The sequence below is a fragment of the Thioclava sp. JM3 genome, assembly GCF_002213185.1.
GTDB classification, from domain to species: Bacteria; Pseudomonadota; Alphaproteobacteria; order Rhodobacterales; family Rhodobacteraceae; genus Thioclava; species Thioclava nitratireducens.
Genome location: NZ_NBOB01000005.1, coordinates 54778 through 110662 on the forward strand (window position 1 = coordinate 54778; position 55885 = coordinate 110662).

At 65.1% G+C, this 55885-nt stretch carries 54 protein-coding genes (2 of these 54 running past the window's edge); 31 read left to right on the forward strand and 23 right to left on the reverse strand.

Going from position 1 to position 55885, the window contains the following annotated elements:
• Both B6V73_RS10210 and B6V73_RS10215 read right to left on the reverse strand, forming a co-directional pair.
• Positions 1-51 carry the start of an LrgB family protein gene (locus B6V73_RS10210; RefSeq protein ID WP_088723101.1) on the reverse strand. 666 nt of this gene lie to the left of the window's left edge, so only the first 51 of its 717 coding nucleotides appear in the window; it begins with the start codon at positions 49-51; its stop codon lies off the left edge, out of view.
• Positions 44-400: a CidA/LrgA family protein gene (locus B6V73_RS10215; RefSeq protein WP_088719809.1), complete on the reverse strand. Its 357-nt coding sequence runs from the start codon at positions 398-400 to the stop codon at positions 44-46. The genes B6V73_RS10210 and B6V73_RS10215 overlap by 8 nt, the downstream gene beginning before the upstream one ends.
• A gap of 261 nt (positions 401-661) precedes the next feature.
• Between B6V73_RS10215 and smc the strand changes: the two genes are divergently transcribed.
• The 6 genes from smc to B6V73_RS10245 all read left to right on the forward strand — a co-directional run bounded on the left by smc (position 662) and on the right by B6V73_RS10245 (position 8108).
• Positions 662-4120: a chromosome segregation protein SMC gene (gene smc / locus B6V73_RS10220; RefSeq protein ID WP_088725177.1), complete on the forward strand. Its 3459-nt coding sequence runs from the start codon at positions 662-664 to the stop codon at positions 4118-4120.
• Between the two features lie 173 nt (positions 4121-4293).
• Positions 4294-4749 carry a RidA family protein gene (locus tag B6V73_RS10225; protein ID WP_075775395.1) on the forward strand — a complete coding sequence of 152 codons (456 nt, stop codon included), beginning with the start codon at positions 4294-4296 and terminating at the stop codon, positions 4747-4749.
• Positions 4746-5513, forward strand: coding sequence for a glycerophosphodiester phosphodiesterase family protein (locus B6V73_RS10230; protein ID WP_075775394.1), 768 nt, complete (start codon positions 4746-4748; stop codon positions 5511-5513). The genes B6V73_RS10225 and B6V73_RS10230 overlap by 4 nt, the downstream gene beginning before the upstream one ends.
• 57 nt (positions 5514-5570) lie before the next feature.
• Positions 5571-6758: a GNAT family N-acetyltransferase gene (locus tag B6V73_RS10235; protein ID WP_088725178.1), complete on the forward strand. Its 1188-nt coding sequence runs from the start codon at positions 5571-5573 to the stop codon at positions 6756-6758.
• 39 nt (positions 6759-6797) lie between these two features.
• Positions 6798-7679, forward strand: a complete 882-nt coding sequence (locus B6V73_RS10240) for a mechanosensitive ion channel domain-containing protein (protein WP_075775392.1) — start codon at positions 6798-6800, stop codon at positions 7677-7679.
• Between the two features lie 57 nt (positions 7680-7736).
• Positions 7737-8108 (forward strand): 4a-hydroxytetrahydrobiopterin dehydratase, encoded by a 372-nt coding sequence (locus B6V73_RS10245; RefSeq protein WP_088723105.1) that lies wholly within the window; start codon positions 7737-7739, stop codon positions 8106-8108.
• Positions 8109-8162: 54 nt separating this feature from the next.
• Here the strand turns inward: B6V73_RS10245 and B6V73_RS10250 are convergent, their stop codons facing one another.
• Complete coding sequence (locus B6V73_RS10250; RefSeq protein WP_075775390.1) at positions 8163-8651, reverse strand: peroxiredoxin; 489 nt, start codon at positions 8649-8651, stop codon at positions 8163-8165.
• Positions 8652-8733: 82 nt separating this feature from the next.
• On the opposite strand from B6V73_RS10250, the gene B6V73_RS10255 reads away from it, so the two are divergent.
• Genes B6V73_RS10255 through B6V73_RS10265 form a run of 3 tightly spaced genes read left to right on the forward strand, consistent with a single transcriptional unit; the run spans position 8734 to position 11158 of the window.
• Positions 8734-9933 carry an FAD-dependent oxidoreductase gene (locus tag B6V73_RS10255; protein WP_088725179.1) on the forward strand — a complete coding sequence of 400 codons (1200 nt, stop codon included), beginning with the start codon at positions 8734-8736 and terminating at the stop codon, positions 9931-9933.
• Positions 9930-10493: a 16S rRNA (guanine(966)-N(2))-methyltransferase RsmD gene (gene rsmD / locus B6V73_RS10260; RefSeq protein ID WP_075775388.1), complete on the forward strand. Its 564-nt coding sequence runs from the start codon at positions 9930-9932 to the stop codon at positions 10491-10493. The genes B6V73_RS10255 and rsmD overlap by 4 nt, the downstream gene beginning before the upstream one ends.
• Complete coding sequence (locus B6V73_RS10265) at positions 10490-11158, forward strand: HAD family phosphatase (protein ID WP_088725180.1); 669 nt, start codon at positions 10490-10492, stop codon at positions 11156-11158. Before rsmD ends, B6V73_RS10265 begins: the two co-directional genes overlap by 4 nt.
• Positions 11159-11300: 142 nt before the next feature.
• Here the strand turns inward: B6V73_RS10265 and map are convergent, their stop codons facing one another.
• A complete protein-coding gene (gene map / locus B6V73_RS10270; protein WP_088725181.1) occupies positions 11301-12110 on the reverse strand; it encodes a type I methionyl aminopeptidase in 810 nt (269 codons plus the stop codon).
• Positions 12111-12227: 117 nt separating this feature from the next.
• Here map and B6V73_RS10275 point away from each other — a divergent pair, with 117 nt between their 5' ends.
• Genes B6V73_RS10275 through B6V73_RS10285 form a run of 3 tightly spaced genes read left to right on the forward strand, consistent with a single transcriptional unit; the run spans position 12228 to position 14631 of the window.
• Entirely contained in the window at positions 12228-12956 is a 729-nt protein-coding gene (locus tag B6V73_RS10275; RefSeq protein ID WP_088725182.1) for a molybdopterin-binding protein, read from the forward strand.
• The gene (locus tag B6V73_RS10280) at positions 12953-13666 is read left to right on the forward strand and encodes a GNAT family N-acetyltransferase (protein WP_075775384.1); all 714 of its coding nucleotides are present in this window, start codon (positions 12953-12955) and stop codon (positions 13664-13666) included. The genes B6V73_RS10275 and B6V73_RS10280 overlap by 4 nt, the downstream gene beginning before the upstream one ends.
• Positions 13663-14631, forward strand: coding sequence for an OmpA family protein (locus B6V73_RS10285; RefSeq protein WP_088725183.1), 969 nt, complete (start codon positions 13663-13665; stop codon positions 14629-14631). Before B6V73_RS10280 ends, B6V73_RS10285 begins: the two co-directional genes overlap by 4 nt.
• Before the next feature lie 42 nt (positions 14632-14673).
• On the opposite strand, the gene B6V73_RS10290 is transcribed toward B6V73_RS10285, so the two are convergent.
• Entirely contained in the window at positions 14674-15579 is a 906-nt protein-coding gene (locus B6V73_RS10290; protein WP_075775383.1) for a LysR family transcriptional regulator, read from the reverse strand.
• 225 nt (positions 15580-15804) lie between these two features.
• Between B6V73_RS10290 and B6V73_RS10295 the strand changes: the two genes are divergently transcribed.
• Entirely contained in the window at positions 15805-17820 is a 2016-nt protein-coding gene (locus tag B6V73_RS10295; protein WP_088725184.1) for an NADPH-dependent 2,4-dienoyl-CoA reductase, read from the forward strand.
• 120 nt (positions 17821-17940) lie between these two features.
• On the opposite strand, the gene B6V73_RS10300 is transcribed toward B6V73_RS10295, so the two are convergent.
• Genes B6V73_RS10300 through gatC form a run of 4 tightly spaced genes read right to left on the reverse strand, consistent with a single transcriptional unit; the run spans position 17941 to position 21107 of the window.
• Positions 17941-18630, reverse strand: a complete 690-nt coding sequence (locus B6V73_RS10300) for an N-acetylmuramoyl-L-alanine amidase (protein WP_240504124.1) — start codon at positions 18628-18630, stop codon at positions 17941-17943.
• The gene (locus tag B6V73_RS10305) at positions 18627-19343 is read right to left on the reverse strand and encodes a hypothetical protein (RefSeq protein ID WP_075775380.1); all 717 of its coding nucleotides are present in this window, start codon (positions 19341-19343) and stop codon (positions 18627-18629) included. The genes B6V73_RS10300 and B6V73_RS10305 overlap by 4 nt, the downstream gene beginning before the upstream one ends.
• A 1-nt stretch (position 19344) precedes the next feature.
• On the reverse strand, positions 19345-20823 hold the full coding sequence (gene gatA / locus B6V73_RS10310; protein WP_088725185.1) for an Asp-tRNA(Asn)/Glu-tRNA(Gln) amidotransferase subunit GatA: 1479 nt from the start codon (positions 20821-20823) through the stop codon (positions 19345-19347).
• Positions 20820-21107: an Asp-tRNA(Asn)/Glu-tRNA(Gln) amidotransferase subunit GatC gene (gene gatC / locus B6V73_RS10315; protein WP_075775378.1), complete on the reverse strand. Its 288-nt coding sequence runs from the start codon at positions 21105-21107 to the stop codon at positions 20820-20822. The genes gatA and gatC overlap by 4 nt, the downstream gene beginning before the upstream one ends.
• 182 nt (positions 21108-21289) lie before the next feature.
• Between gatC and B6V73_RS10320 the strand changes: the two genes are divergently transcribed.
• The 10 genes from B6V73_RS10320 to B6V73_RS10365 all read left to right on the forward strand — a co-directional run bounded on the left by B6V73_RS10320 (position 21290) and on the right by B6V73_RS10365 (position 30524).
• Positions 21290-21982 (forward strand): metal-dependent hydrolase, encoded by a 693-nt coding sequence (locus B6V73_RS10320; RefSeq protein WP_088725186.1) that lies wholly within the window; start codon positions 21290-21292, stop codon positions 21980-21982.
• Positions 21983-22069: 87 nt separating this feature from the next.
• On the forward strand, positions 22070-22438 hold the full coding sequence (locus B6V73_RS10325; protein ID WP_075775376.1) for a MerR family DNA-binding transcriptional regulator: 369 nt from the start codon (positions 22070-22072) through the stop codon (positions 22436-22438).
• A 239-nt stretch (positions 22439-22677) separates the two neighbouring features.
• Complete coding sequence (locus B6V73_RS10330; RefSeq protein ID WP_075775375.1) at positions 22678-23073, forward strand: MerR family DNA-binding transcriptional regulator; 396 nt, start codon at positions 22678-22680, stop codon at positions 23071-23073.
• 26 nt (positions 23074-23099) lie between these two features.
• Positions 23100-24875: an acyl-CoA dehydrogenase C-terminal domain-containing protein gene (locus B6V73_RS10335; protein WP_088719820.1), complete on the forward strand. Its 1776-nt coding sequence runs from the start codon at positions 23100-23102 to the stop codon at positions 24873-24875.
• Positions 24876-25040: 165 nt separating this feature from the next.
• On the forward strand, positions 25041-25400 hold the full coding sequence (locus B6V73_RS10340; RefSeq protein WP_075775373.1) for a DUF6404 family protein: 360 nt from the start codon (positions 25041-25043) through the stop codon (positions 25398-25400).
• Between the two features lie 115 nt (positions 25401-25515).
• The gene (locus B6V73_RS10345) at positions 25516-25728 is read left to right on the forward strand and encodes a hypothetical protein (protein WP_075775372.1); all 213 of its coding nucleotides are present in this window, start codon (positions 25516-25518) and stop codon (positions 25726-25728) included.
• A 16-nt stretch (positions 25729-25744) separates the two neighbouring features.
• The gene (locus B6V73_RS10350; protein WP_088725187.1) at positions 25745-26281 is read left to right on the forward strand and encodes a hypothetical protein; all 537 of its coding nucleotides are present in this window, start codon (positions 25745-25747) and stop codon (positions 26279-26281) included.
• A 194-nt stretch (positions 26282-26475) separates the two neighbouring features.
• The gene (locus B6V73_RS10355) at positions 26476-27102 is read left to right on the forward strand and encodes a glutathione S-transferase family protein (RefSeq protein ID WP_075775370.1); all 627 of its coding nucleotides are present in this window, start codon (positions 26476-26478) and stop codon (positions 27100-27102) included.
• Positions 27103-27111: 9 nt separating this feature from the next.
• Positions 27112-28323 (forward strand): acetyl-CoA C-acetyltransferase, encoded by a 1212-nt coding sequence (locus B6V73_RS10360; RefSeq protein ID WP_075775369.1) that lies wholly within the window; start codon positions 27112-27114, stop codon positions 28321-28323.
• 11 nt (positions 28324-28334) lie between these two features.
• Entirely contained in the window at positions 28335-30524 is a 2190-nt protein-coding gene (locus B6V73_RS10365; RefSeq protein ID WP_088725188.1) for a 3-hydroxyacyl-CoA dehydrogenase NAD-binding domain-containing protein, read from the forward strand.
• Positions 30525-30702: 178 nt separating this feature from the next.
• On the opposite strand, the gene B6V73_RS10370 is transcribed toward B6V73_RS10365, so the two are convergent.
• Together B6V73_RS10370 and B6V73_RS10375 are read right to left on the reverse strand one after the other, a co-directional pair.
• A complete protein-coding gene (locus tag B6V73_RS10370) occupies positions 30703-31371 on the reverse strand; it encodes a Hint domain-containing protein (RefSeq protein ID WP_075775367.1) in 669 nt (222 codons plus the stop codon).
• A gap of 262 nt (positions 31372-31633) precedes the next feature.
• Complete coding sequence (locus tag B6V73_RS10375) at positions 31634-32281, reverse strand: sulfotransferase family 2 domain-containing protein (protein ID WP_088725189.1); 648 nt, start codon at positions 32279-32281, stop codon at positions 31634-31636.
• Between the two features lie 97 nt (positions 32282-32378).
• On the opposite strand from B6V73_RS10375, the gene B6V73_RS10380 reads away from it, so the two are divergent.
• Positions 32379-34007 carry an AMP-binding protein gene (locus B6V73_RS10380; protein WP_088725190.1) on the forward strand — a complete coding sequence of 543 codons (1629 nt, stop codon included), beginning with the start codon at positions 32379-32381 and terminating at the stop codon, positions 34005-34007.
• A gap of 50 nt (positions 34008-34057) precedes the next feature.
• Here the strand turns inward: B6V73_RS10380 and B6V73_RS10385 are convergent, their stop codons facing one another.
• The 8 genes from B6V73_RS10385 to B6V73_RS10420 form a co-directional block, all read right to left on the reverse strand.
• Positions 34058-34408 carry a hypothetical protein gene (locus B6V73_RS10385; RefSeq protein ID WP_233243058.1) on the reverse strand — a complete coding sequence of 117 codons (351 nt, stop codon included), beginning with the start codon at positions 34406-34408 and terminating at the stop codon, positions 34058-34060.
• Between the two features lie 11 nt (positions 34409-34419).
• Positions 34420-35193, reverse strand: a complete 774-nt coding sequence (locus B6V73_RS10390) for a DUF6478 family protein (RefSeq protein ID WP_088723117.1) — start codon at positions 35191-35193, stop codon at positions 34420-34422.
• A 149-nt stretch (positions 35194-35342) separates the two neighbouring features.
• Positions 35343-36002 carry a hypothetical protein gene (locus B6V73_RS10395; protein WP_088723118.1) on the reverse strand — a complete coding sequence of 220 codons (660 nt, stop codon included), beginning with the start codon at positions 36000-36002 and terminating at the stop codon, positions 35343-35345.
• A 73-nt stretch (positions 36003-36075) separates the two neighbouring features.
• On the reverse strand, positions 36076-36711 hold the full coding sequence (locus B6V73_RS10400; protein WP_088725192.1) for an ATP-binding cassette domain-containing protein: 636 nt from the start codon (positions 36709-36711) through the stop codon (positions 36076-36078).
• Entirely contained in the window at positions 36708-38363 is a 1656-nt protein-coding gene (locus B6V73_RS10405) for an ABC transporter permease (protein WP_088725193.1), read from the reverse strand. Before B6V73_RS10405 ends, B6V73_RS10400 begins: the two co-directional genes overlap by 4 nt.
• Before the next feature lie 7 nt (positions 38364-38370).
• Complete coding sequence (locus B6V73_RS10410) at positions 38371-39570, reverse strand: ABC transporter substrate-binding protein (protein WP_088725194.1); 1200 nt, start codon at positions 39568-39570, stop codon at positions 38371-38373.
• An 11-nt stretch (positions 39571-39581) separates the two neighbouring features.
• Positions 39582-40187 (reverse strand): CDP-alcohol phosphatidyltransferase family protein, encoded by a 606-nt coding sequence (locus tag B6V73_RS10415; protein WP_088725195.1) that lies wholly within the window; start codon positions 40185-40187, stop codon positions 39582-39584.
• On the reverse strand, positions 40184-42313 hold the full coding sequence (locus B6V73_RS10420) for a bifunctional TVP38/TMEM64 family protein/FAD-dependent oxidoreductase (protein WP_088725196.1): 2130 nt from the start codon (positions 42311-42313) through the stop codon (positions 40184-40186). The genes B6V73_RS10415 and B6V73_RS10420 overlap by 4 nt, the downstream gene beginning before the upstream one ends.
• 134 nt (positions 42314-42447) lie before the next feature.
• Here B6V73_RS10420 and B6V73_RS10425 point away from each other — a divergent pair, with 134 nt between their 5' ends.
• Both B6V73_RS10425 and nagA read left to right on the forward strand, forming a co-directional pair.
• The gene (locus B6V73_RS10425) at positions 42448-43269 is read left to right on the forward strand and encodes a BadF/BadG/BcrA/BcrD ATPase family protein (RefSeq protein ID WP_088725197.1); all 822 of its coding nucleotides are present in this window, start codon (positions 42448-42450) and stop codon (positions 43267-43269) included.
• Positions 43257-44399: an N-acetylglucosamine-6-phosphate deacetylase gene (gene nagA, locus B6V73_RS10430; protein WP_088725198.1), complete on the forward strand. Its 1143-nt coding sequence runs from the start codon at positions 43257-43259 to the stop codon at positions 44397-44399. The genes B6V73_RS10425 and nagA overlap by 13 nt, the downstream gene beginning before the upstream one ends.
• Here nagA and serB read toward each other — a convergent pair.
• Together serB and B6V73_RS10440 are read right to left on the reverse strand one after the other, a co-directional pair.
• Positions 44375-45247 (reverse strand): phosphoserine phosphatase SerB, encoded by an 873-nt coding sequence (gene serB / locus B6V73_RS10435; RefSeq protein WP_088719835.1) that lies wholly within the window; start codon positions 45245-45247, stop codon positions 44375-44377. The genes nagA and serB overlap by 25 nt on opposite strands.
• Before the next feature lie 122 nt (positions 45248-45369).
• The gene (locus tag B6V73_RS10440) at positions 45370-46428 is read right to left on the reverse strand and encodes a glycosyltransferase family 2 protein (RefSeq protein WP_088725199.1); all 1059 of its coding nucleotides are present in this window, start codon (positions 46426-46428) and stop codon (positions 45370-45372) included.
• Between the two features lie 305 nt (positions 46429-46733).
• On the opposite strand from B6V73_RS10440, the gene B6V73_RS10445 reads away from it, so the two are divergent.
• The 3 genes from B6V73_RS10445 to B6V73_RS10455 all read left to right on the forward strand — a co-directional run bounded on the left by B6V73_RS10445 (position 46734) and on the right by B6V73_RS10455 (position 50348).
• Positions 46734-47879: a phosphoserine transaminase gene (locus tag B6V73_RS10445; RefSeq protein ID WP_088725200.1), complete on the forward strand. Its 1146-nt coding sequence runs from the start codon at positions 46734-46736 to the stop codon at positions 47877-47879.
• A 70-nt stretch (positions 47880-47949) separates the two neighbouring features.
• The gene (serA, locus tag B6V73_RS10450; RefSeq protein WP_075775352.1) at positions 47950-49545 is read left to right on the forward strand and encodes a phosphoglycerate dehydrogenase; all 1596 of its coding nucleotides are present in this window, start codon (positions 47950-47952) and stop codon (positions 49543-49545) included.
• A 68-nt stretch (positions 49546-49613) separates the two neighbouring features.
• Positions 49614-50348 carry a metallophosphoesterase family protein gene (locus B6V73_RS10455; RefSeq protein ID WP_088725201.1) on the forward strand — a complete coding sequence of 245 codons (735 nt, stop codon included), beginning with the start codon at positions 49614-49616 and terminating at the stop codon, positions 50346-50348.
• 3 nt (positions 50349-50351) lie between these two features.
• Here B6V73_RS10455 and B6V73_RS10460 read toward each other — a convergent pair whose 3' ends face one another.
• A complete protein-coding gene (locus tag B6V73_RS10460; RefSeq protein WP_088725202.1) occupies positions 50352-51224 on the reverse strand; it encodes an MBL fold metallo-hydrolase in 873 nt (290 codons plus the stop codon).
• A 164-nt stretch (positions 51225-51388) separates the two neighbouring features.
• Here B6V73_RS10460 and B6V73_RS10465 point away from each other — a divergent pair, with 164 nt between their 5' ends.
• Together B6V73_RS10465 and B6V73_RS10470 are read left to right on the forward strand one after the other, a co-directional pair.
• A complete protein-coding gene (locus B6V73_RS10465) occupies positions 51389-52564 on the forward strand; it encodes an acetyl-CoA C-acyltransferase family protein (protein ID WP_088725203.1) in 1176 nt (391 codons plus the stop codon).
• 145 nt (positions 52565-52709) lie between these two features.
• Positions 52710-54923 carry a response regulator gene (locus B6V73_RS10470; RefSeq protein ID WP_088725204.1) on the forward strand — a complete coding sequence of 738 codons (2214 nt, stop codon included), beginning with the start codon at positions 52710-52712 and terminating at the stop codon, positions 54921-54923.
• Here B6V73_RS10470 and recQ read toward each other — a convergent pair.
• A protein-coding gene (gene recQ, locus B6V73_RS10475) for a DNA helicase RecQ (protein WP_088725205.1) crosses the window boundary here: on the reverse strand, positions 54920-55885 show its 3' portion. Its footprint extends 1098 nt past the window's final position; 966 of the gene's 2064 nt are visible here — the last part of the coding sequence; the start codon falls outside the window, past its right edge — the gene reads right to left on this strand; the stop codon is at positions 54920-54922. The genes B6V73_RS10470 and recQ overlap by 4 nt on opposite strands.

The window sequence follows — 55885 nt, forward strand, 5'->3', positions numbered from 1 at the left end:
AAGCAGCGGTTCGGAGGACAGATAGGACCAGAGCTTGAACGGATCAGTCATCCACATCGCTCCGCGTCAGCTTCGCCACCGCGACGAAAACCGCCGCACCGACCACGATCGCAAGCATGGTCGAGACCACCAGCGCCACCGCCAGCCCCACCCCATGCTCGCGCAGCGCGCCGAGATGCGCGACGATCCCCACGCCCGCCGGCACGAAGAGAAGCGACAGGTGTTGCAAGACGAACTGGGCAGTGGGGCGCACGATCTGCTGCACCTTGCCCGAGACGCTCATCACGATCAGCAGGAAGATCATCCCCAGAACCGGGCCGGGAAGCGGTAGCTGCAAGGCGCGGGACAGGATCTCGCCGGCGAGTTGGCAGGCGAGGATCAGGGACAGGGCTGGGATCATCGGTCGGCTCCTTGGGTCGCTTTCGATGCTAAGCCTGCCCGCACAAAAGGAAAAGACGGACTATTCAAGAGCTTCAGGCGAAACACGCTCCTCCCAGCGTCTGGGATCCGGAGCGCAAATAGCGCGAAACACCGGCGAGAATACGCCAATATATTGTGGATAATACCGCCATCATCGCCAGATGAAGTGTCTTCCCATTGACTCGCAGGCCTGCTCTACGGACACTTCTCAGTACTCATTCAGATTCGGAAAGTTCGTCAATTGCGCTTCTCTCGGCTACGTCTCAACGGTTTCAAGAGCTTCGTGGACCCCACGGATCTCGTGATCCATGACGGGCTGACCGGCGTCGTCGGGCCCAATGGCTGCGGCAAGTCGAACCTCCTGGAAGCGCTGCGCTGGGTGATGGGCGAGAACCGCCCCTCGGCGATGCGCGGCGGCGGGATGGAAGACGTGATCTTCGCTGGCGCCTCGTCGCGGGGCGCGCGCAATTTCGCGGAAGTCGCGCTGCAGATCGACAATACCGAGCGGCTCGCGCCCTCGGGGTTCAACGACAGCGACGGGCTGGAGATCGTGCGCCGGATCACCCGCGATGCGGGCTCGGCCTACAAGGTGAACTCCAAGGACGTGCGGGCCCGAGACGTTCAGATGCTGTTCGCGGACGCCTCGACCGGCGCGCATTCGCCCGCACTCGTGCGGCAGGGCCAGATTTCCGAGCTGATCAACGCCAAGCCGAAGAACCGTCGCCGCATCCTTGAGGAAGCGGCCGGGATTTCCGGGCTCTATCAGCGCCGCCACGAGGCGGAGCTGAAGCTAAACGGCGCGGAGCAGAACCTGACGCGCGTCGACGACGTGATCGAGCAACTCGCCTCGCAGCTGGCTACCCTCGCCCGGCAGGCCCGCCAGGCCGCGCGCTACCGCACCATCGGCGAAGAGCTGCGCCGCGCCGAGGGGATGCTGCTGTATCGTCGTTGGCGCGAAGCCGATCTGGCCCGCACGACCGCCGAAGAGGCGCATCGCGAGAAGGTCACCGGGGCCGCGCAAGCCGAGAGAGCCTCCCGCGAGGCGGCGAAAGCCCGGCAGGGCAAGGAAGACGCATTGCCGCCGCTGCGCGAGGAAGAAGCCATCGCAGGCGCAATCCTGCAACGCCTCACCGTACAGCGCGACGCGCTCTCGGATCAGGAAGATCAGGCGATTGCGCGGATCGAGACGCTGAAGGCCCGGATCGACCAGCTCGTGCGCGACATGGAGCGTGAGGCGGGCCTCAATCGCGATGCGGGGGAGACGATCGGGCGGCTCGAATGGGAGCAGGCGCAGATCGCGAAAGCCTCCGAGGGGCATGAAGACAAGCTGGCCGCAGCGGTCGATGCCGCCCATGAGGCCGCGCAGATTCTGCAGGAGCGCGAGGCGCAACTGTCGGAACTGACCGAGGATGTCGCGCGGCTCGCGGCCCGCCACCAGTCGTCGCAGCGTTTGGTGACCGACAACCGCGCGACGGCCGAGAAATCCGAGGCCGCCGCCGCGCAGGCGAAGCAAGCTGCCGAGGCTGCTGCCGCCGCGCTTGCGAAGGCGAATGCGGAATTCGAGGCGGCCGAAGGCGCACAGACACAAGCGCAAGCTGCCGCCGAAGCTGCCGAAGAGTCGTTGGCCGCCGCCGATGACGCGCGCGCCGAGGCGCAGGGCCGCGAAAGCGCAGCCCGGGCAGCGCGCTCGGAGGCCGAGGGCGAAGCGGGGGCCTTGCGCGCCGAAGTCTCGGCACTGGCTCGTCTGGTCGAGCGCGAAGCCTCCAACGGTCAGCAAATTCTCGACCGCGTCCGGGTGGATCGTGGCTACGAGGCGGCCCTTGGTGCCGCCCTCGCCGATGACCTGCGCGCGCCGGAAGTCGGCGAGGATGACGCGACCGGCTGGCAAGCCCTCCCCGACTATCCCACGCCGCAACCCCTGCCCGCCGGGGTCGAGCCGCTCTCGGCCCATGTCGACGTGCCCGACGTGCTGGTTCGCCGGATTTCGCAGATTGGTCTGGTAGAGGATTATGACGAGGGCGCGCGGCTGCAGGATCAGCTGGCCCCCGGTCAGCGGCTGGTGTCGACCGAGGGCGACCTGTGGCGCTGGGACGGCTATCGCGCCGGCGCCGAGGATGCCCCGACCGCCGCCGCACTGCGCCTGCAACAGCTCAACCGTCTGGTGGAATTGAAGCGCGATCTCGAAGAGGCCGAGGCGCGCGCTTCGGGCGCGAAATCCGCTCATGAGGCGCTGACCGCCGCGCTGGCCGAGGCCACACGCGCCGATGCCAGCGCCCGCGAGGCGCGCCGCGAGGCCGATCGCCGTCTGGCCGAGGCGGGCCGCGCGCTCAGCCGCGCCGAGGCCGATCGTTCCATCGCCAGCTCCAAGCTTGAAAGCGCACAGCTCGCCGTCGCACGCCACGAGGAAGAAGCTAGCAGCGCGCGGATGGCGCTGCGCGAGGCGGAGAATGCGCAATCCTCCCTGCCCGATCTGGACGCCGCGCGCGGCGACGTCGAGGCTGTGAAGATGACCGTCGAAGCGGCGCGGATGACGATGATGACCAAGCGCTCCGCCCATGACGAAATACGTCGCGAGGGCGAGGCGCGGCTGAAGCGTCGGCAGGAGATCACCAAGGAAATCTCCGGTTGGCGGCACCGGCTGGAGACCGCAGAGAAACGCTCCGCCGAGCTGGAAACCCGCAAGATCGAGAGCGAGGCGGAGTTGAAAGACGCCTCCGCCGCCCCTGAGGAATTGGCCGCGAAACGCGCCGAGCTGTCGGAAGCCATTGCCACCGCCGAAGCGCGTCAGGCCGAAGCGTCGGAAAAGCTGTCGGGCGCGGAAACCGCCCTGCGCGAGGCGCAGCTGGCCGAGCGCGAGGCCGAACGACTGGCTGGCGAGGCGCGCGAAGCCCGCGCCCGCGCCGAGGCCCGCGTCGACGCGGCGCGCGAAACCGTCGCCTATGCCGCCGAACGCATCCTCGAGGAAACCGAGAAGTCGCCGCAGGATCTGCTGGAAAGCCTCGATACCGATCCCGATAAGATGCCCGACGCGGAGAAGCTCGACGCGGAAGTGAACCGGCTCAAGCGACTGCGCGAGAGCCTCGGCGCAGTCAACCTGCGCGCCGAGGAAGATGCGCGCGAGGTACAGGAAGAGCATGACGCGCTGGTGCAGGAGAAATCCGACCTCGAAGAGGCGATCCGCAAGCTGCGCGCCGGGATTTCGGGACTCAACCGCGAAGGGCGCGAGCGTCTTCTGACCGCGTTCGAGCAGGTGAACGAGAACTTCCGCACGCTGTTCACCCACCTCTTCGGCGGTGGCTCTGCGAACCTGCAACTGGTCGAAAGCGACGACCCGCTGGAGGCCGGTCTCGAGATCATGTGCCAGCCGCCGGGCAAGAAGCTGTCCACGTTGTCGCTGTTGTCGGGTGGGGAGCAGACGCTGACCGCGATGGCGCTGATCTTCGCGGTCTTCATGGCCAACCCCGCGCCGATCTGCGTGCTTGACGAGGTCGACGCGCCGCTAGACGACGCCAACGTTACGCGCTTCTGCGACCTGCTCGACGAGATGACGCGGCGCACCGATACGCGCTTTTTGATCATCACCCACCATGCGGTGACGATGGCGCGGATGGACCGGCTGTTCGGGGTGACGATGCAGGAGCAGGGCGTGAGCCAGCTCGTCTCGGTCGACCTGAAGAAGGCCGAGGCGCTGGTGGCGTAACAGCAAGGGGCTCCGCCCTCGTCGCCGTAGGGCGACAAAACTAAAGGGTGAAGGGGCTCTACCCTGCGCTATCGCGCCCCGGGATATTTTCATCAAGAAGAAGAGAAGCGATTCCGCTTGCGGGAGAAAAGGCGCGCGCCTAGCCTCGCGTCGAATTTCACATGGAGGGCGCAATGGCCAAGATCGAAGCACGTCTCGAAGAGTTGGGGATTCAGCTTCCCGATGCCCCGGCACCGGCCGCGAATTACGTGCCCTTCGTGCGCACCGGCAATCAGCTGTTCGTCTCGGGGCAAATCTCGAACGGGCCCGAGGGTCTGATCCGCGGCAAACTCGGCGACGGCATGGACGTCGAAGAGGGCGCGATGGCGGCGCGTTTCTGCGGGCTGGCTCTGATCGCCCAGGCGAAAGCCGCCATCGGCGATCTCGACAAACTTCGCGTGGTGAAGCTGGTGGGATTCGTGAACTCCACCACTGATTTCACCGATCAGCCCAAGGTCATCAACGGCTGCTCCGACCTGATGGTCGAGGTCTTCGGCGAAGCCGGACGTCACGCGCGTTCGGCGGTCTCGGCGGCTTCGCTGCCGATGGGCGTCGCAGTCGAGATCGAGGCGATTTTCGAGGTCGCGTGATGGCATTGCATCCTGATTTTCTCCGGCTTCCGATCGCGCATAGGGCTTTGCACGACTACACGCTGGGCCGCCCTGAGAACAGCCGCGGGGCGATCCGCGCGGCAATCGCCGCGGGTTACGGAATCGAGATCGACGTGCAGCTCTCCGCCGATGGCGTGCCGATGGTGTTTCACGACTACGCGCTGGACCGGCTGACCGCAGAGCGCGGCCCGGTACGCCAGCGAACGGCGGCGGAGCTGGGTGCGATCCATCTGAGCGGCACGGAGGAAGGTATTCCGACCCTCGCCGAAGTGCTGGAGATCGTGAAAGGCCAAGTGCCGCTTCTGGTCGAGATCAAGGATCAGGACGGGGCTCTCGGTTCGCAGATCGGCGCGCTGGAGGAGGCGACGGCGCTGTTGCTGCGCGATTACGAGGGCCCGGTCGCGGTGATGTCCTTCAACCCCCATGCGGTGGCGGCTTTCGGCGAATTGGCCCCGGACGTCGCTGTCGGTCTTACGACCTCGGCCTACCAGCCCAATGACTGGGCTCTGCTGCCCGCGGCGCGCGGCGACGAGCTGCGCCACATCCCCGATTTCGATCGCGTCGGGGCGGCCTTCATCTCGCATGAGGCGAAGGACCTGAACGCGCTTCGGGTGACCGAGCTGAAATCGCTCGGCGTGCCGGTTCTGTGCTGGACGATCCGCTCCGTCGACGAGGAGGCGCTGGCGCGGCGGGTCGCCGATAACGTGACCTTCGAAGGCTACCTCTCGGCGCTTCCGGCTTGACGCGGAGCGCGCGGGGCACAGATTCAGGCAAAGGATCCCCTAACCTCCCGGGATGAAATGGATCAAAGCGTTGAAATCACGCTTTATTCGGATATTTCCGAAATAAGTGAAACAGACTGGAATGCCTGCGCCTGCCCCGAAACCGGGGATGGGGAACGGGCGTTCGACCCGTTCACCACACATCGGTTTCTTGCCGCCCTCGAGGCCTCCGGCTCGGTCGGGCCGGGCACGGGCTGGGATGCGCGGCATCTGGTGGCGCGGATGGGCGACCGGATCATCGGCGTCGCGCCGCTCTACGTGAAATCGCACAGTCAGGGCGAATATGTCTTCGATCACGGCTGGGCCGATGCGTTCGAGCGCGCGGGCGGGCGCTATTACCCCAAGCTGCAATGCGCGGTGCCCTTCACCCCAGTGGCCGGGCGGCGTCTGCTGGTCCTACCGGGGCTGGAAGAGGCCGGGGGCCGCGCGCTTCTGGCTGGCATGGCGCAGATCGCGGAAGGGGCCGGGGTTTCCTCGGTCCATATGACGTTTTGTACCGAGGACGAGGCGGAGCTTGCTGCCGAAGCGGGCTGGCTGCCACGGATCGGGCAGCAGTTCCATTGGTTCAACGAGGGGTATGAGAGTTTCGACCAGTTCCTCGGCGAACTGAGCTCACGCAAGCGCAAGGCTTTGCGCAAGGAGCGTCAGCGGGCGCAGGCCTTCGGTGGCGAGATCGTGCAGTTGACCGGCGACGACATACGGCCCGAGCATTGGGACGCGTTCTGGCAATTCTATCAGGACACTGGCGCGCGAAAATGGGGCCGCCCCTACCTGACCCGTGCCTTCTTCGATCTTCTGCACGAGATGCGCGACGACGTGCTTCTGGTGCTTGCGATGAACGGCGACCGCCCGATCGCCGGTGCGCTGAACCTGATCGGGCGCGAGGCTCTGTTCGGGCGCTACTGGGGGTGTATCGAGGATCACCCCTTCCTGCATTTCGAGCTTTGCTACCATCAGGCGGTCGATTACGCGATCGCGCACAAGCTGAGCCGGGTCGAGGCCGGCGCGCAGGGCGAACACAAGCTGGCGCGCGGCTACCTGCCCGTCGCCACCCATTCGGCGCACTGGATTGGCCATCAAGGTCTGCGCGGCGCGGTCGCGGAGTACTTGGAAGCCGAACGCGCCGCCGTGGACGAAGATATCGAGATACTGACCGAAATGGGCCCGTTCCGGAGCCCCTCGGGTGGCAGCGATGAGCAGGCGTGATAAGTAGCAGTGTTAAAGGACGTATGACGGGAGCGATGAATGAATTTCAATGACCTGACCGATGTCAGCGCGTGGCTGACGCAGGATCGGATCGATGCGGCCATCATGGTTGCGGTGAATGTGGTGGCTGCGCTGGTGATCCTGCTGGTCGCAATGGCGATCTCGGCCTGGGCCAAACGGCGCATCGTGGCGCTGTCGCAGCGCTACAAGCGGCTGGACGACACGCTCTTCGGCTTCCTCGGGAACATGGTGAAATACCTGATCCTCGCGATCGGGGTGATCTTCATCCTAAACCGCTTCGGCATCCAGACCACGTCGCTGGCCGCCCTCGTCGGTGCTGCCGGTCTGGCCATCGGTCTCGCGCTGCAGGGCACGCTGTCGAACCTCGCCGCCGGGGTGATGATCATCCTGTTCCGCCCGTTCCGCCAAGGCGACTACATCGCCGCGGGCTCGGAAAGCGGCACGGTGACCGAGATTCAGCTCTTCTACACGGTTCTGACGACCTATGACGGCATCCAGATCATCGTGCCCAACAGCGACATCTGGTCGAGCGCGATCACCAATTACTCCGCCAATCCGACACGTATGATGGATCTGACGATCGGCGTCGCCTATGACGCGGATCTCAAGAAAACGCAGGAAGTGCTGGAGAAGATCTCGCTCTCCGATCCGCGCGCCCTGCCGGAGCCCGCGCCGGTGATCCGCGTGAAGCAGCTCGGCGACAGCTCGGTCGATTTTACCTTCCGTGTCTGGGCCACCACCGCCGACTTCTGGGGGCTTCAGGCGGAATATACCCGCAAGATCAAGGAGGAGTTCGACGCGAACGGCATCGGCATCCCCTTCCCTACGCGCACGCTCGAAGTGGTGCAGGTGCCGAAGATCGAAACCCGCAGCGTGACACGCGAAAGCGGCGCCGCTTGAACTGGCGGCCCGCTGCTGCAAGGCTGCGGGCCAGCTTAACGTATCAGGGAGTAAGCGATGACTTCGAAGCTCGAACCCGAGGAACGCAGGGCGCTGCTGAACGCGCTTGAAGATACCGGATGGCGCGCGGCCGATGGACAGGATGCCCTGATCAAGCGGCTCCTGTTCAAGGACTTCTCCGCCGCGTGGGGCTTCATGAGCCAAGCCGCGCTTTGCGCCGAAAAGATGGATCACCATCCCGACTGGCGCAACGTCTACAACAAGCTCGAGATCACCCTGACGACCCATGACTGCGGCGGCATCAGCGTGCTCGATATCGAGCTAGCCGGTGCGCTGGACTCGCTGGCCGAAGGCGTCGCCGAGGTCGATCGCGACATCGGACGCCCGTTGATGCGACTGGCCGAGCCGGTTCCGAAAGACGAAGACTGACGAAAAACGCCCGGCTCCTTGGCCGGGCGTTTTCCTTTGCATTTGGGCCGCGGATCAGATCTCCGCGAGAAGCCCTTCGCCTGCGGAGGCTTCACAGGTGCCGGGGCTTTCCTCGACATTCAGCTGCTTGACCACACCGTCCTCGACGAGCATCGCATAGCGCTTCGAGCGGTTGATGAGACCCGCGGGCGGCGCCGTGAAATCCATCTCGATCGCCTGCGTGAATGCGGCTTCCGGGTCGGCCAGCATGGTCAGCCCCGCCTCGGTCGCGCCCGTCGCCTCGCCCCACGACTTCATCACGAAGGGGTCGTTGACCGAGACGCAGATGATCTCATCCACGCCTTTCTCCGCAAATTGGTCCTTGGTGCGGATGAAGCTCGGCACATGGGCGGTCGTGCAGACGCCGGTATAGGCGCCCGGCACCGCGAAGATCACGATCTTGCGGCCCTTCATCTTGTCGCCAAGGCTCACGGGTTGCGGCCCTTCATCGCCCATCGCGAGGAGAGTCGCGCCAGGAAGAACGTCGCCGGTCGAAATAGTCATGAAAAGCTCCGATTTGTTCGCGTTGCACTTGTTCCGCCCGTCGATATAGGGTCATGCGCGAGCCGGGCCAGTGGAGAAAGATATGGGTGGAATAGTGATCGTCGGCGCGGGACAGGCCGCAGCCTCGATGGCCGCGAAACTGCGGGCGCTGAAATATGACGGCACGATCACCGTGATCGGCGCAGAGCCGGTGCCCCCCTATCAACGCCCACCGCTGTCGAAAGCCTATCTGCTGGGCGAGATGGAGCTGGAGCGGCTGACCCTGCGCGCCCCGGACTGGTGGCAGGAAAACAAGATTACGCTGCGGCTCGGCACCTCGGTCACCGCAATCGACACCGAGGCGCGGACGGTGACCCTGTCGGATGGCGAGACGCTGGATTATGCCGAACTAGCGCTCTGCACCGGGGCCACGCCGCGCCGCCTGCCCGCCGCGATCGGCGGCGATCTGGGCAATGTCTTCACCGTGCGCAACCTCGCCGATGTCGACCGGATGCGGCCCCTTTTCACCGCCGACAAACGGCTGGTCGTGGTGGGAGGCGGTTATATCGGGCTCGAGGCGGCCGCGGTCGCGCGCAAGCTCGGCCTCGAGGTGACGCTGGTCGAGGCCGCACCGCGCATCCTCGGCCGCGTCGCCTGCAAGGAGACCGCAGACGCGATCCGCGCGCTGCACAGCGAGCGCGGCGTGGAAATCCTCGAAGGGGTCGGCCTGACGCGACTGACCGGCGAGGGAACCGTCACCGGCGCAATCCTCGAGGACGGGCGCGAATTGCCCGCCGATTTCGTGATCGTCGGCATCGGCATCACCCCCGACGAGGAAGTCGCCCGCGAAGCCGGTATCCATTGCGAGAACGGCATCGCCGCCGACGAGCAGGGCCGCACCTCCGTGCCCCATATCTGGGCGGCGGGGGATTGTGCCTCCTTCCCCGGCGCCGAGGAGCGGATCCGCCTCGAATCCGTCGGCAACGCGATCGACATGGGCGAGCTGGTCGCCGAGAACATGCTGGGTGCAGGTCGTCCTTACACCCCGAAAGCGTGGTTTTGGTCGGACCAGTTCGACGCGAAGCTGCAGATCGCCGGGCTCAATGCGGGCTACGATGAGGTCGTCACCCGCCGCGATGAGGGCAGCAGCTTCTGGTATTTCCGCGACGGCCGCCTGATCGCGGTGGACGCGATCAATGACGCGCGCGCCTACATGGTCGGCAAGCGCCTGATCGAAGCTGGCAAACCCGTCACGTCCGAGGCGGTCGAGACCACGGCAGAGCTGAAAGCCCTGATGAAATGAGAATTATCGGAGGCGCGAAACGCGGGCTGAAGCTGGCGGATGTGGGTGCAGGCGATATGGATGCCCATCTGCGCCCCACGACCGACCGCGTGCGGGAGTCGATCTTCAACCTGCTGACCAATGGCGGGCACGGCAATCCGGTGCCCGAGGCGCGGGTGCTTGACCTCTTCGCAGGTACCGGCGCACTGGGGCTGGAGGCGCTGTCGCGCGGCGCGGCTCGCGTGGCTTTCGTCGATGACGGCACCGCCGCCCGCGCGCTTCTGCGCCGCAACATCGAGGCTATGCGCGCGATGGGCGTGACGGATGTCTGGCGGCGCGATGCGACCAATATGGGCCCCAATCGCGGCCCCGGCTACGACCTCATCTTCCTCGATCCGCCCTACGGGATGGGCTTGGGCGAACGCGCCCTCGCCTCCTGTCTCGAGAATGGATGGATCGCTCCGGGTGCGATGATCGTTTGGGAGGAGAACACCGCACCGATCCTGCCCGCCGCCCTCGAACAGCTCGACCAGCGTCGCTATGGCGACACGCTCGTAACTCTTGCCCGGATGCCCGAATGACGCAACACCACCCGATCCCGCACGCCGTCCTGTTCGATTGCGACGGGGTGCTCGTCGACAGCGAGCCCGCGACCTTCGATCTGATTCAGGAAGAATTCGCCCGCCACGGCGTGCACAAGACGATCTCCGAACTGGAAGACGCCTTCATCGGATCCACCATCGAGAACGTCTATCAATGGGGCCGCGAGCATGGGGCCGATCTGCCCGACGGCTGGGTCGACAGCTATTACAAGGCGCTCTACGCGCGGTTGCGCGAGGGGACCGAGCTGATGCCCGGCATCCCGCGCCTTCTCGCGCGTCTCGATGCGGAAGGCATTCCCTTCGCGGTCGGCTCGAACGGCCGGAAAGCGAAGATGGAGGCGACACTGGGCCAGCACCCAGATATCCGCACGCGGCTGGAGGGGCTGCTGTTCTCGGGTCAAGACATGGGCATGCCAAAGCCGAAGCCCGATCTCTACATCCATGCCGCGCGCCATCTGGGCGCCGATCCGGCGGCCTGCGTGGTGATCGAGGACAGTCCTACCGGGGCGCGTGCGGCGAAAAACGCGGGAATGCGTTGTTTGGGCTACTCGCCGAAAGGCGACAATCCGCGGCTCGCGGCGGAAGGCGCCGAGCTCTTCACCGACATGCGTCAGGTGCCGCGGCTCATCGGCCTCGACCCCTGATCTTCGGCTTGGCTAAAATATCCCGGGGGTGAGCCGGGATCAGCCGCCTTCCAGTGGAAGGACGCCCCGGCGAACGCCCGAAGCGCAAACGTAGGGCTTTGACGCAGCCAGCGGGGGCAGCGCCCCCACTAACGCCTGAACCTTAGCGCCAGGTCGGGTGGAAGCGCCCCGCCGGCGAGGTGGTGAAGATCTCGCAGCCATCGGCGGTCACGCCCACCGAATGCTCGAACTGCGCGGACAGCGACTTGTCCCGCGTCACGGCGGTCCAATCGTCGGCCAGAACCTTTGTCTCGGGGCGGCCGAGGTTCACCATGGGCTCGATCGTGAAGATCATGCCCTCTTCGAGCATCGCGCCGGTACCCGCGCGCCCGTAATGCAACACGTTCGGCGGCGCGTGGAACACCTTGCCCACGCCGTGACCGCAGAAATCGCGCACCACCGACATGCGGTTGCTTTCGACGAATTTCTGGATCGCGTGGCCGATATCGCCAAAGGTGTTGCCGGGCTTCACCTGCTCGATGCCGACCATGAGCGAGTCATGGGTGACCTGAATCAGACGCTCGGCCTTGCGGCTCAGGTTGCCCGCGACATACATGCGCGAACTGTCCCCGAACCAGCCGTCGAGGATCACGGTCACGTCGATATTGATGATATCGCCGTCCTTCAGCTTCTTGTCGCCCGGGATGCCGTGACAGACGACATGGTTCACCGAGATGCAGCTCGCGTGCTGATAGCCGCGATAGCCGATGGTCGCCGAGGTCGCGCCCAACTCGCCCACGCGGCGTTCTATGAAGGCGTCGAGTGCTGCGGTCGTGACCCCCGGCGCCACCAGGTCGGCGACCTCGTCGAGGATCTGCGCCGTCACCTGCGAGGCGGCGCGCATTCCTGCAAAATCGCTCTGATCGTAGATCCGGATCCCGTCCTTCGTGGTGCGGCCCTGAGTATCGTCCAACGGTCTGCTCCTTAAGGGTTTCGGCCTTTAGATAGTCACAAAAGCGGGGCTTGGCCAGTGCCCGGGCTTTTCGCGCCCCGTTCCGCGCCCTATACCAAGTCGAAAGGAGCCTCACAGATGCCAAATCCCACCGCAGCGATCCTGATCATCGGCGATGAAATCCTCTCGGGGCGCACCCGCGAGGGAAACGCGCATTATCTGGCCGGACAGCTGGTCGAGCGCGGAATCACCTGCCGCGAAATCCGCGTGGTGCCGGACGACAATGACGTGATCGTTGCCGCGGTGCGGGAGCTTTCGGCGGCCCATGATCACCTTTTCACCAGTGGCGGGATCGGCCCGACCCATGACGATATCACCGCCGATGCGGTAGCTGAGGCGATGGGGGCCAAGCTCGGCGTGCGCGAGGATGCCAAGGCGATCCTCGCCGCGCATTACGCCGCGCGCGACGCTGAGTTCACCTCCGCGCGCCTGCGCATGGCGCGGATCCCCGACGGGGCCGAGCTGATCGAGAACCCGGTCTCCGCCGCGCCGGGTTTCTCGCTGGGCAATGTCCATGTGATGGCGGGCGTGCCGAACATCTTTCAGGCGATGGTCGAAGGGCTTTTGCCGAAGCTCACCGGCGGCGCGCCGATGCTCTCGCGCAGCCTGCAGGTTCTGCGGGCGGAATCGTCGGTGGCCGACGATCTGCGCGCGCTGGCTGGCCGCTTCCCCGACCTTTCGATCGGTTCTTATCCTTTCGTTCAAGAAGGCCGCTACGGCACCAATCTCGTGCTGCGCGGCACCGATCCCGATCAGGTCGAGGCGGGCTTCGCCGCGCTGAAGGCCGCCTTCCCGGAGGGCACATGATCGACGCCTACGCGATCATCGACGCGACCTGGCCAGCCGCCGAATATCGCCGCGCAGGCGGATTTCTGATCCGCGACGGGCAAGGCGGCGGATCGCGCGTCAGCTGCGCGACGCTGGAAGTCCCGCTGGAGCAGGCCGACATTCCCGCCGCCGAAGCTGCGCATCGCGCCTTGGGCCAGCGTCCGCGCTTCATGATCCGCGCCGGAGACGAGGCGCTCGACGCGGTTCTGGAGGCGCGCGGCTACGAAGCTTATGACCCGGTGCGGATCTGGTCCGCGCCGATTGCAGCGATGCAGGGCGAGGTCCCGCCCGTGACCGCTTTCGCCCATTGGCCGCCGCTGCAGATCGCCCGCGACCTCTGGACCGAGTTGGATGTCGGGCCCGAGCGGCAGGCGATCATGGACCGCGCAGAGGTACCGAAAACCTGCGTTCTGGGCCGCAAGGACGACCGGGCCGCGGGCGTTGCCTATATCGCTCTCTACGAGGACGCGGCGATGCTCCACGCGCTCGCCGTTGCGCCGAAATACCGCCGCATGAGCCTCGCGCGCGAGATGATCTACGAGGGCGCTCGCTGGGCCGTTGAGGCCGGGGCAGAGCGGTTCGAGATGATCACGACGCTCGCCAATGACGCCTCGAACGCCCTCGCCGAGAGCTTCGGCATGGAAGTTCGCGCGCAGTATCACTATCGCCGCGCGCCGGAGGTGGCATGATCCGCCGTGCGCCACTCCTGCTGGCCAGTCTGCTCGCCGCCAGCCTGCCCCACGCCGCGTGCGCCGCCTCGTTAGATCTGACGTTGCCCGCCGGCGCCACCCAATCCGCGCAGGAAACGAGCCCCGCCACCAGCTACCAATTGGCGGTCGGTCCGTGGCAGGACGGCAAGCTGGAGACCCGCGATCTCGAGGGTGCGCGCTCCGACACGGCCTATCAACTGCGGGCCAATCAGAATACGACGCTACAGATCCTCGCGCCGCTACGGGATCAGCTCAAGCAGGCGGGCTACGACATCCTCTATGAGTGCGACACGCAGGCCTGCGGCGGCTTCGATTTTCGCTACGCGCTCGACCTGCTGTCCGAGCCCGCGATGCATGTCGATCTGGGCGATTTCCGCTACATCGCGGCGCGCAAGGATGCCGATTACCTTGGGATCACCGTCTCGCGGTCGTCCGAGTCGGGCTTCATTCAGGTGACCGAGCTGCGGGTGCAGGACGTCACCCCCGCTCGGCCCGACGACCCGCTCGGCGCGCCGCAAACCGCGCCGGTTCTGCCGCGCGCCGATGCCCCGGCCGTCGCCCCCTCCGCGCTTGCGCAGACGCTGGAGGCGCAGGGCTCGGTCGCGCTCGACGATCTCGACTTCCCATCGGGGGCATCCGCGCTCGGCGAGGGCGATTTCGCCTCGCTGCAGGCGCTGGCAGAGTTCCTCAAGGCCAACCCGGATTATCAGGTGATGCTGGTGGGTCATACCGATGCGGTCGGTTCGCTCGCGGCCAATATCGCGCTGTCGAAGAAACGCGCGCAATCGGCACGGCAAAAGTTGATCGGCGATTACGGGGTGGCGGCGTCACAGGTCAGCGCCGAGGGGGCGGGCTTCCTCGCCCCGCGCGCAAGCAATCTGACCAAAGAGGGACGCGAGAAAAACAGACGGGTCGAAGCGGTTCTCACCTCGACCCGGAGTTAGCGCCAGCCGGCGGAATGGCCCGGCGCGGGAGGGAGTTCGGTCTCACCAGTTGTCGGGGCCCTTCTCGGCGAAGGTCTTGGCGAGGAAATCGATGAAAGCGCGCACTTTCGGCTGCGTGAAACGCCCCGGCGGATAGATTGCGTAGATGCCCAGCGTTTCCATCGGCAGATCGGGCATCGCTTCTTCCACGAGGCCCTCGCGCATCGCGTCGGCATAGAGGAACGAGGGCAGGTAAGCGATCCCGAGACCGGCCGTCGCGGCATGCAGCAGCGACTGACCGTCATTGACCGTCAGCCAGCCCGCCGAGCGGACCTGACGCCGCTCGCCCGAAGGCGCGGTCAACTTCCAGACATTGCCCGCCGACTGGTTCGAATAATGCAGCAGTTTGTGGTTGTTGAGATCGTCGATCCGCTCGGGGCGGCCGAATTTCTTGAAGTAGTCTGGCGAGGCGATCATCCGGCGCGAAGTCTCGGTCAGCTTGCGCGCGCGCAGGCTCGAATCCTCCAGTTCGCCGACGCGGATCGCCATGTCGAACCCTTCAGAAATAAGTTCGACGTAGCGGTTGTTCAGCACCATATTCACGGTGATTTCGGGGAATTCCTGCAGGAATTCGCCCAGAACGGGAGAGAGAAGGTTCACACCGAAATCGGTGGCGACCGAGATGCGCAGCAGCCCCGAGGGCGCCGTCTGCATCGACGTCACCAGCGCATCGGCCTCGCCCGCATCGTTGAGAACGCGACGCGCGCGGTCGTAATAAGCCAGGCCGATTTCCGTCGGCGAAACGCGACGCGTGGTGCGATTCAGAAGACGTGCACCGAGGCGGGCCTCCAACGCCGAGACATGCTTCGACACAGCCGATTTGGAGATGCCCATCTTCTTGGCTGCATCGGTGAAGCCCCCCTGATCCACAACCGTGGCAAAGGCTTCCATTTCAGTCAGGCGATCCATCCCAAACACCCTTCGGCTTGTAATTTCTGTTTCTTATTTTCCGCTTATCGAGCCGAAATCGGGCGCAATTTAGACTTCGCGGCGACAATACGAGGGTAACAATGGGAGAGAATCCCGCAGGTTGGTGACCTCTGCGAAACGGTGGCGCTTTCGCTCTGACGCCGCGTTTGACGTGACAAGCCTAGCCTTGCGCCGCAGAGTGCGGGCCAAATCAGGGAGGGTTACATGAGCCAATATCCGCATATCTTCACGCCGCTCGATCTGGGCCACGTGACGCTGCCGAACCGCGTGCTGATGGGCTCGATGCACACCAATCTCGAAGAGCGCGGCGACTGGAATGCGGTGGCCGAGTTCTATGCCGAACGCGCGCGCGGCGGTGTCGCGCTGATGGTGACGGGCGGCATGGCCCCTAATAACGAAGGTGGCGTCTTTCCCGGCGCGGCGGGGCTGTTCACCCCCGAGGACATCGCGCATCACAAGATCATCACCGACCGCGTTCACGAAGCGGGCGGCTGCATCGCGATGCAAATCCTGCACGCCGGGCGCTATGCCTATGGCCCCGATTGCGTGGCGCCCTCTGCGATCAAGTCCCCGATCTCGCCTTTCCCGCCGAAAGAGCTCGACGAAGCCGGGATCGAGAAGCAGATCGCCGACATCGCCACCGCCGCCGCGCGCGCCCGCGAGGCGGGTTATGACGGCGTCGAGGTGATGGGCTCCGAGGGCTATTTCCTCAACCAGTTCCTCGTACGCCACACCAACAAGCGCGAAGACGGTTGGGGCGGCTCGTTCGAGAACCGGATGCGCCTGCCCGTCGAAGTGGTCAAGCGCGTGCGCGAAGCGGTCGGCCCCGATTTCATCGTGATCTTCCGCATCTCGCTGATCGACCTGATCCCCGACGGCTCGACTTGGGAAGAGGTCGTCACCCTCGCGAAAGCCGTCGAGGCAGCGGGCGCCACGATGCTCAACACCGGCATCGGCTGGCACGAGGCGCGGGTGCCGACCATCGTGACGTCGGTGCCGCGGGCGGCCTTCACCTGGCTCACCGGGCGGCTCAAGCCCGAGGTCTCGATCCCGGTCATCACGTCCAATCGCATCAACACGCCTGAAGTCGCCGAAGAGGTGCTGGGCGACGGCTGCGCCGACATGGTGTCGATGGCGCGCCCCTTCCTCGCCGATGCGGATTTCGTGGTGAAGGCGAAAGAGGGCCGCGCCGCCGAGATCGCACCCTGCATCGCCTGCAATCAGGCCTGTCTGGACCACACCTTCCAGGGCAAGGTCTCGAGCTGCCTCGTGAATCCGCGCGCCGCGCATGAGACCGAGATCGTCATCACCAAGACCGAGGCGCCGAAATCCGTCGCCGTCGTCGGCGCGGGCCCGGCGGGCCTGTCTGCCGCGATCACCGCGGCCGAGCGTGGCCATGCCGTGACGCTGTTCGACCGCGCCTCTGAACTCGGCGGGCAGCTGACCATGGCGCGCGCGATCCCCGGCAAGGAGGAATTCCACGGGCTCACCGACTGGTTCAAGACCATGATCGAGAAGACCGGCGTGACGGTGAAGCTGGAGACCGAGGCCACGCCCGATCTCCTCGCCCCCTTCGACGAGATCATCATCGCAACCGGCGTGCAGCCGCGCGACCCGGAAATCCCGATCGAGGGCGGGCAGGTCGTGAGTTACATCGACATCCTCAAGGGCCGCGTCACCGCCGGCAAGCGCGTCGCGGTGATCGGCGCGGGCGGCATCGGCTTCGACGTGGCCGAATTCCTGACGGTGACCGATAGCCCGACGCTGGATCTGGAAGAGTGGAAGCGCGAATGGGGCGTCGGCGATCCGGCGCAGACGCCGGGCGGGTTGACGAAGCCCGAGCCCGAAGCCCCAGCCCGCGAAGTGACGCTACTGCAGCGCAAGAAGGAAAAGCTCGGCCGCCGCCTCGGCAAGACCACGGGCTGGGTTCACCGCGCGGCGCTGCATATGAAGGACGTGAAAATGATCGGCGGCGTGAATTACGAGAAGATCACCGCCGAGGGGCTGCATGTCACTTTTGGCGAGGCGCGCGAGAACCCGACGCTGATCGAGGCCGATACGGTGGTGCTATGCGCAGGCCAACTCTCGGACCGCTCGCTGGCCGATCAGCTGATCGCGGCGGGTCGCAGCCCGCATGTGATCGGCGGCGCGGATGTGGCGGCGGAACTCGACGCGAAACGCGCCATCGATCAGGGCACCCGGCTCGCCGCCGCGCTCTGATCAACTCTTCGGATTGGAAGAAATATCCCGGGGGGCTCGCATCGCGAGCGGGGGCAGAGCCCCCTCCGTCTTCAAATCTGCCGCCGTCCGGCGACCGGGGGGCAGAGCCCGCTCCCGGCCTCAGCTTGATCGCCACGCCCCGCCATCTGCGCCAAAGCGGCTCGCCAGATCGGCGACCAGCGCCATGTCCACCGCATCCAGCGGCCCCTCATGGCGCGGGCGGAAGCGCAGGCGGAAGGCTGGCAGGATCGTCGCGAGCGGCGCTTCCGGGTAGCCAAGGCTCGAGGCCAGTGCGAGGAAACTCTCGGGATCGACCGCGGGCGCAGCAGCGCCCCGCTCCGGCCAGATCGCCAGGCCCTGCCGCGCGAGGCGCTGCCAGTCGAAGCGCGGGCCCGGGTCGATCTTGCGCTCGGGCGCGAAATCCGAATGGCCAATGACGTTCTCGGGTGCAATTGCCCAGCGGCGCATGATCTGCGGAAGCAGCTCTTCCAGCGCGGCCATCAGCGGCTCGGGGAACGGACGATCGCCCTCGTTGTCCAGTTCGATACCGATCGAGCGCGAATTCACATCGCCCAGCCCCTGCCAGCTTCCCAAGCCCGCATGCCAGGCGCGCATCTCCTCGGGGACGAGTTGCTCGACCGAGCCATCACGCCCGATCAGCCAATGCGCGGAGACCTCCGCCTCGGGCAGGCAAAGGCGCGTCCGCGCGGCCTCGCAGGACCACATCGCGGTGTAATGGATAATGATCAGTTCCGGCACCGCCCCCTCGCGGCGCGGGCCGTAATTGGGCGAGGGGCAGTCGGCGCTCACTGACGCGCGGTCTGGAACGGCGTCGGATCCCAGTCGCAGGCGAAACCGTCGCCATCGGGATCGAGGTTCAGCCGGTCTTTCTGCGGCCCGCCTGCGGAGAGGAAGGCGCGTTGCGCCTGATCGGCAGAGACGTATTTCGCGCAGGCCTTGCTCGACGAGGTCAGCTTGATGCCCGAGCGCTTGTAGACCGAGTCGCCCGGACGGTTGGACACCGACAGCGCATAGGCAGCGAGGTTCGGCCCCGAGCTGTCCTGATTGCTGATCGTGTTCTGCGCGGGCGCGCTGCTCGACGCGGTGGTGTCGAAGTTCGGCGAGCTGGCCATGGTGCTGGAACCGGCAGTGCTGTTCGACGCGTCGGTCTCCTGCAGCGCGGCCATCGCATCTGCCCCGATCGCGGCGCCGCTATTGTCGCTGCTGTCGGAGCTGGAGGTCGAAGGATTGTCGCCGATGGTGCCGCCCGCATCGATGGTCGGTGCGGAAAGCGCGTTGGTCGTGCCGGGCGTCGCCGTGCCGGTCGCGTTCAGCGGCGCGCCGGGCGCATCGGGGTTGGTCGAGCCGTTGTCGGTCGGCAGGACGCTTTGTGCCGAAGGCGGCACGATGGGCTGGCCGCGCAGTTCGGCCTCGCGACGGGCTTCGGGGCCGCTGTCGGGGATCGAAGAGATACAGCCCGAGAGGGCCAGAACGCCGCCGAGGATCGCGAGTGCCTGTTTCATGTTACCACCATTTCTCCGGTTTGGCCGAGAAGCCCGCGGCCTGTTCGAGGACGTGGGCGTGGTTCAGCAGATCGCCCTCTTCCCAGGGCCGCCCGATGAGTTGCAGCCCCAGCGGAAGGCCCTTGCTGTCCAGCCCGCACGGCACCGAAACGCCGGGAAGGCCTGCAAGGTTCACCGTCACGGTGAACACATCCTGCATATACATCTCGACCGGATCGGCGCCGTCCATCTCGCCCAGACCGAAAGCGGCAGACGGGGTGGCAGGCGTCAGGATCGAATCGATGCCCTGCGCGAAAACTTCTTCGAAGTCGCGCTTGATCAACGCGCGCACTTTCCGGGCGCGGTTGTAATAGGCGTCATAGAAGCCTGCCGACAGCACATAGGTGCCGATCATCACGCGACGCTGCACCTCGGGGCCGAAACCTTCGGCGCGGGTCTTCTCGTACATGTCGACGATGCCCTCGCCTGCCGCGAGCTTGGCGCGGTGGCCGTAGCGCACGCCATCATAGCGCGCGAGGTTCGACGAGGCTTCCGCGGGAGCCACGACGTAATAGGCGGGCAGCGCGTATTTCGTATGGGGCAGCGAGATATCGACGATCTCGGCCCCCGCATCTTTCATCATCGCGATGCCGTCGTCCCAGAGCTTCTGGATCTCGGCGGGCATACCTTCGATGCGGTATTCTTTCGGGATACCAATCTTCTTGCCGCGAATGTCGCCGGTCAGCGCGGCCTCGAAATCCGGGACCGGAATATCGGCGGAGGTCGAATCCTTCGGATCGTGCGAGCACATCGTGCCAAGCATGATCGCCGCGTCGCGCACCGATTTGGTCATCGGACCCGCCTGATCAAGCGAAGAGGCGAAGGCCACCACACCCCAGCGAGAGACCCGGCCATAGGTCGGCTTGATGCCGACGATGCCGGTGAAGGCGGCGGGCTGGCGGATCGAGCCGCCGGTATCCGTGCCGGTCGCGGCAAGGCACAGGTCGGCAGCCACAGCCGCGGCCGAACCGCCCGAAGACCCGCCCGGGGTCAGTTTCCGGTCATCGATCTTCCAGGGGTTCACCGCCGGGCCGTAGCAGGCGGTCTCGTTCGACGAGCCCATCGCGAATTCGTCCATCGACAGCTTGCCGAGCATCACCGCGCCCGCGTCCCACAGGTTCTGCGTGACGGTGGATTCGTATTCCGGCTTGAACCCGTCGAGGATGTTCGACGCGGCCTGCGTCGCCACACCCTTGGTCGCGAAAAGATCCTTGATCCCCAGCGGGATGCCGCACATCGCGGGCGCGTCGCCCGACTTGATGCGCGCATCGGCGGCCTTGGCCTGCTCCAGCGCGATCTCAGGGGTCTTGTGCACGTAGGCGTTCAGCGCGCCTGCGCCTTCGATTTCGCCCAGGCAGGCCTCGGTCAGCTCGACCGAAGTCACATCGCCCTTCTTGAGCGCATCGCGCGCGTCGGCAATCGTCAGTTTGTTCAGGCTCATTCGACCACCTTCGGCACGGCAAAGAAGCCCTCGCGGGCATCGGGGGCGTTCTTGAGGATTTTCTCGGGATAACCGCCATCGGTCACCTCGTCGACGCGGCGCTTGAGGCGCATCGGCGTCACGGAGGTCATCGGCTCGACGCCCTCAACGTCGACCTCGTTGAGCTGCTCCATGAAGGTCAGGATGCTGGAGAGTTCCTGCGCGAGTTCGGGCAGATGGTCTTCGGGCACCCGGATCCGGGCCAGATGCGCCACTTTGCGGGCGGTGTCGATATCGATGGACATGTGCTTCTCCGCTTGTCTTGGAAGGCGGTTTAGCCCGAGCCACTGGGGCTTTCAAGCGCCGCGCCCCGGCATCGGCGCGCCCCTGCCCTGTCCCACGCGAATTTGCGCGCTAATCTTGGAACATGCGCAGGGCTTATTACGTCGTCCTGTCACAACCGAAGTGCCTAACGGAGGAAATCCATATGAAACTCATCTGGCTCGGCCATTCCGGCTTCCGCATCGAAACCGGCGACGCCGTGATCCTGCTCGATCCGTTCCTCACCGGCTCGCCGGTCTTTCCCGACGACAAGCGCGGCGAGGCGATCGAGGGTGCGACGCATCTGCTGCTGACCCACGGCCACGGCGATCACGCTTCGGACGCGGTGCCGATCGCGAAGGAACTGGATATCCCGATCTACTGCATCCACGAGCTGTCGATCATGCTCGGGGCCGAGGGGGCCGAGACGGTCGGTTTCGGCAAAGGCGGCACGGTCGATCTGGGCGGTGTGAAGGTCACGATGGTGAACGCGACCCATTCCGCCTCGGTCGATTACAAGGACGGCAACCCGGCCTATGCGGGCCAGCCCGCGGGCTTCATGCTCGAGGCCGAGGGCCACACGATCTACGTCAGCGGCGATACCGACATCATGGCCGACATGGACTGGATGGGTGAACTGCACAATCCCGATATCGGCATCCTCGCGGCGGGCGGCCATTTCACGATGGACATGAAGCGCGCGGCCTGGGCGTCGAAGAAGTATTTCAACTTCAAGACGGTCATCCCCTGCCACTACAAGACCTTCGATGCGCTGGAGCAATCCGCGCAGGCGCTGATCGACGGTCTGCCGGGGGTGGATGTCATCGAACCCGAGATGCTCAAAGCGATCGAAATATAAGCTGCAGCCCGCCGGGCGAGGGCTGGCTTTGCTTGCAGCCTGAAGCCCGGCGCGCTAGCTTCTCGCCCGGATCGGGAGGCCGAATAGATGTCAGACTTACTGTCCTTCAAGGAGATGTGCGAGCGGTTCGACGTGACCCCGCGCACGCTGCGCTATTACGAGTATATCGAGCTTCTCAATCCCCAGAAGGAAGGCCGCTCGCGCTATTACGGCCCGCGCGAAATCGCGCGGATGACGTTGATCTTGCGCGGGCGTCGATTTGGCTTCTCGCTCGAGGAGTTGCGCCAATGGCTGCTGATCTACGATCAGCAAGGCACCGAAGAGCAGAACCGCGTCTGGGTCGAACTGGCCGACCGGCAGCTTGACGTGCTGACGCGACAACGCGAAGAATTGGACGCGGCAATCGACGACCTCCGACAATTGCGTGATCAGGTTCAGGACACTCTTGATTCTTGAGCCTGAAATGCATTCCTTAACGTCAGCGAGGTCGTGTGAACGCCTTGTGAGCTTGACGATTATGGCCAGTTTCGACGAAAGAAACTTGCTTTACCGTACGGTAAAAATTCCCTGACATTACGTCATTGGATTCGTGACGCCACGTTACGGTGACGCGAACGTAAAGAAGTCTTGTATTGTGACTGCGGACAGACGATCTGCCGCGTCGCATTACGCAAAGGAAACGCGAGGCAGAGAGTATGACCGACACAGTAATGACGATCCGCGAGATGTGCGATGCCTTCGAGGTGACCCCGCGCACCCTGCGGTTCTACGAAAGCAAGGAGTTGCTGTTTCCCATTCGCGAGGGACAGAAACGGCTGTTTACGCGGCGCGACCGCGCCCGGCTGAAACTGATCCTGCGCGGCAAACGTTTCGGGTTTTCGCTGGAGGATATCCGCCAGCTGCTGGACCTCTACGAGATGGGCGACAAGCAGAAGACGCAGCTGAACGAGACGATCAAGCTCGCACAGCAACGTCTGGAGGAAATGACGCGCCAACGCGAGGAACTGGGTCAGGCGATCGACGAACTGGCCAGTCAGATCGAGTGGGCGGAGAAGGAACTGGAGAAGGCGCGCCACGACGACGCGGCCTGATCCGCGACGACTAAAGGGAGCGAACCATGTCGAGCTTTATCGCCAACACCAAAGACATGCAGTTTGTGCTGCATGACCTGCTCAAAGTTTCGGATTCGGACGTGCCGGGTTACGAAGAAATGGACCGCGACTTCACCGAGGCCGTTCTCGACGCTGCGGGCAAGGTCTCGTCGGAGGTGCTGGCCCCGCTGAACGAGGTGGGCGACAAGGAAGGCTGCGTGCTCGAAAACGGCGTGGTCCGCACGCCCAAAGGGTTCGACAAGGCGTTCGAGGCGATGAAAGAGGGCGGCTGGACCGCGCTCGACTGCGATCCTGAATTCGGCGGTCAGGGCATGCCCTACCTGCTGAACTGCGCGGTGGGCGAGATGTTCGTCTCGGCCAACATGGCCTTCAATATGTACCAGGGCCTGACCCACGGCGCCTATTCGGCGATCCACACCCACGGCACGGACGAGCAGAAGCAGACCTATCTGCCGAAGATGGTCACCTGCGACTGGACCGGCACGATGAACCTGACGGAGCCCCATTGCGGCACCGATCTGGGTCTCATGCGCACCAAGGCCGAGCCGCAGGATGATGGCTCCTACGCGATCACCGGCACCAAGATCTTCATCTCGGCGGGCGATCATGACCTGTCGGATAACGTGATCCACCTCGTGCTGGCGAAAGCGCCGGGCGGTGGCGAAGGCACCAAGGGCGTCTCGCTCTTCATCGTGCCGAAATTCCTCGTCAACGAGGACGGCTCGCTGGGCGAGCGCAACTCGCTCTCGGTCGGCAAGCTCGAAGAGAAGATGGGCATCCACGGCAACGCGACCTGCGTCATGAACTACGACGGCGCGAAGGGCTGGCTGCTGGGCGATCTCCACAAGGGGATGCGCGCGATGTTCACCATGATGAACGAAGCGCGTCTTGGCGTCGGTCTTCAGGGCTATGCCGTGGCCGAAGCCGCCTATCAGGAAGCCGTGGCTTACGCGAAGGACCGCATTCAGGGTCGCGACGTGACCGGTGTGAAGGCGCCCGAGAAGGCCGCCGATCCGATCATCGTGCACCCGGACGTGCGCCGGATGCTGATGGACCAGAAGAGCTTCGTAGAGGGCGCCCGCGCCTTCACCTTCTGGGGCGCGCATCTGATCGACCGCTCCCATGCGCTCAACGACGCCGAAGCCGAAGGTCTGATCTCGCTGATGACCCCGGTCATCAAGGGCTTCCTTACCGACAAGGGCTTCGAGACCGCCGTCTCCGCGCAGCAGGTCTTCGGTGGCCACGGCTATACCGAGGACTGGCCGATGTCGCAGCATGTGCGCGACGCGCGCATCGCGATGATCTACGAGGGCGCCAACGGCATTCAGGCACTCGACCTCGTGGGCCGCAAGCTCGCAGCCGACGGTGGCAAGCACGTCATGGCCTTCTTCGAGATGGTCAAGGCAGAGTGCAAGTCGCATGACGACGATGAGCGGATGAAGCCCTTCACCGATGCGCTGAAGAACGCCTCCAAGCAGCTTCAGACCGCGGGCATGTTCTTCATGCAGAACGGCATGAAAAACCCGAACGCGGCGCTGTCGGGCAGCTATGACTTCATGCACCTGATGGGCCACGTCTGCCTCGGCCTGATGTGGACGCGGATGGCGAAAGCCGCCTTCACCGCGCTCGACAACGGGGCGTCGGACACCGCCTTCTACGAAGGCAAGATCGCGACGGGCCGCTACTACATGGCGCGTCAGCTTCCCGCCTGCGCCATGCATCTGGCGCGGATCGAGAGCGGTGCGGACCCGGTCATGGCGCTGACCGACGACCAGTTCTGAGACGAACGGATCAAACGAAAATGAACGGCGGGCCTCGGCCCGCCGTTTCAATTTTCGATCACCGCCATGTCAGGCGAAGTGTAGCGCCGGGCGATTGTTTTGCGGCCATGCAGGTCTAACCTCGGAATCTCAACCGAGACACGATTCCCGCCGAGCCCCGCCGCCATGTATCTCAATAACGCAGAAACCCACCGCCGATACGATGCCGCGCTCGCAGAGCTGCGGGCGCGGGGCGTGTTCCGCTCGACCCGTCCTTCCATGGGCGCGCGGGTACTGCATTGGCTGGGCTTCGAGCCGCGCCCGATTCCCTATCTCGACTGGAAGCAGAACCTGCTGATCTTCGGCGCCGGGTTCGCGGTGGCGCAGCTCCTCGTGGATCATCTGCTGAGCGCGACGGAGGGCATGTCCTACGCGCCGCATCTGGTAACGCTGGTGATCTCGGCGCTCGCCTTCGGGGCGCTGATGGCGCTGTGGCAGATCCACCGCAAGAACAAGCTCGGGCTGAGCGATTGGGACGACCTCTAGGCGCGGTCCCGATGCTTGGCTTCGGAGCACGGGCGGTCTGGCCAGCGCGCAGGTTTCTTCCTAAGCTGCGCGCAACCTGACGCGCCTTTCCGCGCTACATTGCCCCGGAGCCTGAATGCCCAAACGACTGCGCCTGACCCGTCGCTTTCCCGTCGCCATGACCAATGACGCCTATCGCAGCCTCAACCGCTTCGCGCAGGAGGCGGAAATCACGCCCGACGAGGCGCTGACCTTCCTGTTCGAGCATTTCAACTCCGTCACCCACGAGGAAAATCTCAACCACCGCCTGCGGCTGTTCAAGGCCGAGCTTGGCGAGCGCAAAGCCTGATTTCGAAAGGACATCCATGACCCGCCTGTCTCTCGCTTTCGCTGTCGCATCCCTTGCCGTCTCGGCCCTGCCCGCCTTTGCCTTCGACCCCGCCGACCGCAACGCTGTCACGCAGGAGGTCGCGGGCTTCACCAAGGCGGTGGAAGAGAAGGACTACTCGGTCTTCTTCGACACGGTGCCGCCGAAGATGATGCAGGCCATCGCGGATCAGACGGGCGTACCGAAAGAGCAGCTCGAAGAGATCATGCGCAAGCAGATCAACGACGCGATGGCCTCGGTCACGATCGACGAGTTCGAGATGAACACCAACGAAATGAAAACCGGCGAGACGTCTTCGGGCCGGGCCTATGCGCAGATTCCGACATCGACGGTGATGGAGGTGCCCGAGATGGGCAAGGTGCGCTCGACCAATACCACGCTGGCGCTGCAGGATGGCGAGGAATGGTATCTCGTGCGCATCGACAGCCCGGCGCAGATCGCGGTATTGCGCAAGGTGTATCCCGATTTCGAGGGAATCGAGTTTCCCAAGGGAACGATGCAGGCGGTGCGCTAACCGCGCCGCTCCTCTCGCTTTTTCCGTGCTTTCCGTTCACGTCCGTTCACCTCTCGCAACGGAACGTCACCCTCTCCCTCGCGTTGGACGCAACGTCGTGATCGAATGACGTTGCGGCGGAATGCCCACGAGGGGCTTACGTTCGCGTCACTTAGGGGCCAGATTGGCATCGTGATCAGGGAGGACCGCAACGAATGGCGGCACAACTTTATTGCTTCGGAGAGTCGGGGAACGCTTACAAGGCGGCGCTGACGATGGAATTGGCGGGCTACGACTGGGAGCCGGTCTATGTCGATTTCTTCAACGGCGAGGCGCGCAGCGCCGAATACCAGGCGCTGAACGAAATGGCCGAGGCGCCCGTCTTCAAAGAGGGCGACCTGACCCTGTCGCAATCCTGCGTCATCCAACTTCACATCGCGGAGCAGACCGGCAAATTCCTCGCCGAGGACCGCAACGAAATGCTGCGCTGGATGTTCTGGGATGCGCAGAAAGGCTCGGGCCAGCAAGGCGGGTTGCGCTTCCTGATGAACTTCCTGCCCGAAGACAAGCGTCCGCAAGAGGCGATCGGCTGGCTCAAGGGCCGCGTGCTGACCGCGATCAAGACGCTGGAGAAACACATGGAGGGTCGCGACTGGGTCGTCGGCGACCAGCCCAGCTTGGCCGATTTCGCCTGCTGCGGCTATCTCTACTACCCCGAGCCCTTTGGGTTCGACCGCAAGGAATTCCCCAATATCGACCGTTGGCTGGATGGCATTGCTGCCCTGCCCGGTTGGAAACACCCCTATGATTTGATGCCCGGCAATCCTTCCGACCGGGCGTGAGGAGGAACCATGACGGAAGCCTATATCTATGACGCAGCCCGCACCCCGCGGGGCAAGGGCCGCAAGGACGGCTCGTTGCACGAGGTCAGCTCGGTCGCGCTGTCGGCGCGGCTGCTGAACGCGGTGGCCGAGCGTAACAACCTCGAAGGCCACGCGGTCGAGGACGTGATCTGGGGCAACGCGACCCAGGTGATGGAGCAGGGCGGCTGCCTTGCACGCTCGGCGGTGCTTCTGTCGGACCTCGACGAGCGCATCCCCGGCCTGTCGATCAACCGCTTCTGCGCGTCGGGCATGGAAGCCGTGAACCTCGCCGCGAACCAGGTGCGCGGCGGCGCTGGCATGGGATACATCGCAGGCGGCGTCGAGATGATGGGCCGCGTCGCGATGGGCTCGGACGGCGCAGCAATCGCCGTGGACCCGTCGCTCGCGATGAAGACCTATTTCGTCCCGCAGGGCATCTCGGCTGATATCATCGCCACCGAATACGGCTTTAGCCGCGAAGACGTCGACGCGCTCGGCGTGGAATCGCAGCGCCGTGCGGCGGAGGCGATCAAGGAAAACCGTTTCGCAAAATCCATCGTGCCGGTGAAGGACCAGAACGGTTTGACCATTCTCGAGCAGGACGAATTCCCGCGTCCGGGCACGACGATGGAATCGCTCGGCAGCCTGAAGCCGTCCTTCAAGGAAATGGGCGAGGTCATGCCCGGCTTCGACAAGGTCGCGATGCTGAAATACCCGCACCTCGATCACATCAACCACGTCCATCACGCCGGCAACTCCTCGGGCATCGTGGACGGGGCCGCCGCCGTGCTGATCGGCAACAAGGAATTCGGTGAGGCGCATGGCCTCAAGCCGCGCGCGCGCATCCGCGCCACCGCGAAGATCGGCACCGATCCGACGATCATGCTGACCGGCCCGGTGCCCGTGACCGAGAAGATCCTCGCCGATTCGGGCATGTCGATCTCCGACATCGACCTGTTCGAGGTGAACGAGGCGTTTGCTGCTGTCGTGCTGCGCTTCATGCAGGCCTTCCAGGTCGACGCATCGAAGGTCAACGTCAACGGCGGCGCGATCGCGCTCGGCCACCCGCTCGGCGCCACCGGCGCGATCATCATCGGCACGCTGCTGGACGAGCTCGAACGCCGCGACCTGAACACCGGTCTGGCCACGCTCTGCGTTGCGTCCGGCATGGGCGCCGCGACCATCATCGAGCGCGTGTGAGGGAGGAACAAATGGCTGATTTCAAATACGAACTTGGCAGCGACGGCGTTGCCGTCATCACTTGGGACGTGCCCGAGAAGTCGATGAACGTGATGAGCATGGAGGGCTTCGCGCTTCTCGACAGCTTCATCGACAAGGCGCTGGCGGATGACGCCGTGAAGGGTGTCGTCATCACCTCCGGCAAGCCCGATTTCGCGGGCGGCATGGATCTCAACGTCATCGCGCAGATGCGCGAAGGCGGCGCTCAGGCGATCTTCGACGGCGTGATGCAGATGCACCATGTCCTGCGCAAGATCGAGCGCGCCGGCATGGACCCGAAGACCAACAAGGGCGGCAAGCCGATCGCGACCGCGATCCCCGGCACCGCGCTCGGCATCGGTCTGGAACTGCCGCTGTCGACGCACCGCACTTTTGTCGCTGACAACCCGAAGGCCAAGATCGGCCTGCCCGAGATCATGGTCGGCATCTTCCCCGGCGGCGGCGGCACCACCCGCGTCTCGCGCAAGCTCGGTGCGATGGCGGCGGCGCCCTTCCTGCTGGAAGGCAAGCTCTCGGACCCCAAGAAGGCAAAGGCCGCGGGCCTGATCGACGAGGTCGTCGAGGATCCGCTGGCCTCCGCGAAGGAATGGGTGCTGAACGCCAAAGACGCCGATCTGGTCAAACCGTGGGACGCGAAGGGCTTCAAGATGCCCGGCGGCGCACCCTATCACCCGGCGGGCTTCATGACCTTCGTCGGTGCTTCCGCGATGGTGCATGGCAAGACCGCGGGCGTCTATCCGGCGGCCAAGGCGCTGCTCTCGGCGGTCTATGAAGGCGCGCTCGTGCCCTTCGATCAGGCGATCAAGATCGAGGCGCGCTGGTTCACCAACGTTCTGCTGAACCCGTCGTCGACCTCGATGATCCGTTCGCTCTTCATCAACAAGGGCGCGCTGGAGAAGGGCGCGAACCGTCCCGACGTGCCGGACCAGAAGGTCAAGAAGGTCGGCATCCTCGGCGCGGGCATGATGGGCGCAGGCATTGCCTATGTCTCGGCCAAAGCCGGTATCGAGGTCGTGCTGATCGACAACAGCCAGGAGGCCGCCGATCGCGGCAAGTCCTATTCCGAGGGCATCCTCGACAAGGGCATCTCGCGCAAGAAGGTCACCGAAGAGGGCAAGGCCAAGACGCTGGGCCTGATCAACGCGACCACGGATTACGCCGCGCTTGAGGGTTGCGACCTGATCGTGGAAGCCGTGTTCGAAGATCCGGGCGTCAAAGCCGAGGTCACCAAGAAGGCCGAAGCCGTGATTCCGCAGGATGCGATTTTCGCGACCAACACCTCGACCCTGCCGATCACCGAGCTGGCCAAGGCCAGCGCACGCCCCGAGCAGTTCATCGGCATCCACTTCTTCTCGCCCGTCGACAAGATGATGCTGGTGGAGATCATCAAGGGTGCCGAGACCGGTCCTGTGGCCGTGGCGAAAGCGCTCGATTTCGTGCGCCAGATCCGCAAGACGCCGATCGTGGTGAACGACGCGCGCTTCTTCTACGCCAACCGCTGCATCATCCCTTACATCAACGAGGGGATTCGCATGGTGGCCGAGGGGGTGAACCCGACGCTGGTCGAACATGCGGCCACGATGGTCGGCATGCCGCTCGGACCGCTGCAGCTGGTAGACGAGACCTCGATCGACCTCGGCGTGAAGATCGCGAAGGCCACCAAGGCGGCGATGGGCGATGCCTATCCCGATGAGGCGGTCGATGACGTGCTGTTCTGGATGGCCGACGAAGGCCGTATGGGCCGCAAGGCGAACGCGGGCTTCTACGACTATGACGAGAAGGGCAAACGCCAAGGCCTCTGGGAAGGTCTCGACGCCAAGTTCCCGCGCGCCGACGAGCAGCCCGACGTGCATCACGTGCAGCATCGCCTGCTGATGGCGCAGGTGCTGGAAGCCGTGCGCGCCTTCGAGCAGGGCGTGCTGGAAGACATCCGCGAGGGTGACGTGGGCGCGATCCTCGGCTGGGGCTTCGCCCCGTGGTCGGGTGGCCCGTTCTCGTGGCTCGACATCCTCGGCGCCGGCAAGGCGGTGGAGATCTGCGAGGCGCTCACCGCGCAATACGGTCCGCGCTTCGAAGCCCCCGCCCTGCTGCGCGACATCGCAGCCAAGGGTGACACCTTCTATGGTCGTTTCGGCGACGGTCAGGCCGCGAAAGCCGCCTGATCCGACGGCGCCAGAAAACCAGAACGCCGGGACCGAAAGGCCCCGGCGTTTTTCTATGCGCGCGCCTTCCTCTGCGCCGAAGCGTTCGCCTATTCCCGGGCAAAGGAAAACGCCGCACCCTGGTCTGGGGTGCGGCGTTCGGCCTGTCAGAATTTCAGGAGGGGATCAGGCCGGGCTATCACTCTGCCGCGTAAGCATGTGCGGTCAGATCTTCGTCGATCAGCCCCGCGACGATCGAGCGCGCCATCTCGAGCGACAGCGTCTCGTAGTTCGGGCCTGCATCATCGTCGAAGAGCGCTTCGAGCCGGTGGCTGTTGACCGAACCGCAATGGACCATGCCAGAACCATTAGCGTAGACGATCTCCTCCTCCTCAAACTCCAGCACGATCACGTCGATCGGACGGTGGGGTGTAATCCGATCGATCCCGCGATAGCCTTCAAGTGCCGAAGCGGGGATCACGGCGAAGGGGTCACCGTAAATTGCCTCGGCCATGTCGCTTTCCACCATCATGTTCTGTTCAGGCAAAAGCAGCATCGGGGTTTTGTTGCCCAACGCGCCGACCGGCACGGCGAGCGGCTTGCGATGGTCCGGGCAACGCCCGTGACCGAGCCAGAGTTGAGTCCGTTTGACGTCCGCGACGGGACGCAGGCCACTGTCGAAAGTCATGACCATGTCACCGGCTGCGATCGCTTCCACCGGGCGCCAGCCCATGGCGGTGGCGATGCGCGTTCCGGCGACGATTCCCGACGCAGCTCCGTTGTCGAGCATTCGCCCGGAGGTTGCGCCCGCCAGAGCGGTATCAAAGGCGCAATCGTCGTCCCAGGTCGTCGTTGCACTGCGGGTCATGTCGGTCTTCCTTCTGAAAGTCGGCGAGGCCATTTCTTGGTCCTACCCAGATCAATTGATTCCTAGGGAGTTTCCGGGGCCGAAAGGTGACCGAAATGTGGCAAACCTATACTTTCAGACAGTAAGTTGCTCACGGACCCGTGATTGACCTATCTTTTTGGATAGGGGACACGCTCGATTGACCTATCTTTTTGGATAGGGGCGCGTTCACCGGCCGTAAGAATGGCCCAAAATGCGTCGCAATCTGCAATCGCGCGAAAATTTAGAATCGGTAATCGAACCGCGCGATGTCTTCGGCACAGAGTTTTAAAACCACTTCAGCGTCGACATCCGAAAAATACTCGCGCCAGTTGCGCTTCCGCGCGGAAATGTTGGATCGCGCGAAGGGCGTCACGGAAAACCCCAGATGCGTTGCGAGAGGTGCGGCATCGGCCTCTACATCTTCAAGGCGAATATAAAGGTCGCAAATCTCCTCCCCGTCCGGCAGCCGCATGTAGCTGCCATAAGGGGCCGCCGCGAGCGATGCCTGGGTGTGCGGATGGTTTATGAAGTCCGAAAAGCTGAGTGACTTTGCTAATGCCACGGCCGGATGCGTCATCTGCTGCTCGCGCAACCAATGGTAGTAGCTGACGACCCGATCCCACGGGTTCCGCACAAGTGTGAAAGTGAAATAGGCCCGAGCCTGCTCTTCCGTATAGAGCCCCAGCCCGTCGCTCAGCGTGGAATGCTTCCAAAGCCGCCCTCGCGTCTCGCGGCCCGCCAGCCTGCGTTTGCGCCGCTGCGCCTTGGGCGTGTCTCCGATCAGAAGATCGTCCGCCATGGCGCGGTCCTCCAGCGCGAGCGTCAGCGCCGTGCCGCCCGTCTTCGGGATGTGAACGAAGATATAGCGACGGCCATGCGAAACGATCATGCGCGAGACACTATCTCTGACGAAAGATGACGCAAACCCTCTTTCCTTTCGCGCGGAGCCGCCTGAAGATGCCCGAACAATTGAGGAGGAGGTTTTCATGGGCTGGCTTGCCGACGAGACGGGTTTGGAGAAATGCGCGGCGAATTACGCCCCGCTTACACCTTTGTCGCATCTCAACCGCGCGCTGGAGGTCTTCCCCGAGCGACCGGCGGTGGTCTACGGCAGCCGCTCTTATAATTACGTCGATTACCACGCGCGCGTGAGCCAGCTCGCCTCGGCGCTCAAGGCGCGCGGCGTGAACTCGGGTGACGTGGTAGCGACGATCCTGCCCAACACCCTGCCCCAGATCGAAGCGCATTTCGGCGTGCCCGCCTGCGGCGCGGTGCTGAACGCGATCAACACACGGCTCGATGTCGATACCGTTGCCTATATCTTCGAACATGGCGGCGCGAAGATCGTGCTCTGCGACGTGGCCTTCCTGCCGGTGGCCGAAGAAGCCGTGAAGAAGATGAAAGGCCCCGCGCCGCAGATCGTGGAGGTGGCCGACCCCGATCACGGGTTCGAGCCGACCGGGCATTACCTCGAATACGAGGCGCTGGTGGCCGAGGGCGACCCGATGTTCGACTGGATCATGCCGGAGGACGAATGGGAGAGCATCGCGCTCAACTACACCTCCGGCACGACCGGCAAGCCCAAAGGCGTCGTCTATCACCACCGTGGCGCCTATCTCTCGACGCAGGCGAACGCGATCTCGTGGCGGATGCAGCTTTACCCGGTTCTGCTGACCATCGTACCGCTGTTCCATTGCAACTCCTGGACCCATAGCTGGATGGCCCCGATGATGGGCGGCACGGTCGTCGGCTGCCGGGATGTGACCGCGAAGAACATCTATGACGCGATCGCCGATCACGGGGTGACGCATTTCGGTGGCGCGCCGATCGTGCTCAACACCATCGTCAACGCCAAGGACGAGCATCGCCGCCCCTTCGATCACGTGGTCGAAGTCTTCACCGCCGGCGCCCCGCCGCCCGCCTCGACGCTGGCCGCGATCGAACCGCTAGGGTTCAACGTCACGCAGGTCTACGGGCTGACCGAAACCTACGGGCCAGCCGTCGAATGTACCTGGAAGCCCTCCTGGGACGGCGCAACCGGCGAGGAACGTGCCGAACTGAAGGCGCGCACGGGCGTGTCGATGCCGATGCTCGAACAGGTAACCGTTCACGATCAGGGCAAGGAGGTCGCCCGCGACTCTCAGCATCTGGGCGAGATCGTCTTCCGCGGCAACATGGTGATGAAGGGCTACTTCAAGAACCCGCAGGCGACGCGCGAGGCCTTCGAGGGCGGCGTGTTCCACTCCGGCGACATCGCCTTCATGCATCCCGACGGCTACATCAAGATCACCGACCGCGCGAAGGACATCATCATCTCGGGCGGGGAGAACGTCTCCTCGGTCGAGGTGGAAGGCGTGATCTGCGCCCACCCGGCGGTCTCGCTCGCCTCGGTCGTGGCGAAGCCCGACGAGACCTGGGGCGAGGTGCCCTGCGCCTTCGTCGAGCTGAAGGAGGGCAAGGAGGCGACGGAAGAGGAGTTGATCAAGTTCTGCCGCGAGCGGCTCGCGGGCTTCAAGACGCCCAAGCGCGTGGTCTTCTCCGAACTGCCGAAAACCTCGACCGGGAAGATCCAGAAATTCGAGCTGCGGGCCGTGGCCAAGCTGCTCGACGCGTAGGTCTTTCTTCTACGCGTACGCGCGCCCGCGCGAGGGCGCGCGCAAAAGGCTCAGCTTTCGCTCTCGGCGCAATGCTGGCGGAAGGCGCGCGACAGCATGTCCAACTCGGTGCGCAGCAGGTCGATCTCGGCGCGCAGATCACCCGCGAGCGGCGCGCCTGCGACCAGAGAGAAGCGGTCGATCACCTCGCCATCCGATTTGCGGCAGACGAGGAAGGTCAGTACCCCCTCACTCAGCAACTCCGCCGGGATCGGCTGCGAGAGGCGCCAGTCGCCCGGCTCGCCAGTCAGCAACAGCCCTTCCAGCACCTCGCCCTGATGGCGCACCTCAAGATCGGGCGTCTCTTTCTCGTGGCTCACCGCCTCCCAGCGCCCGGCCTTGATCCGCGAATTTTCCAGCATCCTCGCCTCCGTCACAGCTCGGCGCGCGGGTAGCGCGCGAAGGTGAGATCGCGGATCACCACCTCGTTCATCCGTGGGTTTTCGAAAATCAGGTCGACCCATACCTTTTCCAACCGCCGCTCGTTCATCCGCGTATAGGCCAGATCGAATTCGACATAGCGCGCGCCCTCGCCTTGGGGCAATTCGCGCACCAGCTGCTCCGAATTGGGGCCGTGCTTGATGTTGAGGCGGCAGAACACCTCCAGTTCCCGCTCGCACTCCAGCTGCATCTCCAGCCGGATGAGATGGTTGAGTTGCAGCCCGCCAAGCGCGGCATCGGGCAGGTCGAGCACCAGCGACAGGAACGAGCCTTCGAAGCGCAGCACATCGAGCCGCAGCCCGAACGGCGCGAGCGTCTCGCCCTTGGTATTACGGATCTGGCGCAGCGTTATCTCGGACCGAGGGCAGTCATGGAACAGGGTGAGGTCATCGCCAAGCTTGTCGCGACTTTGCGCCCCCGCGATCCCATGCGGATGCGCCTTCACCCGCCAGAGCAGCGGACGCCACGCCCAGTCACTGCCGGCGGGCTTGCGAACCGACGTATCACCGGGAAAGGCCGTCAGCCGCTGCTCGGTCGCGCGGAGCACCGTGTCGAGCTCGTTGCGCAGCGCGCGCGCCCGGGCGCGCAGACTGCGCAGTCCATCAGGCCCAAGCGTGGGCACCGTGGACGCCGCATCGCGCCAGCGCCGCAAGCTGCGCCGCTCGGCAATCCGTTGCAACAGCGATCCGCCGTTTCGCCCCGCCATGTCCCGCCCTTCTTTCCCGTCCTGCCGTTGCCGCTTGCGGCATCACAGCAGTTATTCCTTATCACCGGGTTCTGAGAAAGGGAAATTTCCGGGCGAAGTCATCATGTTCCGGCGTGGCGACGCGCGCTTGGAGCGTCACGTCCGCACGGTCAGTTCGCGGCGCGGATCGCGGCGATGAATTTCTCCAGCAACTGGCGCTGCTGGGCGTAGCTCAATTCGCCTTCCTTCAGCGGCATAACCGACAGCGCGGTGATCCGCCCGCCAAGCGCGGTGACGCCCCGCAGATAGGTCTTGGCGATCGGCGGCCCGCCGGTGCCGGAGCGATCCTCGACCCGCAGCAGCAAGGTGCCATCGGCGATATCGGTGCCCTTGATAGTGACGTCGCCCGCCTCGCCAGATCGCGACAGCGCCGCCCGCCCAATCTCGGAATGGAAGAAATCGCCGATCTTCTTGAGCCGATCCCGTGACAGCTTGCCGGAGCCATCCTCCAGCGCGGGCGGCCCGACGGTGACGCTCAGCAGCGCGGGCTCTGGCGCATGGGCATCCTCGGCATTGCGCGAGATTGCAGCGCAATTGCCGAACAGCGCGAACCCCCCCGCACCGGAATTGCGCAGGCTTTTCGGATCGACGCACCAGCCCTTCGGCGCGGCTACCGTCAGCGCGCCATTCGCGAGCGTGGTGCGGGCCTTCGCAACCTGCGCCGAACCGAAGGCTGTCGGCTGACACCCCGCCAGCAATCCGGTGACCCCCAGCGCGAGGGCGAGGGGGGCCAAAAGACGCGACGAGCGGTGTTTGACAGCAGAAATCATGAGTTTTGAGATAGCCTCAGGGCCCTCAACGCGCAAGTCTGCCGGGGCTCGCCGCACTGCGGCTGCGCGGGGTTCAGCCCAATGTGATCCGGCGCGCAGCTGCCGCGCCATCCTCCGGATCGTGGCTGACCATCAGGCAAGGGATCCGCTCGGCCGCGAGATGCTGCAGCGTGAAACTGCGGATCTCGGCCCGCAGCTCCGCGTCGAGCGCGGCGAAGGGCTCGTCGATCAACACCGCGCGGGGCCGGGCAAGCAGAGTGCGCATCAGCGCCGCACGGGTGCTCTGCCCGCCCGACAGCGTCGCCGGATCGCGATCAGCCATGCCCGCAAGCCCGGCCTGTTCCAATGCCGCCTCGACCGCCGCGCGCCGGGCCGCCTTGCCCTTCACCTGCCCGGGCAACCCGAAGGCCAGATTGTCGCCCACCGAGAGATGTGGGAAAAGCTGCGCCTGCTGAAACAGCATCCCGATGCCGCGTTTCTCGGCGGGCAGCTGCGTGACGCTTTCGCCATCGAGCAGCACATCGCCCGAGGCCGTGAACCCACGCGACAGGTGCCCGCCGATATGGGCGAGCAGGCTCGACTTGCCGATCCCGGACGGCCCCATCAGGCAGACGGTCTCGCCGGGCGCCACGACCAGCGACAGCGACGCGAAGAGCGGCGCGGAGGCGCCGGGCGCGGTCAGGCTCAGATCGATCAACTCGAGGCTCATGCCACTCCTCCGCGCAACCCGCGCCGATTGCGATGCCACCATGCCGGCACGGCGAGCGCCAGCGCGAAACCCAGCCATGGCAGCGCCGCCTGCATGAGCGCGAGGATCGCGGCCAGCCGCCGATCCGCCCCCGAGGCCAGCGCGACCGCTTCGGTCGCCAGCGCCTGAACGCGCCCCGCCCCGGGCAGCAGAACTGCGAGATATTGCGCGACCGACACCGCGATCCCGATCGCCGCCGCCGCGCAGATCGGACCGAGCAGCATCGGCAGCTTGATCCGCAGCAGGCGTCGCGTCGGCCCGGCCCCGAGGCTCGCCGCACTGGCGAGATGCGCCGGGTCGAGCGCGCGCCACGGCCCGGCCAGCGCGATCATCACATAGGGAAAGACGAACAGCAGTTCGGCCCATGTCACCGCGACCGACCCGGGCGGCAGGCCGAGCCAGAGAAACCCCGTCGTCAGCCCCTGCAGAAACCCGATCTGCGGCAGCAAAAGCGGCAGGACGATCAAGGCGCCGAGCGGCAGGCGCTTGCCGGAGCGATCCTCGCTTTCCAGCCAGAGCATCGCGAGGATCAGCGCCAGCCCGGTCGAGACCAGCGCAAGGGACAAGCTGGTCAGAGCGGGCCTTGCGCAATCCGCGCTGGCCCAGCGTTTGAGCGTCAGATCGGCGGGCATGGCATCGGGAAAGCGCCAGAAGCTCGCGAGGCTCCACAGGATCAGCGCGCCGAGCGATCCGATCGCCAGCAGACCGCCCGCCCCGATCAGGCCAGCGCCGCTCCAGTTTCGCCGCGAGGTGCCGCGATGCCCAGTGCGGATCGCCGTCTTGCCCAGCCGTGCCCCCGCGCGCTCGCCGACCATCCAAAGCGCCGCACTCGCCCCCATCACCGCCAGCAGGATCACCGCCAGCGCCGAGGCGGGCACCGCCTGCGCGGGATCCGGCGCGCCGTAGAGCCGCAGGATCCGCACCGCCAGCGTCGGCGGGTTCGACGGCCCGAGGATCAGCGCCATGTCCACGACCGACAGCGAGAAGGCCAGCACGATCAGCACCGGCAGCCGCAGCGCCGGGTACAGCTGCGGCCAGACGATCCGAACCCAGACGCGGCCCGGCGCATAGCCAAGCGCGCGCCCCGCCGCCATCTGCGCCGCCACCGGGCGCTGCGCGGCGGCGACCAGCGTCATCAGCGTCAGGAACGGCACCTCTTTCAGCATCAGCCCGAGGATCAGCGACAGCCCCCACGGGTCGCCCACAGTGACGATCTGCGGCGGCAAGTCCCAGCCAGTCGCCCAGGGCGAGATCAACCGCGCGGCCCAGCCCGAGGGCGCGATCAGGAAGGCCAGCCCGATCGCCAGCGCCGCATGGGGCACCGCGAGCAGAGGCGTCAGCCAGCGCGACGCCGATTGCCGCGTCATCAGCCAGCGCGCGAGCGGGATCGAAGCCGCAAGCGACAGCAGCGTAGCCCCCAAACCGGTCACCAGCGTCAGCCGCAGCGAGGTGAGGATACCGGGCGCGGCCAATGCCTCAGCGAAACCGTTCCAGCCCAGCGCGACGCGCCCCAGCCCCGGCTGCCAGCCAAACGCGGTCGCCAGCGTCAGCACCGCGCCCAGCAGCACTGGCGCGCCGATCACCAGCGTCATGATCGCCCCGGCGAGCCGCATCGGAACCTCACTTCGTGTAGCGCTGCGCCCAGTCCTCGGTGAGCTTGGTCATCCAGCTCGGGTGCGGCTCGGGCAGGGTCGGGCCCAACTCCTCCAGCGTCGGCAGCGCGGGCGCGGTGGGCAAATCAGCGAAGGCCTGTTTCGCCGCCTCGTCCAGCTTCGCCGGATCGAGCACCGAGAAACTTCCCAGCACGCGGATGTCCTGCATATGGGCCTGCGTGGCCGGATCGAGCAGGAAATTCGCGACCAGCTCCGCCCCCGCCTGATGCGCCGCGTTATAGGGAATCGCGACGTAGGAGATATTCCCGATCGTGCCGCCTTCGGGCACCCAGACGCGGACAGAGGGCGGCAGCACGCCCTGTTCGATCATCGCGGCGGGCGCGGCGGGATCGAAGAACATCGCGAAATCGACCTCGCCATCGGCCACCAGTTGCGCCTGCACGCTTTCGTTCTCGGGGAAGGATTTGCCTTCGCGCCACATCAGCGGGCGCAACGCATCGTACCACGCCCAGAGCGGCGCGGTTTCCTTGGTATAGGCCTCGTCCGTCACGGGCTGCGACAGCGCCGCCGGATCGGGCGCCAACTCGACCAGCGCCTGCTTGAGGAAGCTCGCCCCCATGAAATTCGACGGGTTGGGATGGGTGAAGCGGCCCGGATGCGCCTTGGCCCAATCCAGAAGCCCCGCCATATCCTTCGGCGGTTCGTTCACCCGCTCCGCATCATAGGCGAAGGCGAATTTCGCAAGCCGCCACGGGCTCTCATAGCCCTCGGTCGGCACGGTGAAATCGGTCGTGGCCGCCGAGCCTTCCGACAGGTCGAGATATTTCGCATTGGGCAGATCGCTCACGAACGGCCCATGCAGCAGCCCCGCTTCCTTCATCGCCAGAAAGTTCGGCCCGTTGATCCAGATAAGGTCCACCGCGCCGCCGTCATCCTTGCCTGCCGCCTTCTCGGCCTGCACGCGCGAAACGGCTTCGGCAGTGTCGGACAGCTTCACCTGCTCGACCGTGACGCCGTATTTCTCCTGCATCTGATCGGACACCCAATCGATGAAAGCGTTGGTGCGCGGATCGCCGCCCCAGGCGTTGAAATAGACCGTCTGGCCCTTCGCCTCGGCCTGCGTCTGCGCCCAATCGGCGAAGGCGGGCGCAGCGAGCGGCAGCGCGAGACTCGCGGCAAGAACCGGGGCGGCAAGGAGGTTTCTCATACTCTCTCCGTTCAGGAAAACGCCCGCCAGCCCATCAGCCAGCGGGTCACGGTGGTCACGAAACAGGCGGCGGCGAAGATCCCAGCAAGGATCGGGAAGGCTTGCGGAAACAGGCAGATCGCCGCGAAGAACAGGATCGTCTCGGCGCCTTCGGTCAGCCCGCCGAGGTAGTAGATGCCCTTTGTCGGATAGGCGTCGGTGCTCATCCCGCGCTTGGCGGCGATCGAGGCGAAAGCGAGAAAGCTCGATCCGGTGCCCACGAAGGCCGCGATCAGGATGGTCGCGGCGAGCGCGTTACGGGCCGGATCAGCCAGAGCGAAGCCCACCGGGATCAGCGCGTAGAACAGAAAATCCAGCGCGATATCGAGGAACGCACCGCGATCGGTCGGACCCTTGATGCGGGCAATAGCCCCGTCGAGCCCGTCCGCGACCCGGTTGATCAGGATCAGCGCCAGCGCCAGCCAATAGGCGTGCAAGGCCAGCGCCGGAATCGCGAGCAGACCCAGCGCGAAGCCCGCCACCGTCACCTGATCGGCGCGGATACCGCGCGCGGCCAGCGCCTCGGCGGGAGGCTGCATCATGGCACGTTGCAGCGGCAGGAGAGCTGCGTCGATCATCCGCGCCTCCAGGTCATGAAACGCTCGGCGATCCGCAGCGTGCGCGGGTTCACATGCGACTGCCGCCAGCGCCCGGCGGCGTTCTTCGCGGCCTCCGACCAGCTCGGATAGATATGCGGCGTCGAGAGAATCTTGCCCAAGCCCAACCCGTGCCGCATCGCCAGCGCGAATTCCGCCAGCACCTCGGCCGCATGCGCTCCGCAGACCGTGGCACCGAGGATCTTGTCCGAGCCCTTCGCGGTGACGATCCGCACGAAGCCCTGTCCCGCGCCTTCGGCCAGCGCGCGGTCGAGATCGCCGAGCGGATAGGTCGTGACCTCGTGATGCACGCCCTCCGCCTCGGCTTCTGCAGCTGTCATCCCCACCCGCGCCAGTTCGGGCGTGGTGAAGACCGCATGCGGGATCGGCGCGGCGTGGGCCTTGAAGCGCCAGAACGGCGAGGCCAGCGAATTCGCCGCCGCGATCCAGCCCTGATGGCCCGCGGCGTTGGTAAGCTGCAAGGGCCCGGCCGCATCGCCTGCGGCGTGGATATTGGGCATGAGGGTTTCGAGGTAGTCGTTCGTCTCGATCACTTTGTTTGCCGGAATGCCCAGCTCCTCCAGCCCAAAGCCTTCGAGCCGCGCCTTGCGTCCGACCGCGACCAGCAGCTTGTCGAATTGAATCTTGGAGCCGTCTTCCAGCTCCAGCCATTTGCCTCCATCCGTGCTGGACTCGTCCCGCCCGAAGCGGATCGCCTTCGCCCCGAGCCGCAGATCGACCCCATCGGCGCGCAAAGCCTGCGCCACCGCCTGCGCGGCCTCGTCCTCCTCGCGCGCGAGCAACCGCTCCGCCGCCTCGACGACCGTCACGCCCGCCCCAAGACGCGCCAGCGCCTGCGCTATCTCGCAGCCGATCGGGCCACCGCCAAGGATCACCATCCTCTCGGGTGGCGCAGGCATCGCAGCGAGCGCCTCCCACAGCGTGTCCGAGGTCAGGGGCTCGACCGATCCGATCCCCTCGATCGGCGGGATCACCGGGGCCGCGCCGGTCGCGAGCACGACGCCGCGCGTCGTCAGGCGCTGGTCGCCCACGCGCACGGTCCACGGGTCTTCCAGTCGCGCATGGCCTTCGATCACCTCGACGCCTAAACCTTCATAGCGCTCCACGGAATCATTCGGCTCAATCTGCGCGATCACCTCGGATATCCGCCGCGTCACGACGGGCCAATCGACCGAGACATCCGCGCGCACGCCCAGCGCCTCGGAACCGCGTGCCACACCCACAGCCCTCGCCGAGGCAATCAGCGCCTTCGACGGCACGCAGCCGAAATTCAGGCAATCGCCGCCCATCGGGCCTTCCTGTACCAGCGTCACCTTCGCCTTCGCCTGCGCCGCGACGTAAGAGGCCACCAGCCCCGCCGCGCCCGCGCCGATCACGATCAGGTTGCGGTCGAACTTGGCCGGGCGCTCATAGCCGCGATAAGCGCGCTTGCGCGCCCAGAATCGTAGCGCCGCGCGCGCCACCCACGGAAACACCGCCAGCGCCACGAAGGCACCGAGCAGACCCGGCGAGACGATCCCCGACAGGCTGTTCAGATCGCCCAGCTGCGCCCCCGCCGCGACATAAACGGCCGTCCCGGGCAGCATGCCGAGCTGCGAGACGGCATAGAACTTCCACGCCTTCATCCGGGTCAGCCCGAAGGCGAGGTTGATGACGAAGAACGGCACGACCGGGATCAGGCGAAGCGAGAACAGGTAGAACTCGCCGTCGCGCGCGGCGCCTTTCTCGATCTTCGCAAGCCGTGGGCCAAGCCGCCCGCGCACCCAGTCGCGCATCAGGTAGCGCGCGACCAGAAAGGCCAGCAGCGCCCCGATGGAAGACGCGAAGGAGATCAGCACCAGCCCATGCCAGAAGCCCAGCAGCGCCGCGCCCAAAAGGGTCAGCCAGACCGCAAAGGGCAGCGACAGCGCCGTAACGACAACGTAGGTGACGAAGAACCCGGTGGGCAGCGCCAGCGGATGCGCCTCGCGCCACGCCGCGAGACTGTAGCGCAGGGCGCGCAGCCGTTCGGGGTCGGGATCGGCCACCAGAAGGGTCGCGATCACCGCCAGAGCGATCAGGCCAAGGAATATCAGAGGTTTGCGCATGGTCCTCCCGTGGGTGACGCCCCAGTGATAGAGGCGATGCGATCTTTCCCCAAGTCGTTTCACGCGCGGATTTCGTTACGCGCTTTCTCTCGGGTTCGCTATTTGGCACTGTTACGCAGAAAACGGAGGCGGGGATGCATTTCATTGCAGTCGATGGCGGAGGCAGCGGATGCCGGGCGGTGTTCGCCGATGCGTCAGGCCGCGTCATCGGGCGCGGCGAGGCCGGCCCCGCGAATATTGCCTCCGATTACGACGCCGCGCGGCGGAATATCTTCACCGCCATCGAAACCGCGATGGGGCCCCTCGATGCACCCAAGATTCGCGGGGTGCTCGGGCTGGCCGGGGCGAACCATGCGCCCGCCGCCGAGGCTTTGGCCGCCGAGCTGCCTTTTCCCGCCCGCGTCGTGCAGGATGTGACGACCTCGGTGCGCGGCGCCCTAGGACCGGAGGACGGTATCGTCGCGGCCATTGGCACCGGCTCGTTCTTCGCGCGGCAGCTGGGCGGTCAGCAACACGCGATCGGTGGCTGGGGCTTGCGGCTGGGCGATGAGGGCTCGGGCGCTTGGATGGGCCGGGCGCTCGGAATGCGAGCGGGGCGTGCGCTGGATGGTTTCTGCCCGGTGACGCCGCTGCTGCGCGACTTCCTCGACGAGATGAACGGGCGCAACGGGCTGATCGCGTTCAGCCTCGACGCCACACCCGCCGATTGGGCGCGATTTGCGCCGCGCGTCCTGCAGTCGACCGACCCTGCCGCGGTTGCCGTGCGCGAGGCTGCGCAGACGGAGATCAGGGAGGCCATCGCACTGTTGCAATCCGAAGAGCCGCTGCCCGTGACGTGGCTCGGCGGACTTGGACAGGGTCTGGCGGTGCAAGATTGGCCGCAGCGGACGGCGAAAGGCAACGCGCTGGACGGTGCCTTGGCATTTGCGATGGAGGATGCGTTTTGGACAAGTTGATCCTGACGGGCGCGCGCGTTTTCGATGGCGCCGCTTTCCACGAAAACTATGCAATCGTGCTGGAACAGGGTCGAATCTCGGCGCTCTGCCCGATCGCGGAGCTGCCAGAGGGCGAGGTGATCGAGTTTCCGGGAGGCACGCTCGCGCCCGGGCTTGTCGATCTGCAGGTGAACGGCGGCGGCGGCGTGATGCTCGACGGGCGCGCGACGCTGGAGACGATCGCGACGATCTGTGCCGCGCATGCCGATCTTGGCGCGACGACGATCCTGCCGACGCTGATCACCGACACCCGCGCCGCGACCCAGACCGTGCTGGCGGCAGGTATCGCCGCAGTGTCTCGAGTACCGGGCTTCGGCGGGCTGCATCTGGAGGGCCCGCATCTCGACCCGAAGCGCCCCGGTTGTCACCCGCCGGGCTGCATCCGACCGATGGACGAAGAGGATATCGAGACGCTGCTGGAGGCGAAGACCGGGCTGCCCGCGCTGATCGTGACGCTCTCGCCCGCCAACGCGACGCCCGAACAGATCGCGCGCCTCTCCGATGCCGGTATCGTCGTCAGCCTCGGCCATTCCGATTGCAGCTTCGCGGAGGCTCAGGAGGCCATCTCGGCAGGCGCGCGGATGGTCACCCATCTCTTCAATGCGATGAGCCAGCTGGGCTCGCGCGAACCCGGCCTCGTCGGCGCGGCGCTGTCGCAGCCGGTCTCCGTGGGGCTGATCGCGGACGGCATCCATGTGCATCCCGAGACGATCCGGCTGGCGCTGGAGGCGAAACGGCAGGGCGAGGTCTTCCTCGTCTCCGACGCGATGGCCTGCGCCGGGTCCGATCTGACCGAGTTTGATCTCGCCAGTCGCCGCATCCTGCGCCGCGACGGGGCGCTGCGGCTGGAGGACGGCACGCTCGCCGGGGCCGATCTGTCGCTGCCGCAGGCGGTGCGCTTCATGATCGAGAAGGTTGGCGTATCACCGGAACAGGCGCTTGCGATGGCAAGTCGTATCCCGGCCGAGGCAATCGGCGCGCCGGTGGGCCGGATCGCCCCCGGTCTCGCAGGGGATCTGGTGCATTTAGATGACGATTGGCGCCTGACCGAAGTCTGGCAGGGCGGTCAGGCGAAATCTTCCACCGCATAGCCCTGAATGTAGAGCAGCGCGCTCAGATCGCCGAAGTTGATCCGGATGTCGCATTCGGCGGCAACGGAGGGCTTGGCATGCAGCGCCACGCCCGCACCGGCGAGCTTCAGCATTCCCAGATCGTTCGCCCCGTCGCCCACGGCCATGACCTGCGCGTGATCCAGCTTCAGTTTTTCCGAAATTTCCAGCAAAGCCTGAACCTTGGCCTCGCGCCCGAGGATCGGCTGCGAGGGCACGCCCGTCAGCTTGCCATCCTCGACCAGCAGCAGGTTCGCGCGGTTCTCGTCGAAGCCCAGCGTCTCCGCGACATAGCCGGTGAAGGCCGTGAACCCGCCCGAGACCAGCACACAGTAGGCACCATTGGCCTTCATCGTCGCGACCAGATCGTGCCCACCGGGCATGAAGCTGATGCGGTTCGCGATCACCTCGGAAATCACGCTCTCGGGCAGCCCTTTCAGCAGACCGACCCGCTCGGTCAGCGCGCCTTCGAAATCCAGCTCGCCATTCATCGCCCGCGCGGTGATCTCCTTCACGCGTTCACCCACGCCCGCCACGTCGGCCAGCTCGTCGATGCATTCCTGCTGGATCATCGTCGAGTCCATATCTGCCAGCAGCATCTGCTTGCGACGCCCCTCGGCGGGCTGCACGACCAGATCGACGCCCAGCCCCTGCAGGCCCTCCCACGCCTCCCAACGATTCGACGGCACGCGGTCCACCATGAACTCAGCTGCGACATTCGGGTTGAGCCAACGCGCATCGCCACCGCCCCATGCGCCACAGAGCGCATCGAGCGTGCCTTGATCCAGATTGGCCTCTTTCGGGTCAGCGATCAGCGTGGCGGTAAACATGCGCGCTCCTTGGGGAATATCGGCTCCGAATTTTGATGCCGGAATTAGACCAATTTCCCGGCGCATGCCAGAGCATCGCCACGGGACAACCTGCGCCTCCTCTCCGGGTGTCGGTCGCCTCGCTATTTCTCGGCTTCACCCTTTCCGGAACGCTCCGCGCGCGTTGCTATCTCTGTCTGGCAGACTTCGCGGAACGTCTTCCAGACCTCCGCCATCTCGGGGTCGGCTTTCAGTTCGGCGATCCGCGCATGATGAGCGTCGATCGCCGCAGTGTGCAACGCGGACAACACCGGATCTTCGAGGAAGCGGCCCATCTCGCGCCGGATCGCCAATCCATAGCGCAGCATGGTCAGGTTATCTTCGCGCGCAGAGCTGCGTTTGCGCGCATAATTGGCAGTCAGCCGGTCCGGCCGCACCGCGTCGCCGCGCTCCATTTTAAGTAACAGGCTTTCCGCCGAGCGTACCGAATAATGCGCGAGCCATGCCTGATCATATCGCCCGCGCACATCGTAGCCGCGATCCGTTCCGACACGGAATTTACGCGGCACCGGGACGCCGGCACCGTCGAGCCAACGAATGCCGCGCCGTCGCTCCATCTGCGGACGATGGTTGTTCCATTCGAGGACCGTCGGCGTGACCTTTGCGATCGTCTTCACGCCACGACGGGCACGGCGCGCTCCGGGTCTCATGTCGATCGCCCAGGTGAACCGCTCGGTAACGAGACCTTCTTCGAAGCTTTCTCGCCCTCCGAACCCGAAGAGCAGCTCGCCGAAGGAGATCGCATCGGGATAATCGTGCAATGCCAGAAGCCCCGGAAGGGTGCCATCCGCCACGTCGATATGCAGAAATTCGTCGGTATCGCAGATCATCGTGTAATCGGCCTCGCGATGGCGCCGCAATTGCGACCCGTAAGCCAAGGCTTGTCGATGGAAGCGTTTGGTGTCCGCCAGATATGCTGGGTTGGGCAAGTGTTGCACTACCCCGAGAGCATCGAGCCGGTCCAGAATCGCATCCGTGCCGTCGAAGCAGTCGTTCGAAAAGACGATGAAATCGGTCACCCCGAGATTGCGCCAATGGGCCAACCATTCGAGGATGAAAGGCCCTTCGTTCTTCATCAGGGTGATGATGCAAATTCGCATCGGCGTGATCACGGCTGCCTCCGGGGCGCTGTCTTTAGTCATGTCTGAAAGCTCTTGGGTCGCCCAGTTCGAGCGGAGTGACGCGAACAAATGTCACGAACTGAACGATTTATCATACTGTTTATAATATAAGATTCTGCCTTGGCTCATATGCTCGCCGGCGCGTATCGTTGAAACGATACAACATCACGACCGCCGCACCAGTCTGCATCGAGATCCGGCATCATTTTGACGCAGGTGTGGCCTCGCGGTGAATTCTCCCCTTGCACCAGAGCGGACCCACGCGTACATCCGGCGGCGGGACACCCTTCCCCAACGAAGGGCATATATCTGGAAGGATACCAGCAATGGCTATTCAAGCTCCGGCTACGCGGCCGGCAAACCCGCGTTTTTCTTCGGGCCCCTGCACGAAGATCCCTGGTTTCTCCCTCGACATGCTCAATGACGCGCCGCTGGGCCGTTCGCACCGTGCCGCTATCGGCAAGGCGAAGCTGAAAGAGGCGATCGACACCACCCGCGAAATTCTGGGCGTGCCCGCCGATTACCGCATCGGCATCGTGCCCGCCTCCGACACCGGCGCCGTCGAAATGGCGATGTGGTCGCTGTTGGGCGAGCGCAAGGCGACGATGGTCGCTTGGGAAAGCTTCGGCGCGGGCTGGGTGACCGATGTGGTCAAGCAGCTCAAGATCGAGGCCGAGACGAAGACCGCCGACTATGGCGATATCGTCGATTTCTCCACCATCGACTTCAACACCGACGTCGTTTTCACGTGGAACGGCACCACCTCGGGCGTGCGCGTCCCGAATGGCGATGCGATCCCGGCGGACCGCGAAGGCCTCACCATCTGCGACGCCACCTCGGCCGCTTTCGCGATGGAGCTGCCCTGGGACAAGCTCGATGTCACCACCTTCTCCTGGCAGAAAGTACTGGGCGGCGAAGGCGGTCACGGCGTGCTGATCCTGAGCCCCCGCGCTGTCGAGCGGCTCGAGAACTACTCCCCCGCCTGGCCGCTGCCGAAGATCTTCCGCATGACCAAGGGCGGCAAGCTGAATGAGGGCATCTTCAAGGGCGAGACGATCAACACCCCCTCGATGCTCTGCGTCGAAGACTACCTCGTGTCGCTGAACTGGGCGAAGTCGGTGGGCGGGCTGAAAGGCCTGATCGACCGCGCCGATGCCAACGCGAAAGTCGTCTGGGATTTCTGCGCCGCGAAGCCGTGGATCGCGAACCTCGCCAATGATCCGGCGACCGCGTCGACCACCTCGGTCTGCGTGAAGTTCACCGACGATCGCATCAAGGATGGCGCGGCCTTCGCCAAGGCCGTCGCCAAGCGGCTCGAAGCTGAAGGCGTCGGCCTCGATCTCGGCGCCTATCGCGACGCCCCGGCCGGTCTGCGCATCTGGTGCGGCTCGACCGTCGAGACGGCGGATGTCGAGGCGCTGATGCCTTGGGTCGAATACGCCTTCGAGGCCGAGATCGCCGCGCAAGCGTGATCCGTGACAGATTGGCGGGCCTCCGGGCCCATCCTTTCCCGATATTCTGAAAATTCAAGGAGCCCAGAAAATGGCCCCCAAGGTTCTCGTCTCCGACAAGCTCTCGGAAACCGCCGTCCAGATCTTCCGTGACCGTGGCATCGAGGTCGATTTCGAACCCTCGCTCGGCAAGGACAAGGAAAAGCTCGCCGAAGTGATCGGCAAGTATGACGGTCTCGCCATCCGCTCGGCCACCAAGGTCACGGCGAAACTGCTCGAAAGCGCGACCAACCTGAAAGTCGTCGGCCGCGCCGGTATCGGCACCGACAATGTCGACAAGGAAGCGGCTAGCAAGAAAGGCGTGATCGTGATGAACACGCCCTTCGGCAACATGATCACCACCGCCGAGCACGCCATCGCGATGATGTTCGCCGTTGCGCGCCAGATCCCCGAAGCCGATGCCTCGACGCAGGCTGGCAAATGGGAAAAGTCGAAATTCATGGGAGTCGAACTGACCGCCAAGACGCTCGGCGTGATCGGTGCGGGCAATATCGGCGGCATCGTCTGCGACCGCGCGCGCGGCCTGAAGATGAAGGTCGTGGCCTATGATCCCTTCCTGAGCGAAGAGAAGGCGGCCAATATGGGCGTCGAGAAAGTCGAGCTGGACGAACTGCTGCGTCGCGCCGACTTCATCACTCTGCACGTGCCGCTTACGGATTCGACCCGCAACATCCTCTCGAAGGAAAACCTGCAGAAAACCAAGCCCGGTGTGCGCATCATCAACTGTGCGCGTGGCGGCCTGGTCGACGAGCAGGCGCTGGCCGATCTGATCAAGTCGGGCCATGTCGCAGGCGCGGCCTTCGACGTCTTCGCCGAGGAACCGGCGACCGATAACGTCCTCTTCGGCCTGCCGAACGTGGTCTGCACGCCGCACCTCGGCGCCTCGACCACCGAAGCGCAGGAGAACGTGGCCCTGCAGGTGGCAGAGCAGATGTCGAACTACCTGCTGGACGGCGCCGTCGAGAACGCGCTCAACATGCCCTCGATGACCGCTGAAGAAGCGAAAGTCATGGGTCCCTGGGTGAAACTTGCGCAGCACCTCGGCGGCTTCATCGGCCAGATGACAGAGGACGCGATCAAGGCGATCAACATCACCTTCGACGGTGTGGCGTCCGAGATGAACCTCAAGGCGCTCGACGCGGCTGTCGTTTCGGGCATCCTCAAGGCCAGCCAGCCGGACGTGAACATGGTCTCCGCCCCGGTCATCGCGAAAGAGCGCGGCATCCAGATCTCGACCACCTCGCAGGACCAGACCGGTATCTTCGAGGGCTACATCAAGGTCACCGTCGTCTCGGAAAGCAAGGAACGCTCGATCGCGGGCACCGTGTTCTCGGATGGCAAGCCGCGCTTCATCCAGATCAAGGGCATCAACATCGACGCCGAAGTGGGCGAGCACATGCTCTACACCACCAACGACGACGTGCCCGGCATCATCGGCAAGCTCGGCACGATCCTCGGCGAGAAGGGCGTGAACCTCGCGAACTTCACCTTGGGTCGTTCCAAGCAGGGCGGCGAAGCGATCGCCATCGCCTATGTCGACGAGGCGGTCAGCGCGGACGTTGTCGAGGCGCTGAAAACCTCGGGCGGCTTCAAGCAGGTCAAGCCGCTGGAATTCGTCCTCGGCTGACTTAGCTGAACGGTTGAAACCGGGCCCTCCGCCGTGCGCGGGGGGCCTTTGCATTGGAAGGGGCACTCATGCGGACCTACGCGATCGGCGACATTCACGGGCATCTCGACAAGCTGCGCAGGGCGCATGACCTGATTGCGGCGGATCGCGACGCCTATGGCGAGACGGAGGCCCCGATCGTGCATGTCGGCGATCTGGTGGATCGCGGACCGGACTCGGCGGGTGTGATCGACTACCTGATGAAAGGTCAGCAGAGCGGCGAGAACTGGATCGTGTTGCGCGGCAATCACGACCGGATGTTCCTGGGCTTCCTCGACGATCCCTATACCGAAGACCCGATCCTCAGCGCAGAGGTCTCCTATCTCAATCCGCGCGTGGGCGGCGAGGCGACACTGGAGAGCTACGGCATCCCCGACGCGTTCTCGCGCCCACTCGACGAGGTCACATCGGAGCTTTCCGCCATCCCGCAGTCCCATCGCGACTGGCTCGAGCACCAGCCCGCCTATTTCCCCCGCGGCGAGGCGATCTTCGTTCACGCAGGCATCCGCCCCGGCTTGGCGATGGAGGATCAGGTGGAGGATGATCTCCTGTGGATCCGCAAACCCTTCCTGACCGACGGCCGCGACCACGGGGCGCTGATCGTGCATGGGCATACAAATATCAAGGCGGCCACCCATTACGGCAACCGCCTCAATCTCGATTCCGGCGCGGGCTATGGCCACCCGCTCTCGACCGTGGTGATCGAAGGCCGCGACGCGTGGCTGCTGACCCCCGAGGGCCGGGCCGAACTGCCACGCGGCTAACGCTTACCGCGGCTCGAAATAGTCGAGCGGGATTTTCAGGTAAGACCGACCATCCCCCTCGGCCTCGGGCTTGCGCCCGCCGCGGATATTCACCTGCAAAGCGGCCAGCATCAGCTTGGGCAGCGGCAGGGTCGCATCGCGTTCTTCACGCGTCTTGATGTACTCCTCGCGGGAGATGCCGTCCTTGACGTGCTTGTTGTGCTTGCGGTGATCGGCCACGGTCGCGCCGGTCTGCGGCTCCTTGCCCTCGCCGGGATAGTCGTGCCCGATGAACAGCCGCGTCTCGGCGGGCAGATCGAGAATCGCCCGGATCGAATCCCACAGCTCGGCCGCAGAGCCGCCCGGAAAATCCGCCCGGCTCGTGCCGCTTTCGGGCTGCATCAGCGTATCATGCACGAAGGCCGCATCGCCCACGACATAGGTGATCGAGGCCAGCGTATGCCCGGTCGAGAGCATCACCTTCACATCGAGATTGCCGATCCTGAACGTCTCGCCCTCGGCGAACAGGTGATCCCATTGCCGCCCGTCCTGCGACAGCTCGGGCGTGTTGTAGATCTCGGCCCAGAGGCTTTGCACCGTCCGCACGCGCTCGCCGATGCCGCGCTTGGCGCCCAGTTTCTCGGCCAGCCAGACGGCGGAGGAGAAGTGGTCGGCATGGGGATGCGTATCGAGCACCCACTCCACGTCGATCCCCTCGGCCTTGACGTAATCGAGGATTTTCTCGGCATTGCCCAGGGTCGTGGCGCCCGCCTGCGGGTCGTAATCCCAGACCGGATCGACCACCGCCCCCTTCATCGTATCGGGGTCGTGAAAGACGTATTGCCAGCTTCCGGTGGGTTTATCCCAGAACCCTTTGACGATCGGGTTGGCAGTCATGTCGGCCTCCTAGTCATATTCGTTTTCTAGAATGTGTTTCCTATGTCGCGAGTTTCAACCCGGCTCCCTTGGCAAATGACGTCTCGTCATAACCATGCGGGCGCGCTGGCGCGGGGTCAGCCCATTCGCTACCCTCGCGCCGACCCAAACATTGGAGGCTACCCATGACCGGTATCGTCATTCTCTCCGGCACCCGCACGCCCATCGGCACGTTCGGCGGCACGCTGTCCGGCTTCGCGCCGATTGACCTCGCCACCCATGTCTCGAAAGAGGCGATCTCGCGGGCGGGCGTGTCGGCGGACAAGATCGGTCAGGTGGTCTTCGGCCATATCATCAACACCGAACCGCGTGACATGTATCTCAGCCGCGTGGCGGCGGTGAATGCCGGCGTCCCGGTCGGCACGCCCGCGATGAACGTGAACCGCCTTTGCGGCTCCGGCGTGCAGGCGGTCGTGTCCGCCGCGCAGATGCTGATGCTGGGCGATGCCGATTTCGCGCTGGCAGGCGGTGCCGAGGTGATGAGCAAATCGCCCTATATCCTGCCCGCCGCCCGCTTCGGTCAGAAGATGGGCGACGCGAAGATGCTCGACATGATGACCGGCGCGCTGTCGTGTCCCTTCGGCACCGGCCATATGGGCGTGACGGCCGAGAACGTGGCCGCCGAGTGTTCGATCTCGCGCGAAGAGCAGGACGCCTTCGCGATGGAAAGCCAGGAGCGTGCGGCAAAAGCGATCTCCGAGGGCCATTTCAAGGAAGAGATCGCCCCCGTCGAGATCACCACGCGCAAGGGCACGACCGTCTTCGACACCGACGAGCACCCGAAACAGACGAGCCTCGAGAAACTCGCCTCGCTCAAGCCGGTCTTCCAGAAGGACGGCTCGGTCACCGCGGGCAACGCCTCGGGCATCAATGACGGTGCGGCGGCACTGGTTCTGGCCCGCGAAGAGGCCGCGAAAGAGGCGGGTCTGACCCCGCGCGCCAAGATCACCGGCTACGCCATCGCGGGCGTCCGCCCCGAGGTGATGGGCCTCGGCCCGATCCCCGCCGTGCGCGCGCTGCTGGAAAAGACCGGCATGCAGGCCTCCGAGTTCGACTGGATCGAAAGCAACGAAGCCTTTGCCTCGCAGGCGCTGGCCGTCTCGCGCGAGCTGGGTCTGGATGCGTCGAAGGTGAACCCCGATGGCGGCGCGATTGCGCTCGGCCACCCGGTCGGCGCCACCGGCGCGATCCTGATCGTGAAGGCGCTGCACGCGCTGGAGCGCACCGGCGGCAAGCACGGCCTCGTCACCATGTGCATCGGCGGCGGCCAAGGCATCGCGCTCTCGATCGAACGTCTCTAAGGCCCGGTCTTTGAGGCTCAAGCGGGCGGGCAATCCATAGCAATTTAAGGATTATCCCGCCCGCCCATCATCGCGGTTAACCCGCCTTTCACGCAGCACTGCAACTCTGCCTCCCGGACCACACGGGGGGGGCTTTGCCGCGTCCATGCACAAGGCGATCGCAGAGAAACTGGCACGGGAACGCCGCGGGCGACTCGCGGCGGAAAAGCTGTTGGAGCAGAAGCGCCAGGAACTCTTCGCCGCCAACCAGAAGCTGGCCCAGCACGCAAGGATGCTCTCAGATCAAGTTGTGGAGCAGCGCGAAGGTCTTGCCCGCGCGCTTAGCGAACGCGAAACCCTGCTGGGCGAGAACAGCCGCGTGCGCAACGATCTCGAACGGGCCAATTCGCTCGCCCAGATCGCGCAGGCCCGGCTGTGGCACGCGGTCAATTCGATCTCGGACGGCTTCGCGGTCTTCGACAGCGATCTGCGCCTCGTCGCCGCCAACCAGTTGTTCCTCTCCTTCTTCGAAGGCGAAATCGCGATCGGCGTCGGCGTCGCCTATGACGAAGTGATGCGGATCGCGGCAGAGCGCGGTGTCTTCGACCTGCAGGGGCGCGATCCGCACGATTGGCATTTCGAGATGTGCGAACGAATCCGTCGCACCGAGATCCCCCCGATGGCGCTGCGCACGCAGGATGGCCGCTGGTTCCGGCTCAACGACACATGGGGCGCGCAGGGCGATCTCGTCACCTTCGCGCAGGACATCACCGGCGCCGTCGCGCGCGAAGCGGAGTTGCGCGATGCCCGCGACCGGGCGGAGGCGGCGAACCGCGCGAAATCCGCCTTCCTCGCCAATATGAGCCACGAGATCCGCACGCCGATGAATGGCGTCGTCGGGATGGCGGACCTGCTGGTCGAGACCGATCTGACCGAGGAACAGCGCTTGTTCGCCGAGACCATCCGCTCCTCCGGCGAAGCGCTTCTGACCATCATCAACGACGTGCTCGATTACTCGAAGATCGAGGCGGAGCGGATGCGGCTTTACCCCGAACCCTTCGATCTGGAACGCTGCCTGCACGAGGTGACGGTGCTCTTGCAGCCCTCTGCAAAGGACCGCGATCTGAAGCTTCTGGTGGATTACGACCTGTTCCTGCCCACCCGGTTCGAGGCCGATCCCGGACGGATGCGTCAGATCCTGACCAACCTTCTGGGCAATGCGGTGAAATTCACAAAAGCCGGTCACGTCCTCGCCCGCGTCGTGGGGGTCGAACGCGAGGCCGGTCACTACGAGCTGCACATCACCGTCGAAGACACCGGCATCGGCATAGCGCCCGAGCTGCTCGATCACGTCTTCGGCGAGTTCAACCAGGTCGAGGCCGAGAGTAATCGCAAGTTCGAAGGCACCGGGCTTGGTCTTGCGATCACCCGCCAACTGGTGGAGTTGATGGGTGGCGAGGTCTGGGTGGACAGCGCGCTTGGCGAAGGCTCGTGTTTCGGCCTCAAACTGGTGCTGCCCCGCGCCGAACCGGTCGAGCCGATCGACGCCCCCTCCCCGCCGATCACGCTGCACGCGGCGCTGGTGGTCGACGATCTTCTGGTCAATCGCGTCATTCTGGAGCGGCAATTGCAGACCTACGGGCTGGAGGTGACGCTTTGTCGCTCCGGCGAGGAGGCGTTGCAGGTGATCGAGGATGGCAGCGCTTTCGACGTGATCCTGACCGATCACCAAATGCCCGCACTTGATGGGGTCGCGCTCGCGCAGAGGCTTCGGGCGGATGGCGGCGACGTGCCGATCCTGCTGCTCAGCTCCGACCCGGAGGCTGCGAAGGCCGCGATGGACGAGGGTGTCACCGGCTGTCTGCAAAAACCGGTGCTGCGCTCGGAACTGTTCCGCGCATTGCAGGACCTGTCGCGGGCCGCCGAAGCGACACCTGATCCGCCGCCTCCCAGCCCGCCGCCAGACCTGACCGAGCGGCGTGCGATGCGGATCCTCGCCGCCGAGGATAACCGCACCAATCAGCTGGTCTTTTCCAAGATGGTGAAGGATCTCGATATCGATCTGCGCTTCGCCAATAACGGGCATGAGGCCGTCGCGCTGTGGCGCAGCTTCCAGCCCGATCTGATCTTCATGGACATTTCGATGCCCGGCATGGACGGGCGCGAGGCGGCGCGCGAAATCCGGGCTTTGGAAGGCGCGGCACATGTGCCGATCTGCGCGCTCACCGCCCATGCGATGGAGGGTGATAGCGAAAGCATCCTCGCCGCCGGGATCGATCACTACCTGACCAAGCCTTTGAAGAAACGAGAGATTACCGAACGCATCCAGTCGGATCGCCCCGCAGATGCACGCCCACCCGCGGTCGACCAACCCGCCTAGCGGTAGTCGGCCAGCACCGCCAGGAACGCCTCGGCAAAGCGGTCCAGCTTCGCCTCGGGCAGGTTGGAAATCCGGGCGAGGTCATCGCGCGAGCGCGGCTTCGTCTCCGCGATCTTGCGGATCGTCGAGGCCGAGCAGGAGAGCGGGCGATCATAGCCATCCGCGCCGCGTTCGAGATTTCGCTGCGCATCGGCCAGACGGTCGTAAATCTCCCCCTCGGTCGAACCTGCGAGCTTGCGGCGCAGCGGGTGCATCTCTTCCACCGCGCCGGCGATCACCTCCAGAAACTCCGCGCCGTAGCTTTCCAGCTTTTTGGCACCGACACCGCTGATTCCGGCCATCTCGTCGAGCGTTCCGGGGCGTTTCTCGGCCATCTCGATCAGGGTGCGGTCGGTGAAAACGACATAGGCAGGCACGCCCTGCGCCTCGGCCAGCGCGCGGCGCTTCGCCTTCAGCGCCGAAAGAAGCGGCGCGTCGTCGTCGCTCACCAGCGTCCGGACCACGTGTTTGGTCTTCGCCTTCGCCACCAGATCGCGGCGCAGCGTGATCGACTGCTCGCCGCGCAGGATCGGATGCGCGGTCTCGGTCATCACCAGCGCGCCGTGCCGCGCGGCGTCGGGACGGATCAGGTCATGCCCCATCATCTGCCGGAATACCGCCTGCCATTGCGCCCGGCTCAGATCGCGCCCGACCCCATAGGTCGGCAGCTTGTCGTGGCCCCATTGCTTTATCTTGTCGGTCTGCGAGCCCAGCAGAATCTCGATCAGATGCCCCGCGCCGAACCGTTCCTCCGAGCGCAGCGCGGCGGACAGCGCCTTGCGCACGGCCTCGGTCCCGTCGAACAGCTCGGGCGGCGTGTCACACAGGTCGCAATGCCCGCAGGGCGCGGCCTCTTCGCCGAAATAGCGCAGCAGCTTCACCCGGCGGCATTCGGTCGCCTCGGCCAGACCCAGCAGAGCATT

Excerpts from the sequence above, each read along its gene's own strand:
- B6V73_RS10335 (WP_088719820.1), top strand. The coding sequence starts at position 23,100 with ATGTCGAGCTTTATCGCCAACACCAAAGACATGCAGTTTGTGCTGCAT.
- B6V73_RS10330 (WP_075775375.1), top strand. The coding sequence starts at position 22,678 with ATGACCGACACAGTAATGACGATCCGCGAGATGTGCGATGCCTTCGAG.
- B6V73_RS10365 (WP_088725188.1), top strand. The coding sequence starts at position 28,335 with ATGGCTGATTTCAAATACGAACTTGGCAGCGACGGCGTTGCCGTCATC.
- B6V73_RS10295 (WP_088725184.1), top strand. The coding sequence starts at position 15,805 with ATGAGCCAATATCCGCATATCTTCACGCCGCTCGATCTGGGCCACGTG.
- B6V73_RS10370 (WP_075775367.1), bottom strand. The coding sequence starts at position 31,371 with ATGACCCGCAGTGCAACGACGACCTGGGACGACGATTGCGCCTTTGAT.
- B6V73_RS10350 (WP_088725187.1), top strand. The coding sequence starts at position 25,745 with ATGACCCGCCTGTCTCTCGCTTTCGCTGTCGCATCCCTTGCCGTCTCG.
- B6V73_RS10320 (WP_088725186.1), top strand. The coding sequence starts at position 21,290 with ATGAAACTCATCTGGCTCGGCCATTCCGGCTTCCGCATCGAAACCGGC.
- B6V73_RS10305 (WP_075775380.1), bottom strand. The coding sequence starts at position 19,343 with ATGAAACAGGCACTCGCGATCCTCGGCGGCGTTCTGGCCCTCTCGGGC.
- B6V73_RS10325 (WP_075775376.1), top strand. The coding sequence starts at position 22,070 with ATGTCAGACTTACTGTCCTTCAAGGAGATGTGCGAGCGGTTCGACGTG.
- B6V73_RS10425 (WP_088725197.1), top strand. The coding sequence starts at position 42,448 with ATGCATTTCATTGCAGTCGATGGCGGAGGCAGCGGATGCCGGGCGGTG.
- gatC (WP_075775378.1), bottom strand. The coding sequence starts at position 21,107 with ATGTCCATCGATATCGACACCGCCCGCAAAGTGGCGCATCTGGCCCGG.
- rsmD (WP_075775388.1), top strand. The coding sequence starts at position 9,930 with ATGAGAATTATCGGAGGCGCGAAACGCGGGCTGAAGCTGGCGGATGTG.
- B6V73_RS10440 (WP_088725199.1), bottom strand. The coding sequence starts at position 46,428 with ATGACTAAAGACAGCGCCCCGGAGGCAGCCGTGATCACGCCGATGCGA.
- B6V73_RS10275 (WP_088725182.1), top strand. The coding sequence starts at position 12,228 with ATGCCAAATCCCACCGCAGCGATCCTGATCATCGGCGATGAAATCCTC.
- B6V73_RS10255 (WP_088725179.1), top strand. The coding sequence starts at position 8,734 with ATGGGTGGAATAGTGATCGTCGGCGCGGGACAGGCCGCAGCCTCGATG.
- B6V73_RS10465 (WP_088725203.1), top strand. The coding sequence starts at position 51,389 with ATGACCGGTATCGTCATTCTCTCCGGCACCCGCACGCCCATCGGCACG.
- B6V73_RS10455 (WP_088725201.1), top strand. The coding sequence starts at position 49,614 with ATGCGGACCTACGCGATCGGCGACATTCACGGGCATCTCGACAAGCTG.
- serA (WP_075775352.1), top strand. The coding sequence starts at position 47,950 with ATGGCCCCCAAGGTTCTCGTCTCCGACAAGCTCTCGGAAACCGCCGTC.
- B6V73_RS10250 (WP_075775390.1), bottom strand. The coding sequence starts at position 8,651 with ATGACTATTTCGACCGGCGACGTTCTTCCTGGCGCGACTCTCCTCGCG.
- B6V73_RS10470 (WP_088725204.1), top strand. The coding sequence starts at position 52,710 with ATGCACAAGGCGATCGCAGAGAAACTGGCACGGGAACGCCGCGGGCGA.
- B6V73_RS10415 (WP_088725195.1), bottom strand. The coding sequence starts at position 40,187 with ATGATCGACGCAGCTCTCCTGCCGCTGCAACGTGCCATGATGCAGCCT.
- B6V73_RS10360 (WP_075775369.1), top strand. The coding sequence starts at position 27,112 with ATGACGGAAGCCTATATCTATGACGCAGCCCGCACCCCGCGGGGCAAG.
- B6V73_RS10460 (WP_088725202.1), bottom strand. The coding sequence starts at position 51,224 with ATGACTGCCAACCCGATCGTCAAAGGGTTCTGGGATAAACCCACCGGA.
- B6V73_RS10290 (WP_075775383.1), bottom strand. The coding sequence starts at position 15,579 with ATGGATCGCCTGACTGAAATGGAAGCCTTTGCCACGGTTGTGGATCAG.
- B6V73_RS10445 (WP_088725200.1), top strand. The coding sequence starts at position 46,734 with ATGGCTATTCAAGCTCCGGCTACGCGGCCGGCAAACCCGCGTTTTTCT.
- B6V73_RS10240 (WP_075775392.1), top strand. The coding sequence starts at position 6,798 with ATGAATTTCAATGACCTGACCGATGTCAGCGCGTGGCTGACGCAGGAT.
- B6V73_RS10340 (WP_075775373.1), top strand. The coding sequence starts at position 25,041 with ATGTATCTCAATAACGCAGAAACCCACCGCCGATACGATGCCGCGCTC.
- B6V73_RS10400 (WP_088725192.1), bottom strand. The coding sequence starts at position 36,711 with ATGAGCCTCGAGTTGATCGATCTGAGCCTGACCGCGCCCGGCGCCTCC.
- B6V73_RS10395 (WP_088723118.1), bottom strand. The coding sequence starts at position 36,002 with ATGATTTCTGCTGTCAAACACCGCTCGTCGCGTCTTTTGGCCCCCCTC.
- B6V73_RS10225 (WP_075775395.1), top strand. The coding sequence starts at position 4,294 with ATGGCCAAGATCGAAGCACGTCTCGAAGAGTTGGGGATTCAGCTTCCC.
- B6V73_RS10280 (WP_075775384.1), top strand. The coding sequence starts at position 12,953 with ATGATCGACGCCTACGCGATCATCGACGCGACCTGGCCAGCCGCCGAA.
- B6V73_RS10215 (WP_088719809.1), bottom strand. The coding sequence starts at position 400 with ATGATCCCAGCCCTGTCCCTGATCCTCGCCTGCCAACTCGCCGGCGAG.
- B6V73_RS10245 (WP_088723105.1), top strand. The coding sequence starts at position 7,737 with ATGACTTCGAAGCTCGAACCCGAGGAACGCAGGGCGCTGCTGAACGCG.
- B6V73_RS10385 (WP_233243058.1), bottom strand. The coding sequence starts at position 34,408 with ATGCTGGAAAATTCGCGGATCAAGGCCGGGCGCTGGGAGGCGGTGAGC.
- B6V73_RS10265 (WP_088725180.1), top strand. The coding sequence starts at position 10,490 with ATGACGCAACACCACCCGATCCCGCACGCCGTCCTGTTCGATTGCGAC.
- B6V73_RS10375 (WP_088725189.1), bottom strand. The coding sequence starts at position 32,281 with ATGATCGTTTCGCATGGCCGTCGCTATATCTTCGTTCACATCCCGAAG.
- B6V73_RS10420 (WP_088725196.1), bottom strand. The coding sequence starts at position 42,313 with ATGCGCAAACCTCTGATATTCCTTGGCCTGATCGCTCTGGCGGTGATC.
- B6V73_RS10285 (WP_088725183.1), top strand. The coding sequence starts at position 13,663 with ATGATCCGCCGTGCGCCACTCCTGCTGGCCAGTCTGCTCGCCGCCAGC.
- B6V73_RS10345 (WP_075775372.1), top strand. The coding sequence starts at position 25,516 with ATGCCCAAACGACTGCGCCTGACCCGTCGCTTTCCCGTCGCCATGACC.
- B6V73_RS10355 (WP_075775370.1), top strand. The coding sequence starts at position 26,476 with ATGGCGGCACAACTTTATTGCTTCGGAGAGTCGGGGAACGCTTACAAG.
- B6V73_RS10235 (WP_088725178.1), top strand. The coding sequence starts at position 5,571 with ATGGATCAAAGCGTTGAAATCACGCTTTATTCGGATATTTCCGAAATA.
- B6V73_RS10410 (WP_088725194.1), bottom strand. The coding sequence starts at position 39,570 with ATGAGAAACCTCCTTGCCGCCCCGGTTCTTGCCGCGAGTCTCGCGCTG.
- serB (WP_088719835.1), bottom strand. The coding sequence starts at position 45,247 with ATGTTTACCGCCACGCTGATCGCTGACCCGAAAGAGGCCAATCTGGAT.
- B6V73_RS10390 (WP_088723117.1), bottom strand. The coding sequence starts at position 35,193 with ATGGCGGGGCGAAACGGCGGATCGCTGTTGCAACGGATTGCCGAGCGG.
- B6V73_RS10380 (WP_088725190.1), top strand. The coding sequence starts at position 32,379 with ATGGGCTGGCTTGCCGACGAGACGGGTTTGGAGAAATGCGCGGCGAAT.
- gatA (WP_088725185.1), bottom strand. The coding sequence starts at position 20,823 with ATGAGCCTGAACAAACTGACGATTGCCGACGCGCGCGATGCGCTCAAG.
- B6V73_RS10405 (WP_088725193.1), bottom strand. The coding sequence starts at position 38,363 with ATGCGGCTCGCCGGGGCGATCATGACGCTGGTGATCGGCGCGCCAGTG.